Origin of the sequence: Mariprofundus ferrooxydans PV-1 (assembly GCF_000153765.1) — a bacterium.
In the GTDB taxonomy this organism is placed as follows: domain Bacteria; phylum Pseudomonadota; class Zetaproteobacteria; order Mariprofundales; family Mariprofundaceae; genus Mariprofundus; species Mariprofundus ferrooxydans.
This window is the reverse complement of record NZ_DS022295.1, coordinates 498,666-556,336: the sequence shown is the minus strand read 5'-3', so window position 1 is coordinate 556,336 and position 57,671 is coordinate 498,666. Positions and strand designations below refer to the sequence as shown.

The 57,671-nt window shown below is 53.1% G+C and carries 51 protein-coding genes (1 of these 51 only partly in view); 39 read left to right on the top strand and 12 right to left on the bottom strand.

Going from position 1 to position 57,671, the window contains the following annotated elements; translation table 11 throughout:
- Positions 1-486, top strand: partial view of a methyltransferase domain-containing protein gene (locus SPV1_RS09530; protein ID WP_009850972.1) — the 3' portion only. 93 nt of this gene lie to the left of the window's left edge; only the last 486 of its 579 coding nucleotides appear in the window; its start codon lies off the left edge, out of view; its stop codon occupies positions 484-486.
- Positions 487-542: 56 nt separating this feature from the next.
- On the opposite strand, the gene SPV1_RS09525 is transcribed toward SPV1_RS09530, so the two are convergent.
- The 9 genes from SPV1_RS09525 to SPV1_RS09485 form a co-directional block, all read right to left on the bottom strand.
- Entirely contained in the window at positions 543-800 is a 258-nt protein-coding gene (locus SPV1_RS09525; RefSeq protein WP_009850971.1) for an accessory factor UbiK family protein, read from the bottom strand.
- A gap of 25 nt (positions 801-825) precedes the next feature.
- Entirely contained in the window at positions 826-1,437 is a 612-nt protein-coding gene (locus tag SPV1_RS09520; RefSeq protein WP_231288366.1) for an SH3 domain-containing protein, read from the bottom strand.
- On the bottom strand, positions 1,425-2,051 hold the full coding sequence (locus SPV1_RS09515; protein WP_009850969.1) for a UbiX family flavin prenyltransferase: 627 nt from the start codon (positions 2,049-2,051) through the stop codon (positions 1,425-1,427). The genes SPV1_RS09520 and SPV1_RS09515 overlap by 13 nt, the downstream gene beginning before the upstream one ends.
- Positions 2,052-2,147: 96 nt before the next feature.
- Positions 2,148-2,879, bottom strand: coding sequence for an LPS export ABC transporter ATP-binding protein (lptB, locus tag SPV1_RS09510; protein ID WP_009850968.1), 732 nt, complete (start codon positions 2,877-2,879; stop codon positions 2,148-2,150).
- Positions 2,876-3,376: a lipopolysaccharide transport periplasmic protein LptA gene (gene lptA, locus SPV1_RS09505; RefSeq protein WP_009850967.1), complete on the bottom strand. Its 501-nt coding sequence runs from the start codon at positions 3,374-3,376 to the stop codon at positions 2,876-2,878. The genes lptB and lptA overlap by 4 nt, the downstream gene beginning before the upstream one ends.
- Positions 3,373-3,948 carry an LPS export ABC transporter periplasmic protein LptC gene (gene lptC / locus SPV1_RS09500; protein ID WP_009850966.1) on the bottom strand — a complete coding sequence of 192 codons (576 nt, stop codon included), beginning with the start codon at positions 3,946-3,948 and terminating at the stop codon, positions 3,373-3,375. Before lptC ends, lptA begins: the two co-directional genes overlap by 4 nt.
- 4 nt (positions 3,949-3,952) lie before the next feature.
- Positions 3,953-4,522, bottom strand: a complete 570-nt coding sequence (locus SPV1_RS09495; RefSeq protein WP_009850965.1) for a KdsC family phosphatase — start codon at positions 4,520-4,522, stop codon at positions 3,953-3,955.
- Positions 4,523-5,509 carry a KpsF/GutQ family sugar-phosphate isomerase gene (locus tag SPV1_RS09490; protein ID WP_009850964.1) on the bottom strand — a complete coding sequence of 329 codons (987 nt, stop codon included), beginning with the start codon at positions 5,507-5,509 and terminating at the stop codon, positions 4,523-4,525. It lies immediately after the preceding gene.
- A 1-nt stretch (position 5,510) separates the two neighbouring features.
- On the bottom strand, positions 5,511-6,836 hold the full coding sequence (locus SPV1_RS09485; protein WP_009850963.1) for a M23 family metallopeptidase: 1,326 nt from the start codon (positions 6,834-6,836) through the stop codon (positions 5,511-5,513).
- Positions 6,837-7,032: 196 nt separating this feature from the next.
- Here SPV1_RS09485 and SPV1_RS09480 point away from each other — a divergent pair, with 196 nt between their 5' ends.
- The 18 genes from SPV1_RS09480 (at position 7,033) to SPV1_RS09400 (ending at position 29,442) form a co-directional block, all read left to right on the top strand.
- A complete protein-coding gene (locus SPV1_RS09480; protein WP_009850962.1) occupies positions 7,033-7,518 on the top strand; it encodes a YajQ family cyclic di-GMP-binding protein in 486 nt (161 codons plus the stop codon).
- A 132-nt stretch (positions 7,519-7,650) separates the two neighbouring features.
- Positions 7,651-8,604 (top strand): AAA family ATPase, encoded by a 954-nt coding sequence (locus SPV1_RS09475; protein WP_009850961.1) that lies wholly within the window; start codon positions 7,651-7,653, stop codon positions 8,602-8,604.
- Positions 8,605-8,844: 240 nt separating this feature from the next.
- Positions 8,845-9,741, top strand: coding sequence for a DUF58 domain-containing protein (locus SPV1_RS09470; protein ID WP_009850960.1), 897 nt, complete (start codon positions 8,845-8,847; stop codon positions 9,739-9,741).
- The gene (locus SPV1_RS09465) at positions 9,738-10,229 is read left to right on the top strand and encodes a DUF4381 domain-containing protein (protein WP_009850959.1); all 492 of its coding nucleotides are present in this window, start codon (positions 9,738-9,740) and stop codon (positions 10,227-10,229) included. Before SPV1_RS09470 ends, SPV1_RS09465 begins: the two co-directional genes overlap by 4 nt.
- Positions 10,199-11,266, top strand: a complete 1,068-nt coding sequence (locus SPV1_RS09460; protein WP_009850958.1) for a vWA domain-containing protein — start codon at positions 10,199-10,201, stop codon at positions 11,264-11,266. The genes SPV1_RS09465 and SPV1_RS09460 overlap by 31 nt, the downstream gene beginning before the upstream one ends.
- A complete protein-coding gene (locus tag SPV1_RS09455; protein WP_009850957.1) occupies positions 11,254-13,200 on the top strand; it encodes a VWA domain-containing protein in 1,947 nt (648 codons plus the stop codon). The genes SPV1_RS09460 and SPV1_RS09455 overlap by 13 nt, the downstream gene beginning before the upstream one ends.
- Positions 13,194-14,912, top strand: coding sequence for a BatD family protein (locus tag SPV1_RS09450; RefSeq protein ID WP_009850956.1), 1,719 nt, complete (start codon positions 13,194-13,196; stop codon positions 14,910-14,912). The genes SPV1_RS09455 and SPV1_RS09450 overlap by 7 nt, the downstream gene beginning before the upstream one ends.
- A gap of 208 nt (positions 14,913-15,120) precedes the next feature.
- Entirely contained in the window at positions 15,121-15,306 is a 186-nt protein-coding gene (locus SPV1_RS14185; protein WP_196795122.1) for a histidine kinase, read from the top strand.
- 130 nt (positions 15,307-15,436) lie between these two features.
- Positions 15,437-16,072 carry a lysophospholipid acyltransferase family protein gene (locus SPV1_RS09445; RefSeq protein ID WP_040881928.1) on the top strand — a complete coding sequence of 212 codons (636 nt, stop codon included), beginning with the start codon at positions 15,437-15,439 and terminating at the stop codon, positions 16,070-16,072.
- 20 nt (positions 16,073-16,092) lie between these two features.
- Positions 16,093-17,661, top strand: coding sequence for a PHP domain-containing protein (locus SPV1_RS09440; protein WP_231288365.1), 1,569 nt, complete (start codon positions 16,093-16,095; stop codon positions 17,659-17,661).
- 138 nt (positions 17,662-17,799) lie between these two features.
- Complete coding sequence (locus SPV1_RS09435; RefSeq protein ID WP_009850952.1) at positions 17,800-18,489, top strand: hypothetical protein; 690 nt, start codon at positions 17,800-17,802, stop codon at positions 18,487-18,489.
- 466 nt (positions 18,490-18,955) lie between these two features.
- Positions 18,956-20,365, top strand: a complete 1,410-nt coding sequence (locus SPV1_RS09430) for a TolC family protein (protein ID WP_231288364.1) — start codon at positions 18,956-18,958, stop codon at positions 20,363-20,365.
- Positions 20,362-21,441 (top strand): efflux RND transporter periplasmic adaptor subunit, encoded by a 1,080-nt coding sequence (locus SPV1_RS09425; RefSeq protein ID WP_009850949.1) that lies wholly within the window; start codon positions 20,362-20,364, stop codon positions 21,439-21,441. The genes SPV1_RS09430 and SPV1_RS09425 overlap by 4 nt, the downstream gene beginning before the upstream one ends.
- Positions 21,438-24,494 carry an efflux RND transporter permease subunit gene (locus SPV1_RS09420; RefSeq protein ID WP_009850948.1) on the top strand — a complete coding sequence of 1,019 codons (3,057 nt, stop codon included), beginning with the start codon at positions 21,438-21,440 and terminating at the stop codon, positions 24,492-24,494. The genes SPV1_RS09425 and SPV1_RS09420 overlap by 4 nt, the downstream gene beginning before the upstream one ends.
- 119 nt (positions 24,495-24,613) lie before the next feature.
- The gene (locus SPV1_RS09415) at positions 24,614-27,118 is read left to right on the top strand and encodes a plasma-membrane proton-efflux P-type ATPase (protein WP_009850947.1); all 2,505 of its coding nucleotides are present in this window, start codon (positions 24,614-24,616) and stop codon (positions 27,116-27,118) included.
- A 35-nt stretch (positions 27,119-27,153) separates the two neighbouring features.
- On the top strand, positions 27,154-27,600 hold the full coding sequence (locus tag SPV1_RS09410) for a phosphate-starvation-inducible PsiE family protein (protein WP_009850946.1): 447 nt from the start codon (positions 27,154-27,156) through the stop codon (positions 27,598-27,600).
- Positions 27,597-28,208, top strand: a complete 612-nt coding sequence (locus SPV1_RS09405) for a DedA family protein (protein WP_009850945.1) — start codon at positions 27,597-27,599, stop codon at positions 28,206-28,208. The genes SPV1_RS09410 and SPV1_RS09405 overlap by 4 nt, the downstream gene beginning before the upstream one ends.
- A gap of 109 nt (positions 28,209-28,317) precedes the next feature.
- Positions 28,318-29,442, top strand: coding sequence for an aminotransferase class V-fold PLP-dependent enzyme (locus SPV1_RS09400; RefSeq protein WP_009850944.1), 1,125 nt, complete (start codon positions 28,318-28,320; stop codon positions 29,440-29,442).
- A gap of 52 nt (positions 29,443-29,494) precedes the next feature.
- Here the strand turns inward: SPV1_RS09400 and SPV1_RS09395 are convergent, their stop codons facing one another.
- Positions 29,495-30,520, bottom strand: coding sequence for an SPOR domain-containing protein (locus SPV1_RS09395; RefSeq protein WP_009850943.1), 1,026 nt, complete (start codon positions 30,518-30,520; stop codon positions 29,495-29,497).
- 334 nt (positions 30,521-30,854) lie between these two features.
- Here SPV1_RS09395 and carB point away from each other — a divergent pair, with 334 nt between their 5' ends.
- The 18 genes from carB to SPV1_RS09305 all read left to right on the top strand — a co-directional run bounded on the left by carB (position 30,855) and on the right by SPV1_RS09305 (position 53,814).
- Positions 30,855-34,070 carry a carbamoyl-phosphate synthase large subunit gene (gene carB / locus SPV1_RS09390; RefSeq protein ID WP_009850942.1) on the top strand — a complete coding sequence of 1,072 codons (3,216 nt, stop codon included), beginning with the start codon at positions 30,855-30,857 and terminating at the stop codon, positions 34,068-34,070.
- 79 nt (positions 34,071-34,149) lie between these two features.
- The gene (greA, locus tag SPV1_RS09385) at positions 34,150-34,623 is read left to right on the top strand and encodes a transcription elongation factor GreA (RefSeq protein ID WP_009850941.1); all 474 of its coding nucleotides are present in this window, start codon (positions 34,150-34,152) and stop codon (positions 34,621-34,623) included.
- Between the two features lie 39 nt (positions 34,624-34,662).
- Positions 34,663-35,160 carry a DUF4149 domain-containing protein gene (locus tag SPV1_RS09380; protein ID WP_009850940.1) on the top strand — a complete coding sequence of 166 codons (498 nt, stop codon included), beginning with the start codon at positions 34,663-34,665 and terminating at the stop codon, positions 35,158-35,160.
- On the top strand, positions 35,145-36,218 hold the full coding sequence (locus SPV1_RS09375) for an AI-2E family transporter (RefSeq protein ID WP_009850939.1): 1,074 nt from the start codon (positions 35,145-35,147) through the stop codon (positions 36,216-36,218). The genes SPV1_RS09380 and SPV1_RS09375 overlap by 16 nt, the downstream gene beginning before the upstream one ends.
- 108 nt (positions 36,219-36,326) lie before the next feature.
- Positions 36,327-36,992, top strand: a complete 666-nt coding sequence (locus SPV1_RS09370; RefSeq protein WP_009850938.1) for a YfgM family protein — start codon at positions 36,327-36,329, stop codon at positions 36,990-36,992.
- Positions 36,993-37,000: 8 nt separating this feature from the next.
- Positions 37,001-38,182: an outer membrane protein assembly factor BamB family protein gene (locus SPV1_RS09365; protein ID WP_231288363.1), complete on the top strand. Its 1,182-nt coding sequence runs from the start codon at positions 37,001-37,003 to the stop codon at positions 38,180-38,182.
- 9 nt (positions 38,183-38,191) lie between these two features.
- A complete protein-coding gene (der, locus tag SPV1_RS09360; protein ID WP_009850936.1) occupies positions 38,192-39,562 on the top strand; it encodes a ribosome biogenesis GTPase Der in 1,371 nt (456 codons plus the stop codon).
- 37 nt (positions 39,563-39,599) lie between these two features.
- Positions 39,600-40,028 (top strand): type II toxin-antitoxin system RatA family toxin, encoded by a 429-nt coding sequence (locus SPV1_RS09355; RefSeq protein ID WP_009850935.1) that lies wholly within the window; start codon positions 39,600-39,602, stop codon positions 40,026-40,028.
- Positions 40,028-40,342 (top strand): RnfH family protein, encoded by a 315-nt coding sequence (locus tag SPV1_RS09350; protein WP_009850934.1) that lies wholly within the window; start codon positions 40,028-40,030, stop codon positions 40,340-40,342. Before SPV1_RS09355 ends, SPV1_RS09350 begins: the two co-directional genes overlap by 1 nt.
- 759 nt (positions 40,343-41,101) lie before the next feature.
- Complete coding sequence (locus SPV1_RS09345) at positions 41,102-43,447, top strand: type I restriction-modification system subunit M (RefSeq protein WP_009850932.1); 2,346 nt, start codon at positions 41,102-41,104, stop codon at positions 43,445-43,447.
- Positions 43,447-44,835, top strand: coding sequence for a restriction endonuclease subunit S (locus tag SPV1_RS09340; protein ID WP_009850931.1), 1,389 nt, complete (start codon positions 43,447-43,449; stop codon positions 44,833-44,835). Before SPV1_RS09345 ends, SPV1_RS09340 begins: the two co-directional genes overlap by 1 nt.
- Before the next feature lie 72 nt (positions 44,836-44,907).
- Positions 44,908-45,807: a hypothetical protein gene (locus tag SPV1_RS09335; RefSeq protein WP_040881793.1), complete on the top strand. Its 900-nt coding sequence runs from the start codon at positions 44,908-44,910 to the stop codon at positions 45,805-45,807.
- 24 nt (positions 45,808-45,831) lie between these two features.
- Positions 45,832-47,664 carry a DUF262 domain-containing protein gene (locus SPV1_RS09330; protein ID WP_009850929.1) on the top strand — a complete coding sequence of 611 codons (1,833 nt, stop codon included), beginning with the start codon at positions 45,832-45,834 and terminating at the stop codon, positions 47,662-47,664.
- Positions 47,665-47,703: 39 nt separating this feature from the next.
- The gene (locus tag SPV1_RS09325) at positions 47,704-48,690 is read left to right on the top strand and encodes a phospholipase D family protein (RefSeq protein ID WP_009850928.1); all 987 of its coding nucleotides are present in this window, start codon (positions 47,704-47,706) and stop codon (positions 48,688-48,690) included.
- The gene (locus tag SPV1_RS09320; RefSeq protein ID WP_009850927.1) at positions 48,687-49,559 is read left to right on the top strand and encodes a hypothetical protein; all 873 of its coding nucleotides are present in this window, start codon (positions 48,687-48,689) and stop codon (positions 49,557-49,559) included. The genes SPV1_RS09325 and SPV1_RS09320 overlap by 4 nt, the downstream gene beginning before the upstream one ends.
- A gap of 121 nt (positions 49,560-49,680) precedes the next feature.
- The gene (locus tag SPV1_RS09315) at positions 49,681-52,953 is read left to right on the top strand and encodes a type I restriction endonuclease subunit R (RefSeq protein ID WP_009850926.1); all 3,273 of its coding nucleotides are present in this window, start codon (positions 49,681-49,683) and stop codon (positions 52,951-52,953) included.
- A 200-nt stretch (positions 52,954-53,153) separates the two neighbouring features.
- A complete protein-coding gene (locus tag SPV1_RS09310) occupies positions 53,154-53,378 on the top strand; it encodes a hypothetical protein (protein WP_009850925.1) in 225 nt (74 codons plus the stop codon).
- Positions 53,379-53,403: 25 nt separating this feature from the next.
- Positions 53,404-53,814 carry a hypothetical protein gene (locus tag SPV1_RS09305; RefSeq protein ID WP_152909359.1) on the top strand — a complete coding sequence of 137 codons (411 nt, stop codon included), beginning with the start codon at positions 53,404-53,406 and terminating at the stop codon, positions 53,812-53,814.
- A 243-nt stretch (positions 53,815-54,057) separates the two neighbouring features.
- Here the strand turns inward: SPV1_RS09305 and SPV1_RS09300 are convergent, their stop codons facing one another.
- Both SPV1_RS09300 and SPV1_RS09295 read right to left on the bottom strand, forming a co-directional pair.
- Positions 54,058-54,390 carry a hypothetical protein gene (locus tag SPV1_RS09300; RefSeq protein WP_009850923.1) on the bottom strand — a complete coding sequence of 111 codons (333 nt, stop codon included), beginning with the start codon at positions 54,388-54,390 and terminating at the stop codon, positions 54,058-54,060.
- A gap of 109 nt (positions 54,391-54,499) precedes the next feature.
- Complete coding sequence (locus SPV1_RS09295) at positions 54,500-55,108, bottom strand: ferritin family protein (protein ID WP_231288362.1); 609 nt, start codon at positions 55,106-55,108, stop codon at positions 54,500-54,502.
- 228 nt (positions 55,109-55,336) lie between these two features.
- Between SPV1_RS09295 and SPV1_RS09290 the strand changes: the two genes are divergently transcribed.
- Together SPV1_RS09290 and SPV1_RS09285 are read left to right on the top strand one after the other, a co-directional pair.
- Positions 55,337-56,311 carry an Abi family protein gene (locus SPV1_RS09290; protein WP_009850921.1) on the top strand — a complete coding sequence of 325 codons (975 nt, stop codon included), beginning with the start codon at positions 55,337-55,339 and terminating at the stop codon, positions 56,309-56,311.
- 278 nt (positions 56,312-56,589) lie between these two features.
- Positions 56,590-57,432 (top strand): DNA ligase, encoded by an 843-nt coding sequence (locus SPV1_RS09285; RefSeq protein ID WP_009850920.1) that lies wholly within the window; start codon positions 56,590-56,592, stop codon positions 57,430-57,432.
- Positions 57,433-57,671 lie beyond the last annotated feature (239 nt).

The following is a 57,671-nucleotide window of genomic DNA, read 5'->3' as shown; positions in this document are numbered from 1 at the left end:
CACCTTGAGGCTCGCGTGTTGATCCCCGGTTGCGGTCGTGGACATGAAGTGATTGAACTGGCGAGGCTGGGATTCAGGGTGACAGCGATTGATATTGCCCCCTCGGCTATTGCACACCTGAGTCAACAATTGGAGCAGGAAGATCTGGATGCAGAGCTGGTGAACGGAGACCTGTTTGCCTATGCGCCCGACCACTGCTTCGATGCCGTGTATGAGCAGACATGCCTGTGTGCCATTGAGCCTGAACAGCGTGCCGATTATGAACAGCGCTTGCATGGCTGGCTTAAGCCGGAGGGTGTTTTATATGCCCTGTTTATGCAGACAGGTATACGCGGGGGGCCGCCATTTCACTGCGACCTGCTCATGATGCGAGAACTGTTCGATGCCTCACGCTGGCAGTGGCCGGAGGAAACGGGAGCGGTGCTGGTTCCCCACAAAAACGGGCGCTTTGAGCTGGGGCACATGCTGCGTCGTACCGGGAGATGATGTTTCAGGTTTTTCTCCCCTGATAGCCGGACTGGCCGGGTCAGGGGAGAGAAACTTTATTTGCTCAGCAGTTTGATTTGCGCTTCCAGTTCATGCACTCGTGCATCCAGTGCCGCCAGTTCATCTCTGGACTTTTTCAACATCGCTTCCTGCACCTGCATGCGCTCGTGAGTGACCACATCAAACTGGGAGAGGGCACCCTCAACGATATTGCGCACCTGCTCTTCCGCCCCCTGTTTGAGGCCGCCCAGCATACGGATGCCGCCGGCGATTTTTTCTGCAATATCATCCATGGTCTGTTGGTTGTTTGTCATGTTTCCTCCGAGCCTTACGAATTTTTTATTTATTAACAACAGTGCCTTTCAGGTAAGCCATTTTTCCTGATGGTAACTCTACTTTCAACCAGTCCTGCTTGCCGCTCTGTTGTGCTACCACCTGCAGTCGGGCGCCGGCTCTGAACCAGCCAACACGAGCTGACGCAGTCGACGGCTTTTCCATCAGGCTTTGATACTGCGATTTATCGAATTGCACTGTCTCAGGCAGGGTTTTCAGCTCCTGCCGTAGAAGATCGACAATTGCGCGTTCTACGGATTTCTCACGTGTGTTCGAACGAACCTTCACATTCATTGTGGTCAGCCGTTCGGTCTGTTTGCGCAAGTTGATGGTGCCATCCAGCCTGTCGTTGCTGAAGCCTATGATATAGCCGCCATTCTGCTGACTTTCGAGGACGTCGATGTCCAGTTGCATGGTTTGCAGAACCGCCTGGGTTGCTGCAATCGTACGGCGCATGTTAGAGGCGAAGCTGACCTCCTCCCCACGGAACTGATCGGTAACGACATCGACCAGTGTGCCCGGGACGGCGGCAGCTGCGCCAAGTGCAACACAGCCGGGCAGGCAGATGAGCAGGAGCAGTGCCAACACGGGTTGACGCCTGCCTGCTATTGACCCCATTTCTTCGCCTCTGGCGTCGCAATATCCATGTGAGAGAGTGCGCGGTCGACGACGAAGTCGATGATATCATCCAGTGTTTCAGGGCGGTGATAGAAGCCGGGCATGGCGGGAATAATATCGACACCCAAACGGGCCAGTTTGAGCATATTCTCCAAATGAATGGCAGAGAGTGGCGTTTCACGCGGCACAAGGATCAGCTGCCTGCGCTCCTTGATCATAACATCGGCTGCACGCTCGATCAGGTTATCGGATGCACCGCATGCAATACGTGCCAGTGTGCCCATTGAGCAGGGGATAACAATCATTCGGCGAATGCCGGCAGAGCCGGAAGCCGAAGGGGAAAACCAGTCTCGGGTACCGTAACAGTGGATAGCATCTGCATCGACACCCAATGCGCTGGCAAGCGCCTGTGCAGCGAGTTTCGGCTCTGCCGGCAAGTCCAGGTCGACTTCCTGTTTTAATACCACCCGTGCTGCATCGGAGAGCAGCAGGTGCTGTGTCATACCGGTGCGTGCCAATCGCTGAATCAGTCTCAGGGCATAGGGTGCGCCGGATGCACCGGTAACCGCAACAATAACGGGTTCATCAGCTTGCTCAATGGTATTGTTATTCATAGCAGCGGAACCCTCCTTTGCGGCACAGGTCTCTCATAATAGATGGTTGTGCATCACTGATGATACATCGATGGCAATCGTAACATGTGTTTGTCATTACATGGAAAAGCTTTCGCCCAGATAGAGTCTGCGTGCATCCGGATGGGTAATAATATTGTCCGGAGTGCCGTTTACGATAATCTCGCCTGCGCTCATCAGATAGGCACGATCACAAATGGAGAGGGTATCACGCACATTATGATCGGTAATCAGTATGCCGATGCCCTTGCTGCGTAATTCGGCGATAATGGCTTGAATATCCTCCACGGCAATGGGATCCACGCCGGCAAATGGTTCATCCAGTAGCAGGAACTTCGGCTTGGTGACCAGTGCGCGGGCAATTTCCGTACGACGGCGTTGACCGCCGGAAAGTGTATAGGCCTTCTGATGTTGAACAGCTTCAATACCCAGGTCGACCAACAGTGCCTCGAGCTCTTCCTCGATCTGGGCAGATGGCAGGTTCAGTGTTTCAAAGATGGCCAGCAGGTTATCGCGCACGCTTAACTTGCGAAAGATGCTGGCCTCCTGAGGCAGGTAACCAATGCCGCTACGGGCGCGCAGATGCATGGGCTGTTCGGTAATATCCATATCATCCAGTGAGATCTCTCCTTTATCTGCGCGTATCAGGCCGGAAACCATATAAAAGCTTGTGGTTTTACCTGCTCCATTGGGGCCGAGCAGGCCAATGCATTCACCCGAATAGACATCCATATCTACATTTGAAACGACCTGCTTACTGCGATAGGCCTTGCACAGGCCGCGAGCGGAAAGGTGGTGGACCGTACTCACTTGGAAACCTTCCCGGGTAGGATGGTGGTGGCCGCACCGTTATCTTCGGATTCGATCGTCATGTGAATGCGCCCGCCTGTATCCGGTGTCACAACGGTTTTCTGCGAATTCAGATTGTGTACGATGGTTTCACCCTCAACCCGGTTACCCTGCTGTTCCAGCACAGCCTGGCCGGTCAGTGTTAGTATACCTTTGATCTGATCCAGTCTGGCTTTGTTTGAGTGACCGTGCACCTTATCCTGAACGATGACGACGTGGCCGTCCGCATCGGCATGGGTCAGTTGATGATCACTGTAGTAAGCGACCAGGTGATCACAGTCCATTTGCATGGTGTCGCGGGTCAGGTGTACCTTGCCAGTAAACTCCACTTTGCTCTCTTTTTGCAGCAGGGTCATTTTTTTCGCTTCGATCTGTATCGTGCCAGCCCAGGCGGAGAGCGGCAGAAAACATGCCAGCAGAGCCGGAAGGTAACGCGTCAGCTTGCTATTAGATTTCATCGTGGAGTGACTCCTTGCCATTTCGGACTCGTATCCTCAATCCATACACCTTCCTTGACGTCAACCTGTTCGTTAATACGATGGAAAACCATATGCTTTCCGTGTGCGTTAACCGTTTTACCATGGATGATAAAGGCTCCCGGTACGCTGAGCTGGTCGCTGGAGCTGCTATAGATCAGACTCTGACTGGTCATCGTCCACTCCCCGTAAACAACCTTGACGTGATCCTGAAAATGAACATTGCGCTTGAGCGGGTTAAACCAGGCCTGCTCACCATTAATATTCACCTCCGCTCCGGTTTCGGTGTACAGACGCAGTTGGGGGCCAATCAGGTGCATTTGCCCGTCCAGTTGCTGGCTGGCTTCACTGGCGCGCAGCTGCCATAGCACACGTCCATCCTTGCGTTCGACGATAACAGGTGCGTCAACTTCCGTCCTGGGTTTTTCTGTTCCGTTTGAATCTCTGGCGGGGCGCTGAGGTCCTGCCGACCAGATCAGGAATACAGCGATGACAATGCTGCCGGTCGCTATCAGCAGACTTGTCCATTTCAGCCATCGCCAGCCATTGTGCATTCGATTAAATATCCCAACCGCATTGAACGGGGGATACGTTATAGCGCGTACCAATCACCGACTCCCATGCTTTCCGGGCGATGATCAGTCCCTCAGCCGCCTGTCGGATAGCACCGCGACCGCCGCAGTAATCCGAGACCCAGTCGACATAGCCCAGCACAGCCTGATGTGCATCGGCAGGAGCCAGGCTCAGTGGCATGCAATACATCGGCGGCAGATCCAGCACATCATCGCCCATCATGGCGCATTGGTTGGCCGGGATGCCGGATTGTGCTTCCAGCTCGATCAGTGCCTCCGCCTTGTTCAGGCTGCCCTGAATGGTGTATTGAATACCCAGATCACGGGCGCGTGCTTCGACCACATTGGAAGTGCGGCCGGTAATGATAGCCACTTCAATGCCGGCTCGCTGGAGCAGTTTAATGCCGTGGCCATCGCGCACATTAAACGCTTTCAACTCATCTCCCTCACCGTTCATGATAATTGAGCCATCGGTCATCACGCCATCAACATCAAGAACGAGCATACGGATGTTTCGGGCGGCTTCAAATGGGAAGTGATATCCACGGTATTTCATCTATTTTATACCTCCCTGCAGAATATCGTGCATATGAATGATGCCGTTAACCTGTCCGTGCTCGTCACGGGCGAAGAGAACAAGGACCTTGTTTTCTTCCATCAGGCGCAGCGCCTCACTGGCCAGTCGTCCGGCATCAATGCACATTGGATTCGGATGCATCAGCGTATACACCGGCGCGTCCAGATCCATATGGCCGGATTCCAGTATGCGGCGCAGATCGCCATCGCTGATGCAGCCGATGATATCTCCACCGTCTGTCACACCGGTGATGCCCAGACGATGGGCGCTGATCTCCATGATCGCTTCGCGCAGGCTTGCCGTGCGCGCCACCATAGGCAGCTCCTGCCCCTGATGCATGATATCCTGAACGCGTAACAGTTTGCGACCGAGGCTGCCTGCCGGATGCACGCGTGCGAAATCCTCCTCGCGAAAGCCCCGTTCCTTAAGTACTACCACGGCCAGCGCATCACCGAGTGCCAGCGTTGCGGTGGTAGAAGCGGTAGGAGCCAGGTTCAGTGGACATGCCTCCAGCTGCACGTCGATATGCAGCACGGTATCGGCATATCTGGCCAGTGTTGAGGAACGATCTCCGGTCATGGCAATGACATGTGCACCGCGGCGACGTATCTCGGGTAACAGGCCGCACACTTCAGCGGTTTCGCCACTGTGCGATAGTGCCAGTACTGCATCCTGCCCGGTAATCATGCCCAGATCACCATGCTGCGCTTCGGCGGCATGTACAAAAAATGCCGGTGTCCCGGTCGATGCAAAGGTGGCGGCGATTTTTTTGGCGATAATGCCGGATTTTCCCATGCCGACGACGACCAGTCGTCCCTTCAGATCGAGAATCGTTGCCACTGCCTGAACAAATGAGTCGTCCAGTGACTCCCGCTGCGCCTGCAGTGCCGCTATTTCAATGTCCAGCACCTTGCGAGCCTTATCCAGCCATGCCTGTTGTTTCATATGAATCTCTTCTGTTGTCATCTCAGCCCCAGGCAGCCGGAGACTGCAATTTATTCAACTCTACCAGAAGTGGAGCGGTTTGCTGCATAAACCGATCACGTTCTTTGGCGGGAATCGGGCGGGCAGGCGGGTGCTTGACAGTCAGCGGGTTGACGGCCACGCCTCTGACCCGGAACTCAAAATGCAGGTGGGGGCCGGTGGCCAGGCCGGACATGCCGACATAACCGATGACTTGTCCCTGCTTGACCCTGTCCCCGCGCTTGAGACCACGGGCAAATGCCCGCATATGAGCATAGGCGGTAGAGTGATTGCGATTATTGTGAGTAATCAGGATAAAGCGGCCAAACCCGTGCTTCCAGCCGATAAAACTGATATAGCCATCGCCAACAGCATGGATGGGGGTGCCTGACGAGGCCGCGTAATCCACACCGCGATGGGCGCGGGTATAACCGAGAATAGGGTGCTTCCGGCTGAGCTGGAAACGGGAAGAGATGCGCGAGAATTTTACCGGAGCTTTCAGATAGGCCTTGCGCATACTTTTTCCGTCAGGGGTATAATAGCTGCTTGTGCCATCGCTTTTCTCGTAGCGAACGGCTCTGAAATGGTTGCCCTGATTGACGAATTCAGCCGCCAGAATCGTGGTGTCCAAAATCCTTCCATCTTCACCAAAATGCTCTTCATATACTACACTGAAGCTGTCTCCACGGCGCATATCTCTGGCAAAATCTATGTCCCATGCAAAGATATCCACCAGATTCATTGTCGTACGCTGATCCATCCCGGCTTCGTCGGCAGCACCAAACAGGCTGTCCACGATCTTGCCGGTCACGACGCGCTGGCGGGTTAGCAGGGTGCGGGCCTCCATGTTACATGTCCATACCTGTTGACCGATTTGTCGTTGCAGGTGCAGCTGGGCCATTTCGTTGATGTTGTAATAGACATCGGTACTCTCGGCAGAATCCACACGTTTAAACACCTTTCCCGTACGAATATCCTTGAGGTTATAACGATCAGTGGCGGCAATCACTATCTGACGCGATTCAGACAGGCTAAAACCCAGCCGCTGCAGGATTGAAACCGCATGGTCTCCCCGATGAATGCGTATACTTTTGCTCTCCACTTTATTGGCTTTACTCAACTCAGGAGATAACCACTCCTCATGCGATATCACCGTACGCGCAACAGGGGAGATGCTGATGCCGATCACGATGAAAAGCAGGACAACAGCTACAGCCGTCCCTGACCAGAGTGACCATGCAGGAATGCGCCGGCGGGAGCCGGACACAGGGGCAGCCTGTTTGCCGTGTTTCAACTGTTTTAATAGATCATGTAAACGGAATTTGGACAAACACTTTCTCCTGTTTGTCGCAAACCTAGGTCTGCCGGATTGCTTGTCAAAGTATCAGGCGGCAGGGTTTTGTTTTTTCATCGGTGGATAGTGGAACGGCGATGAGTGCCGACCGGCATGGCTATGCATTTGCAATGCAGCAGGCAGCGACTATCTATAGGGTGATACCAATACCACAACAGCCGGAGTAACGATTATGCCCAGTTTCGATATTGTCAGTGAAACCGATATGCAGGAGATGAGTAATGCCGTCAATCAGGTCATCAAGGAGATTACCACTCGCTTTGATTTCAAGGCCAGCAAGGCCAGTATTGAACTGGGTGATGATACGATCACGGTGGTCGGTGACGATATCAATAAATTGAATACCGTCACAGAAATTTTGCGCGCCAAGCTGGTACGTCGCAAACTGGAACCATCGTGCCTGGAGTATGAGGATGCAGAAGACGCAAGCGGCGGCACCAAACGCCAGCTGATCCGCATCAAACAGGGCGTCAGTACGGATCTGGCCAAGGCTATCGTCAAACAGATCAAGCAGGAAAAAATGAAGGTTCAGGCTGCCATTCAGGGTGACCAGGTGCGTGTGACAGGCAAAAAGCGTGATGATCTGCAGCAGGTGATGACGCTGGTACGCGGTATGGATACAGATCGGCCGTTATCATTCACCAACTTCCGCGATTAATGTAACCGTAATATTTAGTTTTGAAGATTCGCTGATCGGGTCTTAACACGCCCATAAAACCGGGCGGATCAATTGCGCGGTATGCGTGTGGTGACGATCCGCCCGGAACAATACATATACCTTGGAGCGTACATGCCGAATCCAATTCATGCCCTGAAAAAACGGGTGCAACAGAGAGTATTGGGCCAGGAAGTACTGGTAGATCGTATGTTGATTGCATTGTTGTCCGATGGGCACCTGTTGGTAGAAGGTGCGCCGGGGCTGGCCAAAACACGTGCGATCAAGGTGCTGAGTGAAGGAATTGATGCTGATTTTCATCGTGTGCAGTTTACGCCGGACTTGCTGCCATCGGATCTGACGGGTACGGAGATCTATCGCCCGCAGGACTCATCCTTTCGTTTTCAGGCCGGCCCGCTGTTTCATAATCTGGTGCTGGCTGATGAAATCAACCGCGCACCGGCCAAGGTTCAGGCGGCATTGCTGGAAGCCATGGCCGAACGCCAGATTACCATAGGCAAGACCACCCATCCGCTGCCGGAGTTGTTTCTGGTCATGGCCACACAAAATCCGATTGAGCAGGAGGGTACCTATCCGTTACCCGAAGCGCAGCTTGATCGTTTCCTGATGCATGTGCGCATCGATTATCCCGACGCTGTAACAGAAAAAGCTATTCTGCGCCTCTCCAGAGATGAGTTTGCAGGGACCAGTGCGGAGCAGGAGATATCTATCAGTCAGGCGGATATTTTCGTTGCCCGGCGTGAGGTCATGGATATGCATATGGCAGAGGCGCTGGAGGATTATCTGGTGCATCTGGTGCTGGCTACGCGGCAACCTGCCTCCTATAGCCAGGATCTGGCGCGCTGGATTCAATATCCGGCCAGCCCGCGTGCCACCATTGCTCTGGATCGCTGTGCCCGTGCACATGCCTGGCTTGCTGGCAGGGATTACGTCAGCCCGGAGGATATTCAGGCGATTGCGCCGGATGTACTGCGGCACCGCATCCTGCTCAGCTTTGAAGCTGAAGCTGCCGGCGTCAGCGTCGATGATGTCATTACCGAACTGCTCAAGCGTGTTGCCGTGCCCTGAAAGTCAAAAGCACTCACCACAGAGGACACAAAGGACACAGAGGAAAGTAAGTTGGGTAAAAGCGGTATATTTATTAGTAGTGGCATGGTCAAAATATATAGCCTTGTCCCGACCAGTAAATCACAAAATATATTTTGCTTTTCCTCTGTGTTCTTTGTGTCTCTCTGTGGTGATAACCTTTTTGTTTTATATGACTTAAGAGCATAAAAGGAGAAAACACTGCAACGTCCCAGCCCGATCATGCCCGATCTTTCTTACCTGCTCCAACTACAGCGTCCGGCAGCCGGTTTGTCTCTGCGCGAGGGCTACCCGCGCGCGCTCATGGCCGGACCGCATCTCTCGCGCTTTCAGGGACGCGGTATTGAATTTGATGAAGTGCGCCCGTACCAGGCCGGTGATGATATTCGCAGCATGGACTGGCGTGTCACAGCACGCACCGGAAAGCCGCATACAAAGCTGTTTCGTGAGGAGAGGGAGCGGCCGGCCATGCTGTTACTGGATATGAGGCCGGCGATGTTTTTTGCCACGCACGGTGCACTCAAAGCCGTGGTGGCAGGGGAGTGTGCAAGCTTGCTGGCCTGGAGCATCCAGCATCAGGGCGATCGTGTTGGCAGTATGATATTTGATGCATCCGGCGCGGATGTGCACCCGATCAAGCCAGCACGCGGTAAACGGGCGGTCATGCGTCTGCTGGGTAATGTCGTTTCTCACCCATACTGGCAACAGCGGCCCGAGCCTGCACAGGAGTCATTGCTGGGCATTTTGCAACGTGCCGCGCATGTGACACCTGCAGGCAGCCTGATGATGATCGTCAGTGACGGGCGCGGTCTGGATGATGGTAGTGAGGCCATGCTGACCCGCTTGCTGCAGCACCACAGTATTCTGTTTGTATGCATATATGATTCATTTGAGCGGGAGATGGATGATGCCGGCCTGCTCTATGCCTCGGATGGCGTAGCTGTGCAGCAGATCGACAGTGGCAGACAACAGCTGCGCAGGGAGCATGCCGAACGCTTTGCCCGTCGTCACGAGATCCTGCATCGTCTGGAGCAGCGGCCGGGTTTTGTGCTGATCGAATGCGCAACCGATGATGACCCGGTCACTGTGCTGGAAGGCCGCTTGAGGAGGATGCGTTGAAGCAGGGAGCCGTGAAGCCCGATGCGCTGAGCCAGCTGCATGATATTCACCTGCCGCAGGCCATCTCCTGGTGGCCGCCTGCACCCGGTTGGTGGGGACTTACCCTGCTTGTCTGTTTGTTGGTCGCAGGAGGTTGGTATTTGTGGCGATGGTGGCGGAAAAGAGATCCTGCTCCTTCTGAAAAAGCCCTGCTGGCTGAAGCATTGCGGGAGATGGATCAGATCGATGATGCATTGGAATCCGGGGATGTGGCAGCGATAGCGACCCTCTCCGCGCTAATGCGACGCATAGCGGTGCAACTGGATGCAGGTACGGCCGGCTTAACCGGTGATCTCTGGTTAGAATGGCTGGACGATCGCTGGCAACAGGATGATTTCACTGCCGGTGCCGGCCGCACTCTCATTGAGGCTCCGTATCGACCGGTGAGTACCGGCGATACAATGGCTCTGGGTCGTGTATGTCGCGACTGGCTGAAGGCACAGCGATGAGTGCTTTCTCCTTTGCGGGCTTTGAATTGGCATGGCCGTGGGTGCTGGCCCTGTTACCGTTGCCCTGGCTGGTGCGGCGCTTGCTGCCGGCGGTACAGCAGACTCGCGCGGTAGCATGGATTCCATTTGCTGCAGAGTTCTCTGCACTTCCGCACGCCTCAACATCAACCGTTAGTCGGCAGGAGCGGATACGCATGCTGCTGGCCGCCCTTGTGTGGGTGCTGCTGCTCTTCGCTGCCGCACGGCCCGCGTGGTACGATGATGCTGTTGCCTTGCCGGTCAGTGGCCGGGACCTGTTGCTGGCGGTGGATATTTCCGGTTCGATGCAGATCAAGGACTTCGAGATGAACGGTCAACAGGTTAGCCGTTTGACAGCAACCAAGGCGGTGGCGCGACAGTTCATCAGCCGGCGTGTCGGTGACCGGGTTGGTCTGATTCTCTTCGGTAGCAATGCCTATGTGCAGACGCCGCTGACGTTTGATCGTAAAACGGTCATAACGCTACTGGATGAAGCTGCGGTTGGTCTGGCGGGCAAGGCCACCGCTATCGGCGATGCTATTGGTCTGGCTGTAAAGCGCCTGGAGCAGAGTAATCGGGATAAACGCATTGCCTCGAAGGAGCAGGTGCTGATTTTACTTACGGATGGCGTGAATACGGCCGGCCAGTTGTCTGCGCCGCAGGCTGCAGAACTGGCGGCAGAGCATGGGCTGACTATTTATACCATTGGTATCGGTGCTGATGCCATGACCGTCCAGTCGTTTTTCGGCACACAGCGGGTTAATCCTTCGGCAGATCTGGATGAAAAAATGCTGACGGATATCGCCACAAAAACCGGCGGCCGCTATTTCCGCGCGCATGACACGCAGGAGTTGCAGAAGATCTATGCCATGATCGACAAACTGGAGCCTGTGGCAAGAGATCGCGTGGTATTTCGCCCTCGCCACAGCCTGTTTGTCTGGCCTCTGGGGCTGGCCCTGCTGCTTGGCTGTGCGCTGATGCTATCCATGACGGAGTGGAGGCATGTATGGAAGCGTTGAGTACGCTACACCTGTTACGCCCGTGGTGGCTGTTGGTGCTGCCTGTGTATGGCTTGCTGGTCTACGGATTTTTACGCAGTCAGCGTAGTCAGAGCGGGTGGTCAGCGCTGTGTGACCCCGCACTGCTGACCTATATGGTCGGCAATAGCACAAAGCAGGATCGCCGCTCGCCCTGGCTGCCGGCAGCATTGCTGCTGGGCGGATTACTGCTGCTGACAGCCCTGGCCGGCCCCGTATGGCAGGCACTGCCGCAACCGGTCTACCGGGCGCATTCAGGTATGGTCATCATCCTTGATTTGTCGCGCTCCATGGATGCAGGCGATCTCAAACCTAGTCGTTTACAGCGGGCAAAGCAGAAGGTGCAGGATATCCTGCACAAGCGCACCGAAGGAGAGACAGGTCTGGTTGTGTTTGCCGGTTCGGCTTTTGATGTCGTGCCGATGACAACCGACAACAAAGCTATTCTTGCGCTACTTCCCAGCCTGGATACCTCCATGATGCCCGTTCAGGGCTCTGTTGCATCGGATGCGTTGAAACATGCAGGGGCAATGCTCAAGCGGGGAGCTATCAAGCACGGTTCTGTCGTGATGTTGACCGATGGCGTGGATGCCGATGCCACAGCCGTGGCCAAAGAGCTGGCTGCAGCGGGTCATCACCTCAGTATTCTCGGGGTGGGCACAACAGAAGGGGCTCCCATCCCGCTGAGTGATGGCGGTTTTTTGCAGGATAAGCAGGGCAATATCGTTATTCCGCGGTTACAGAAGGAGCAGCTGGCAGCATTGGCGGCAGCAGGCGGTGGTATCTACCAACAGATGCGAGCGGATGATCTGGATGTGGAGCGACTGCCCGGCCTTCACCCTGCCCGCGACACGGGTGAAACCCGATCACACATGCAAACGGATCAGTGGCGGGAAGAGGGACCGTGGCTGGTACTGCTGATGCTGCCATTGCTGGCGCTGGTATTCCGTCGGGGTGTTTTGTTGCTGCTGATCGTTGTACCTCTTGCGATGCCCTCTCAGGCCCACGCGTCAACGTGGCGTGATCTCTGGCAAACGCCGGATCAGCAGGGGCAGGCGCTGATGCAGCAGGGTAGTGCCAAAGCTGCGGCCGGGCGATTTACCGATCCTGCGTGGCGGGGTGCGGCGCTGTACAAATCAGGCCAGTTTGACAAGGCGGCAAAAGCGCTGGAAGGCGTGCACACGGCCGATGGCTGGTATAATCGTGGTAATGCTCTGGCCAGGGCAGGTAAACTGCAGGAGGCCATCGCTGCCTATGATCAAACACTCAAGCTAAAACCGACGGATGCCGATGCCACGTTCAATCGAAAACTGGTAGAGAAACTGTTGCAGCAACAAAAGCAACAAAAGCAGAAACAGCAGCAGAAATCAGGGCAGGGCAAGCAGGGTCAAAAACAGCCGAACAAGCCGAATCAACAGGGTCAGAAACAGCAGAGCGGGAAGCAGCAATCTCAATCCGGCGGCAAGAAGGGGGCAAACGGAAAACAGTCCGGCAAGGAGCAGGGGCAGGGGAGCCGGTCCAAACAGGAATCAGGAAAACAGCAGGGAGAGCAGAAGGCGGGCGGGAATAAGCCATCGCAATCCGGATCTGACAGTGCAAAGAGTGCACAGGCGAAGAAAGAGAAACAGTCGGAAAAGGACGGGAGCCCGTCCACTAATCAGGCACAGACGGATAAAACAGAGGCGAATAAGCAGCCGGCGGGTAGGGCACAAAAATCGGCAGGAGCCGGGCAGAGCGACAAGCAAGCGGCTGCCGCTACCGATGAAGCGACGACTGAGAAACAGATGGAAAAAGAGAATGCCCGGCGCCAGTGGTTGCGCCGCATACCCGATGATCCGGGTGGACTGTTGCGACGTAAATTTCTGTATCAATATCAACATCAGGGCGGTCAATCAACGGAGGCTCAGACATGGTAGCAAGATTTACCGGCAAGGCGGCACTCGCTTTTCTGCTGCTGGCACTATCTTTTCTGGTGATCAACCCCGCCATGGCTGCGGTCAATGCTCATCTGGACAGGCAGGTGATCGGGGAAGGGGAAACGGTCACGCTGACGATCGATATCAATGGCGATAGCAGCGGCGAGCCGGATACGGCTCCGCTGGAACGGGATTTTGAAATTCTCTCCCGTAATCACAGCAGCTCCTATAGTCTGATCAATGGCTCGCTTCACAGCAATGTTAACTGGCAATTCACACTCAGGCCGCGTCACAGCGGGCAGATGACGGTCCCTCCATTGAAGGTAGGTCAGGCATCTACGCAAGCCATTGCACTACAGGTGAAAAAACTTGCGGCCAGAACAAGCCCCGGCGGAGAGCCCAGCGGGGATGTCTGGCTGGATATGCAGATTGAACCAAAATCCGTGCTGGTTCAGCAACAGGCGATTATCAGCATCAAGATTTATCAGGCAACGACACTGGCGCAGGCTCAGCTTACCGAGCCTGCGGCCGCACATGCCGTTATCGAGCGTCTGGGTGAGGACAAGCAGTATCAGGTCACGAAGAGCGGTCGAAACTGGCTGGTGACAGAGCGTCAGTATGCAATTTTCCCGCAACAGAGCGGCACACTGGCTATATCGCCTGTGCAACTGGATGCATCGGTGATTGCCAATGCACAGAGTTTTGGTTCGCCGTTTTTTCAGTCTTCCCGACCGATTCGTGCGCGTTCCAATGCGTTGAAACTGCAGGTAAACCCTATACCCGCGGCATGGCATGGAGCCAATTGGCTGCCTGCATCGGGTTTGTCGCTGACCGAGAAGTGGCCGTCGGCAAACAGTTTCAAGGTGGGGGAGCCGATTACCCGCACCATCACCGTTCAGGCACAGGGTCAGTCAATGAGTCAGTTGCCTGCATTGCCCGAGCTGCTGCCGGATCAGTTAAAATCCTACCCGGATCAGCCGGTGCTCAAGGATGATAAATCGGAGCAGGGCATAACCGGCCTTCGCAGGCAAAAAACCGCAATCATTCCGACGGCACCGGGCACCTATATTCTACCTGCCATTGAGATTCCCTGGTGGAATGTGAATAGCGGGAAAATGGAAACAGCCGAGCTGCCTGCACGCACATTCAAGGTGACGGGTGCTGTTGCCGCTGTGCAGAAGAGCGCGCCGCCCGCGCCAATGACCGAGGCTCAGTCGCAGTTGCCGCAAGCTGTTGCAGTTGCGAGCAATAACTCAACGGATCACACACCGTGGCGATGGATTGCCATTATCTCCTTATGCGGATGGGGACTTACGCTGCTCATTCTGCTGGTAAACAGAGTGCGGAAAAAACAACGAGCAGGGCAGCAGGCGGATGATGCGCAGCCGTATAACCGGGAAAACCTGAACGACTCGATACGGGCGGTCAGAGACGCCTGTAAACGAAACGATGCCAAAGCCTGTGAGAAGGCACTCATAGTATTTGCCGGATGCCGCTGGCCGGATGGCGGGCCGGGTGCACTGAGGCAACATGGTGGTGAGTCACTGGTGCGCCGGGTCAGCGAGCTGGAGCACTATTTGTATGCACCGGCCGGCTCTCAGTGGCACGGAGATGAGCTGTTACACGCCTTTGAACAGGCCGATTTCCATCACCGAGCCGGGAAAGCAGGCAAGTCGGGAAAACGTTTGCCCGGGCTGTACCCGGATCAATAGCAATAAGTCTCTTTTAAGCGGATAGGGTGCACAGGTAAAAGCACTTTTGGTCAGGCATGGTGGGTCATTCTTCCGGATGTAGCCCGGCTATATGCGCAGCTTCTGTCTGCGAATATTTTCTGCTATCCGGATGCGAGCACTACTGCCCCTATGTGCATATTTATTGGTAGGGGATGATCCAAGGCTGGTATGATTCATCATTCAGGCCTTGAGCAGGATGGTGTCTGTGCGACTCTGCCGCAGAGCTCCGGTGATCGAACTGGCTGTTTCTGATACGGGTATCGGTATCTCGGCCGGGGCGCAATCCCATATTTTCGAGCGCTTCATCCGTATTGATAGCCGGGATGGGCAGGGCACTAGCGTTATTGTCGAGCTACCGGTTGAGGCAGTGTGATGTAATAAGTGCGGCTATCATGCCGCCAGCTTTAAGGAATATTTAAGGTTTGGGAAGCACTCTTCCGGCAAGGTGTCAAAACGACGGGCGGAAAACAAATCTTATTGATCGGAGCCATCATTTGAAAAGCATGCAGGAATATTTGCTCACATGGCTGGTTCCACGACTGATAAGAATGACAATCTCTACACTTTCGGCAACAATTCGCTGGGATTATTGCGGGGAGAGATATCATCCGGATTCAACCGAACAGCATATTTTTTCATTCTGGCATGCAAGATTGTTAATGATGGGCGTCGGATTGAAAGGGTGCAAGGGGTATACGCTGATATCTGCGCATCGGGATGGTGGATTTATTGCCGATGCACTGCATCTGCAGGGTTTCAGAACCATACGCGGTTCCTCTACCCGGGGCGGCAGCAGAGCTCTGATGCAAATGATTTTCAAATCACGTGATGAAAAATGTGACTTCGGACTCTCTCCGGACGGTCCAAAAGGCCCGCGGGAAATCGTCAAACCGGGCATTGTCCTGCTGGCAAAAAAAACGGGCATCAAAATTTACCCGGTGATGTGGGCAACGTGCCGGCAGTGGAGGATTACTTCGTCATGGGATCATTTCTATATACCCAAGCCGTTCACCAGAGGTGTATTTGTATTCGGAGAGCCTCTGATGATACATGCAGGTGAAAGTGATGCCGATAGCCTTGATCGTATTCAGGCTGCGATGGATGCCGTACAAATACGAGCGGATAACTATTTCAAGTGAACCGTGTGCGTCATTTTAGTGTGAACAGGCCTTCTATCGTTGCCCTGTATGCATGGATTATGTTGATCACTGCTATTTCACTGCTCTTTGGCGAAGAGACACTTGCCCCTGTAGATTCCAGAACGAATTTACCCATTGGTGGCGTCCACCTGAGCTTCCCTGTATGGGGCAGTATTATGGAACCATTTACTGCCCTGTTCCATATTATGGGAGCAGTGCCCGCATATAAGCCGGGCATAGGCTCGATACTGGCGTGGATCATGGTTGTTGTATTGATCCTTTCGATCTCTACGGCAAGAAAAAATGGTAGCACTCTGTTTTCAACCGTTTTCCAGACTTTCCGCAACGCAGGGCTGGCACTGTTACTGCTCGCTTTATACCTTGCTGTCGGCCTGACAATCCACTTTCCGAACTGGGCTTTAGAGAAAGACGGGTCAGAGCTTGTTGTGGCCGATATTCATTCGCACTCACTGCTTTCTCATGACGGCATGATATCTGCTAACAAAAACCTGCTTCTGCACGAACAACGCGGTTATGATGTCGTGGCAATGACTGATCATGTGAATTCACAGGGGCCCTTTGATGCCGGTCGGGTCAAGGGCGAGGGCGGCATACCTGCCGTACTGTCGGGCATTGAGGTGCCTGTTTATTATGGTGCACACTTTTATCTGCTCGGACTGGGCATGAGCAAGGGTGCGCCTCTACCGAATGGCCTGTCGTGGCGTGAAGGTACGGAGAGTCCAACTCCTCCGGCACGGTTGCCACCATACCTATGGGATGTAAAACAATTTATTGCCACAATCCATCACTATCACGGGGTCGTCATTACGGTTGCTCATAACCTTGATGCCAGCGAAGTGTTCAAGCTTGCTGATCAGGGTGTTGACGGTTTTGAATATATCAATTCCGGTCATGCGCCATTATCCGGGACAGTGCGCAAGGCCATGCTAACGGTGCAGCGGACAAAAGGGATACCTTTGCTTGCTTCAAATGACTGGCATGGGTGGTCAGGTAACCTCAATGCATGGACACTGGTTGCGCCTGCCAATACACAGGCCCTAATGCCAGGAGATATTGTGCTTGAAGCACTGCGGCATCATGACAGCGCTCATATTATACCGGCAGTCTCTTTTCCTGTTCATCCGATGAGTTGGTTTGAAGTCATTACTGCTCCGTTTTCAGCGACCTTTCTATATGCAAAGACACTATCATTCTGGCAACTGTTGTTCTGGTGGGTTTGGGCCGGCATATTTACTTTACTGGTAAGATCCTGGCCCTTCCGTCGAATTTCTCCAGCCAGGTTCGTTATGCACTTGTTCATTTTAACAGCAGGCGTTCTGGAGCTCTGCGATGGGGCGGCGATGCTGCTGACCAGTTATTCTTCATCGCTTGCCCCTGCATTGAATCTGAAAATTTCGTGTATCGGCATAGGGATCGGCCTGCTCCTGATTACCTTTGAAAGCCGTCTGTTTTATGCTCACTTCAAACAGGTTCAAACCGCCCGGCTACTGAAGCTGATATCTCCGATCATGCTGTTTCTGTCACTAACCGGCCTTTTTCGACCAAAAGGTCAGCGGGGGGTTGTTTGACGGGCCTGTTTACATATTTTCAAGTAAATTAAAATCACCAGAGCATTCGATGGTAAAAGAGTCATCTTGCTGTAAGGTTATCGCAATGCACCGAGAGTAAGTTATACTCGGCTCAATCTTATCAAGGGGCGCTAGATCGTGAACATCAGACAACGCATTCAACTGGCTATCGTGTTTACTGCATTGCCGCTGCTTATCTCTATGCATGCGGTTCCGGCTTCTGCGGCTCCTGCGACGACCATCCCGCTCACGCTGGCTGATATGGATAAGCATGCTGAACAGATCATCGATACACTGCTGGCAAAAGACAGGGTTGCTTCGCGCAAGCACTATCAACAGCTCCACCATGATATCAAGTTGCTGGATCAGATGATCAAGGCCGCGCCCTATGAGGAACAACGCTCCCGTGAGTTGCTTATGACCTATTCATGGTTGCGCGTGATGAATCAGGAGATGGGACACAAGTCGTGGGTCGGGGCGGCGGTTGCCGCCAATCAGCTTAGTGGCATGATCATACAGACATCGCACTTTCCAACCCTGGAGGAGCGTGATATCGCATGGCTGAATTATCTGGGCCGTGAAATGGAGTTATTGACGCTGGAAGATCCGGTAGCAAATGCCGATCTGTTGAGTATACGCCTTATCACGCTGGAAAACACATGGGGCCGGCTGAGGGATGAGTTGATACGAAAATTCAGAAACAAACCACTGCTCATTCAGGGTGATATGCTTGTCGATGCCATCAAGTCTTCAAAGAAGCCGGCTGAAACAGTCGCTCTGGCAAAAAAACTGCTGGATTTCGTTGCACAGCTTGAACACTCTCAATAATAAGGCAGCCCCGTTTGGGATAAAGCGGTTATCTATTTAATCGCGGCCACCGGCCGGCCTGTTACTTGTTTAATAACTCCATCTATTGCCAGGCAGGCGCGGATAAAAGCGCCATCGAAACCCGGTCAACATAACCGCCACCACCCGATAAGAGTCAGCTCTCTCGACTGTGAATGAAGATGGATACTCCGCCATAATAGGTTACTTAATCTATGAATATCAATTGGATACAGAATTTAATTAAGCTTCATTATGAGCCTGATAGTGAGTAGGTGCGGGCGGTGTTGCTCTGGTTCAACAGGTTGATCCGGTGGATACAAGGGCTGATGACTGAATCCCGGCAGGATAAGCTTGTCAGGCTGGCAGCGAAGGAGTTGGATATGTTCGACGATATCGAAGCCTGATTCCATATCGATTGATTCGCAGGGCCAATGGATACAGCGTTGGGGAATAGGGAGAGAGTAGGGTGCATATACGTCTGTGTTTTACATGGTTGTCTGCGATGATGCTGCTGGCATCTTGTGCTACCTATCATCCGGTGGCGTTGAGCAGCTCTGCCGGGCTTGCATCCTCGTTGCAACAGTTGCAACTGGGTATGGAGAGGGACAAACATCCGGAATTACCCGAAAAATGGCGGATCAAAAAAATCGTTCTGGAAGACGGGCTGGATGAAAATGAAACTATCGCTCTGGCAGTGCTCAACAGCCCTCAACTCAAAGCTGCACGTACACAGATTGCAGAATCCCGTGCTGCACTCTTTGCTGCCGGTCTGCTGCCAGATCCTCAGGGTGGCGTCTCACTGGATTTCCCGCGCAGTAATGATCCGACGCTGAAAACAGGCGAGAATTTCACTCTGGGTATTGATTTGCAACAGATCCTGACCCGGGGTGCGCGCCGGGATGCAGCTATCGAGCAGGCAAGGGCAACCTGGCTGAACGTATTATGGCAGGAGTGGCAGGTCATTGGGCAGGCGCGCATGCTTTGGCGACGTGCCATTATTCAACAACAGCAGCTTGCCATACTCCAACAGCAACTCAAGCAGGCTAAAACCACATGGCAGGGGCAAGATGATGCACTGAACAAAGCGAATACCACGCTGGATCAGGAAGGACTGGCGCTAACACCGTTGATGGATGCCCAGGCCGCAGTTATCGAGTCTGAACGCCAGCTCAATACCACCCTGCATGATTTTAACCTGTTGCTGGGTGTTGACCCGTCTGTGCACATTGCACTGACCGATCCGGGAGCTGCGCTGTCATCACTGGTGGTAGCAGCGCCTTTAAGCGGCGAAGCGTTGCAACATATGCTCGCCATGATCGGCAAGCGCCGCCCTGATCTGCTTGCACTGCAGGCGGGTTACATGAGCCAGGAGGCTAAGGTGCGCGAACAGATTCTGTCGCAATTTCCTTCGTTTTCCATTGGCGCAAACTCTCTGCGTGATACAGCCGGGTTATGGACGCTGGGTCCCTTTATGAATTTTAATCTGCCAATTCTCAACGGCAACAGAGGCAATGTCGCTGTTGCCCGGGCGACACGCGGGCGTCTGGCGGAGGAGTACCGCTTTCAACTGGCAAATGCTCGCGTGCAGGCGAGTAAAATTGCACAGGATCAGCAGCTGGCATATCAAGAGTGGCAGGCCCTGACCATACATCTGCCGCATCTGGCACGGACGGTGAAGCGGATGGCGCATGCACTGAGCATCGGTCAAATTGATATGCTGACCTTTACCACGCTGCGCACGGCCTATTTTTCCCAACAGGCCAGAGTACTGATGCTGGAGCAGGCTCTGCTCGAACAGGGTGTGGCGCTTGATACGCTGACGGGTACGACGCTCTCCGCAACGCCTGCGCAAACGAACAAGGGGATGCATTCATGAAATATCTACAAATCCTGGTGTTGGCACTGCTGTCCGGACTGGCTATCGCCCCTGCCGTGGCCGAAGATGAGGGGGATGGCGGGTCGGAGCTGCCGGTTCTGTATCAGGTTCAAACCGCAGCGGTCAGGCAACATACAGTCGATGAGCTCCTGCATGTCTATGGCAAGGTCAGTTTTGATGATGCCTGGCTGCAGAACATCAGCCTGGCCTACGCGGGGCAAATTATCCGTTTGCCCGTCGTTGCCGGTGAACAGGTTGCCAAAGGACAACTGCTGGCGGAGGTCGCAACCGATCCTGCTGCGGCAGCTGCCTGGCAGCAGGCGCTTTCTGCAGTCAAATTCGCCCAGGCTGAAGTGGATCGCATGCGCAGTCAGCTGGCCGATCAGCTGGCGACAAAATCACAGCTGGCAGCCGCCGAAAAAGCCGTGGCGGACTCTCAGGCGCAATTGCACCAACTCAGGCAGCAGGGCGTTGGTAAAGGTATTCGCCGGATACTGTCGCCTTTCCCGGCCGTTATTGCTGCGATTCCCGTACAGGCCGGACAGCGCGTGGCAGCAGGAGTTACACTGCTGCAACTGGGCAAGCCCGACCGCCTGAAGGTGTTGCTGGGGGTAGAGGCTGAGGATGTGGGTAGCGTTGCCGCAGGTCATCCGGTCTATATTCACCCGGCAATGCGTGACGATGTAAAGGTCACGGCATCTGTAGATCAGATTCTACGCGCAATCAATCCACAAACACGTCTTGTCGATGTGCTGGTACGGTTGTCTGGCAGTCAGGCCAAGCCTTTCCTCGCCGGTATGGCTGTGTCGGCTGATATCGTCGGACGTACGTTCCGCGATGCGCTGATTATTCCCCGTCAGGCTGTCATGTATGATGCAGGCGCGGCCTATGTCATGCGGATTGAGAATGGTGTCGCCCGGCGCGTGCCGGTGCGTATTTTGCTGGAAAAGGATGAGTCGGTTGTGGTGCAGGGCGAACTGGCGGCAGGGGAGGCTATTGCCACGATCGGTGTGGCCGAAGTTACCGATGGCGACAGAGTGAGGGTGCAGGGCGCCTCAAAAGCAGCCACGCAATGAGTGTTTCTGCATGGATTCAGGGGCACAGGCGTTCGCTGCTGACGCTGCTGCTGCTATTTGCCGCGATCGGTGCCGTACGTGCTTTTCAGATGCCTGTTGGGCTGTTTCCGAATGTCACCTTTCCGCGCATTGTCGTGACCCTGAATGCCGGCGACCAACCGGCCGAACAGATGGAGGTTCAGGTCACCCGTCGGGCTGAAATGGCGATCCGTTCGGTTCCCGGCGTGGTTAACCTGCGCTCGACAACCAGCCGCGGCAGTGCCGATATTTCAGTGAATTTCAACTGGGGTACCGACATGATCTCCACTGCGTTGCAGGTGAGTGCGGCGCTCGGCCAGATTCAGGCACAGCTCCCCGCCGGTACCGGTTTTACCGTGCGGCGGATGGACCCGACCGTATTCCCCGTACTGGCCTATAGCCTGACATCGACACAGGAGTCCCAGACAAAGTTGCGTGATCTGGCGATGTTTCAAATCGTACCGCTACTCTCCAGTGGGGACGGTGTGGCTCGGGTCGCGGTGCTGGGCGGCAATCAGGAGGAGTACCGCGTCACGCTGCATCCGGGCAGCCTGCTGGCCTTCGGCATCAGCCTGCAACAGGTGGCAAACGCCCTGGCTTCCGGCAATGTATTAACGGCTGTCGGTCGGGTTGAAGATCGCTATAAACTGTTTCTTACCGTTTCGGATACCCGCTTTGATTCACTTGATGCCATTCGCCATACCGTGCTGGCCAGCGGTAGCAACGGCAATGTGGAATTGGAAGATATTGCAACTGTCAGCCGCAGCATCCAACCGCAGTGGTTGCGTGTGACAGCGGACAACAAGGATGCCGTGCTGTTCATGGTCTATCAGCAACCGGGCGGCAACACGGTGAAGATCGCGGCTGATGTGCGTGCGCAGATGGAGCATTTCAAAAGCAAGTTGCCGGCGGGTGTTACCGTCAAAAACTGGTATGACCAAAGCCGGCTGGTTGTGGCCTCGGCAAAAAGCGTGCTGGATGCGATTCTGATCGGTGTTGCACTGGCCGCACTCGTGCTGTTTGCCTTTCTGCGTAACCTGCGCATTACACTGATCACGCTGATCGCGGTACCTGCGGTATTTGCCACCACCGTGCTGCTGCTGGATCTGTTCCATTTCAGCTTCAACATCATGACACTCGGCGGCATGGCTGCAGCCGTGGGGCTGGTGATTGATGATGCCATCGTCATGATCGAGCAGATTATCCGCCGCTTGCGCGCAAGCGGCGCCAGCAGCCATGAGCAAACCATCATGCAGGCTGCGACCGAATTTTTTCAACCGCTGCTCGGCTCATCGCTTGCCACCACCATCATTTTTCTGCCGCTGGCCTTCCTCGACGGTGTTACCGGCGCGTTTTTCAAGGCTCTGTCGCTGACCATGGCCAGTGCCCTGATCGTCTCCTTCCTGATTGCCTGGCTGGCCGTACCCCTGCTGGCAGGGCATCTGCTGCGTGAGAAGGATGCAACCGAGGATGATGAAGGGCCAATGCAGTCCCGTATCCTGGCCGGATATACCGGTTTGCTGGGCGGTATGCTGCACCGGCCGGCAATTCTGCTGGTCATTGCCGCAGCGCTGCTGGCCGCCGGTTACGGCGGTTACCGGGCTGTGGGCAGCGGCTTCATGCCTCATATGGATGAAGGCGGCTTTATTTTCGATTATATCGCGCCGCCCGGTATGTCCCTGACGGAAACAGATCGCCTGCTGCAACAGGTTGAGACGATTTTGCATGCAACGCCCGAAGTGGATACCTATGCCCGCAGAACCGGCGCACAACTCGGTGGTGGCCTGACCGAAGCCAATCAGGGTGATATTTTTGTTCGCCTGAAGCCACAGCCGCGACGCGGCATTGATGCGATTATGGATGAGATCCGCGAGAAGGTGCATGCAGCCGTGCCGGCACTGGATATCGATATGGCTCTGTTGATGGAAGATGTAATCGGCGATCTGACATCCAATCCGCAACCGATCGAAATCAAGCTGTTCGGCGATGACCCGCAACAGCTCGCTGAACTGGCCCCGAAGGTGGCCGAAGCCGTAGGAAAAATCGCCGGTGTAGTAGATGTGCGCGACGGCATCATGATTGCCGGCGATGCGATCTCCATCAGGGTGGATCGGGCTCGCGCAGCTCTTGAGGGGCTCAATCCCGAACAGGTCACACGTCAGGTTAACACACTGCTGGCAGGTCAGGTCACAACCACGGTACAGCAGGGGCAGAAGATGATTGGTGTGCGCCTGTGGTCCGGTGCGCATGAGCGTGATGCGATCTACAAGCTGGGTCTGATGCAGTTGCAGGCGGCGGACGGGCACTGGTTGCCGCTCAAACGTATTGCCTCGATCAACACGATCACCGGCCAGCCGCAGATTACGCGCGAGAATCTTAAACGTATGGTCGCTGTGACCGGCCGCATTAGCGGGCGCGATATGGGATCGGTGATGCACGAGGTCAAGGCCCTGATTGCGACAAAACTGATTCCTGCGGATGTCCGGGTTGAGCTGGGCGGGCTTTATCTGCAACAACAGAAGGCCTTTCACGGGTTGATGCAGGTCTTTGCCGCTGCCGTGGCGCTGGTGTTTGTATTGCTGCTGTTTCTCTATGAGCGCTTTGGCGCGGCTCTGGCCATTTTGTCCATGCCGCTACTGGCCATGGGCATGGTCTTTCTCGGACTGGCCGTGACCGATACGGAACTGAACATCACCTCGATGATGGGGCTGACAATGATTATCGGCATCGTCACCGAAACGGCTGTTTTCTATTACTCGGAGTTCAGGCGTATCAGCCCGCCGGAAGTGCAGCAAAGGCTTGAGGACTATATTCAGGCAGGGCGCAATCGATTCCGTCCGATTGCCATGACTACGCTGGCGGCGATTCTGGCCCTGATGCCGCTGGCACTGGCTATGGGTGAAGGCTCTGCCATGCTGCAACCGATGGCTATTGCCATCATATTCGGTCTTGCCGCACAGTTTCCGCTGGTACTGCTGGTGTTGCCGGTGCTGTTGTTCTGGCTGGATCGAAAAGGGGGTTCAGCCTCTGCCTGAGATGACCGGCTTACGGGTGCGATACTGATCAACCAGTAAAACCGGCATGTAAAACAAGGCTTAAACCAGCTATAGTGAAATATTGATACATGTCTGGAGATGGTGGAAGAGGATGACAAATGAATCAGGAAGCCGAATCTCAACCGATTGAAGAAACACTATCCGCCTTGAAGGTGGAGAGCGACACAGGGCTCACCGACGCGGAGGTAGCGCTCAGGCTTGCCGAGTATGGACCAAACCGTCTGCAAGAGGAGAAGCAGCGACCATGGCTGCTGTTTCTGGGTTATTTCTGGGGGCCGATCCCGTGGATGATTGAGGTGGCGGCCGGGCTCTCCGCCGTCAATCGCCACTGGCCTGATCTGATCATTATTCTGGTCATGCTTTTCTTCAATGCCGCTGTCGGTTTCTGGCAGGAATATAAGGCATCGACTGCATTGGAGGCGCTGAAAAAACAGCTGGCGCTAAGAGCCCGTGTGTTGCGTAACAATATCTGGCTTGAGACGGATGCCGCAGGCCTTGTGCCCGGAGATATTATTCGACTGCGCATGGGGGACATCATCCCGGCCGATACTCAATTGATAGAAGGAGATTACCTCAGTGTTGATCAGTCGGCTCTGACCGGAGAATCGCTGCCTGTCGATAAAAAGGCGGGTGAGGTAGCTTATTCAGGTTCTATTGCCAAGCAGGGCGAGATGCTCGCCGTGGTTACGGGCACCGGTGCAAATACTTATTTCGGGCGCACCGCCAAACTGGTCGAGGGTGCACAGAGCGTATCGCACTTCCAGAAAGCCGTGCTGCAAATCGGCGATTACCTGATCTACCTGAGTCTTGCTCTGGTCGCTATTCTGGTCCTGGTTCAGCTTGAGCGTGGTGCGCCATTGTTTGAGCTGATTCAGTTTGCCCTGATTCTGGCGGTTGCCTCGATTCCGGTGGCCATGCCGGCGGTACTATCGGTTACAATGACCGTGGGGGCGCAGGTACTGTCGAATATGCAGGCGATCGTATCACGCCTGGAATCGATCGAAGAGATGGCCGGCATCGATATTCTCTGCTCGGACAAGACCGGCACACTGACACAGAACAAGCTGACGCTGGGCGAGCCTGTATTGTTTGAGGCGGTGGATGCGCAGGCGCTGGTTCTGGCTGCTTCGCTGGCATCCAAAAAGGAGAACGGGGATGCAATCGATCTGGCCGTAATGGGCGGCCTGAACGATGCCGATGCGCTGGCAAGCTATACGCAGAAACACTTTATGCCTTTCGATCCCGTACATAAACGGACCGAGGCGGAGATCAGCGATAGTCAGGGCGGCAGCTTCTCTGTCAGCAAGGGTGCACCACAGGTCATACTTGATCTCGTCAGTCATGATATCGGTTACGATGCGATGCGCGATGTACGGGAGAAGGCCGGTGCCCTGATTGATGACTTCGCCACCAAGGGCTACCGCACACTGGGCGTGGCCAGAACCGATGCCGACGGGCACTGGCACTTCCTCGGGCTGCTGCCTCTGTTCGATCCGCCGCGGCCGGACTCTGCTGAAACCATCGCACATGCCGGAGAGCATGGCATTATGGTCAAGATGGTGACCGGCGACAACGTTGCCATCGGCCGCGAGATAGCCGGTCAGCTCGGCATGGGTAAAAATATCTGTCCGGCGGATGAGCTGTTTGCCAATGAAGCCAATATTACCAGCCCGGGACCGGAGTTGGGCAAGCGTGTTGAGCAGGAGGACGGCTTTGCCCAGGTATTTCCGGAGCACAAATACGGCATCATCAAGGCCCTGCAGGCGCGCGATCATCTGGTGGCCATGACCGGAGACGGCGTTAACGATGCGCCGGCGCTGAAGCAGGCGGATGTGGGTATTGCGGTCAGCGGTGCCACCGATGCGGCCCGCGCCGCAGCCGATCTGATTCTGACAGCGCCCGGGCTGTCGGTGATTGTCAGTGCGGTGGAGGAGGCGCGGCATATTTTCGAGCGCATGAACTCCTATGCCATTTACCGTATTACCGAAACAGTACGCATCATGATTTTTATGGTGCTGGCGATGATCATCTACGGTTTCTACCCGATTACGGCGGTGATGATCATCCTGTTGGCTCTGCTCAACGACATCCCGATTATGGCCATTGCCGGAGATAATACCTGGCTGGACCCGAAGCCGGTGCGCTGGAAGATGCATCGGGTACTGACCATGGCCACGGTGCTGGGGTTGGTGGGCGTGGTCGAGACGTTTCTACTGCTGTCAATTGCCAGTACATGGTTCGGAATTGATCAGGCACATCTGCAAACCATCATCTTTCTGAAGTTGTCGATTGCCGGCCATTTAACGCTGTTTGTTGCGCGCACCCGCCATTCCATGTTCTCCAGACCGCATCCGTCCGCGTTGCTATTCGGTGCGATACTTGCCACGCAGGGTGTTGCCGCGCTGATTGCGGGCATGGGCTGGTTGGTCACGCCGATTCCATGGGCATATATCGGATTGATCTGGGGCTACTGCCTGATCTGGATGCTGATTGAAGATCAGGTAAAACTGTTCGTCTACAAGCAACTGGAACTGAGCGGCAGCCGGCATAAACGGTTTATCAGCCTGCTCGGCCAGTCGCTGCATTCGCACAGGCCCCGCTGATACTCTCCCCGTCAGGTCATCATCAGGAGGACAATATGGAGCATATTGAATGGGCGGAGCGCTTGCTGAACCGGACGAACCAGTTCGCGCGTATCATCATCAGTCTGGCCCTTGTGATGGCAACAGGTCTGATTACCGCAGCTTTTTTTCACGATATCTATCTGGCCGTGACAGTGCACCCCTTCATGACCGGATTTATGCATGCCATCGGCGTATTGCTGTTATTATGGACGATGGTGGAGTTGATCAATACGGAAGTCCGTCTGCTGCGGGGAGGCAGTGTTGATATCTCGATATTTATTGAGGTCGCACTGGTGGTCATTTTACGTGAAATTATTTTGCTGCCTGTTGCGGATATACGCCCGACATGGATTGTGTTGGGCAAGTGGACCGGCGCCGCTTTTCTGCTGGGGTTGACCTATTTTCTGGTCAGGCAGGGCCAGCGTTGGGGACGTGAGCGTAAGGGTATAAATCAACCGTGAATCATGCGCTGCTTTTCGCTCATCACTGGATGGTTGAGTATGGCTATTTCGGGCTGTTTGGTACGGTATTTGTCGAGAATTTCGGTATCCCGCTCCCCGGCCAATCGGCTCTGATGGGCGGGGCCATGCTGGCCCGATCCGGAGATATGGATATGGCGCGCGTCTTCTTCGTCGCATGGTCTGCGGCATTCTCAGGCGACGTGATTGGCTATCTGATCGGCCGGTATCTCGGGCGCAGGGTGCTGGATCGTTTGCCGGTATCGAATATCACGATTGCAAAAGTCGACAGGGCTTACGCCCGACATGGTGGCGCATTCATTGTATTTTCCCGCTTTATTGAAGGGTTCCGCCAAATCAACGGCATTATAGCCGGCTCACTGGGCATGGCGTGGAAATCGTTTCTGCTGTTTAATGCTATCGGCGCCTTTCTCTGGTGTAGCGTATGGGGTCTCGGTTTGTATTATGCTGCCGACACGATATTGCATCTGTGGCAGCTGATGCAGCCGATACATACACTGGGCTGGATAGCAACGGCGATTCTGTTCATAACCGGCATTGCTTATCTGATCTGGCGCAGCCGGAAAAACCGCAGCCACGAGGGCATATGAAAAAATATCTGAAGCCGGTCATCGGCGAGTCGTTTCTGCTGTTAGTGTCCCTGTTGTTCATACAGTCGCCAGCAGATCCATCCGGCCGGCGTACAGGAGGTCGATCTCCATGGATCTGAAAAATGAATTCCCGCACCGGAAAGGCCTGATCTATCTCAATCATGCGGCGGTCGGCGTATGGCCGCGGCGCACAGCCGATGCCGTTAAAGCCTTTGCCGAAGAGAACATGCTGCAGGGGGCTGCCGATTATCCGCGCTGGATGGGGGTGGAGCGTCAGTTACGCAAGCGACTGGCGTGGTTGCTCAACGCCCCTTCGGTGGACGATATTGCCTTACTGAAGAACACATCCGAGGGGCTCTCGCTGATTGCCGCAGGCCTTGAGTGGCAGGCAAAGGATCGTGTGGTGATTAGCAATCAGGAATTTCCGTCCAACCGTATCGTCTGGGAGTCGCTGGCAGAGCAGGGGGTTGAGCTGGTAGAGGCCGATCTATCATGCCCTGATCCGGAAGCGGCGCTACTCGCTCTCTGTGATGAAAGGACACGTTTGCTTAGTATCAGCTCGGTGCAATATGCCAGCGGCCTGCGCATGGATCTTCAGCGGCTGGGGCATGACTGCTCTGCGCGCGGCATCCTGTTCTGTGTGGATGCGATCCAGAGTCTGGGTGCTGCAGCCTTTGATGCGCAGGCGTGCCGGGCGGATTTTGTTGTGGCCGATGCGCATAAATGGATGCTGGGGCCGGAAGGGATCGCTCTGTTTTATTCAACGCCTCAGGCCAGAGATCGCTTGCGTCTGCAGCAGTTCGGCTGGCACATGGTTGAGCATGTCGGTGATTTCGATCGAATGGATTGGCAGCCGGCTCACTCGGCCCGTCGGTTTGAGCCGGGCAGCCCCAACACCGTAGGTATTTATGCGCTCAATGCCAGCCTCTCCCTGTTTGAAGAGATGGGTATGCAAGCGGTTGAGCAGATGATAATGGAGAGGGCCGCGTGGCTGATCGAGTGGGTGATACACGAGCCGGAGCTGGAGCTCATCACTTCTGCCGAGCCTGAACGACATGCCGGTATTATCAGCTTTCGCTGTCGTGATCTGGACAGAGCAGGGCATGAGCGCCTCTATCGCAGCCTGATGGATGCAGGTGTGGTCTGTGCCTGTCGCGGTGGTGCCATACGTCTCTCACCGCACTGCTATTCCGATGTCGAAGCATTTCCACCCGTATGGTGGCGTGTACGTTAAACTGAGCCACCTCTAAAGCAGTGCTCCGACGATCAGAAAAACTGTCGGAGGGTTATTCGGCGGCAGGGGCTTTACCGATCCATGCACCCTTAATACCATATCTGTCGGAGAGCTCCTGCATCGGCTTTGTTGCCTGATGAACGGTGGAGAAACCCGGCAGATAAATGCGGTGCCAGACAGTGCCTGCGATTGTGACCTCCGTGCCGGCGCATGCCAGCCCGTCATCTCTCAATCGGGCAAGCATCCTGTCGGCTGCGGCGGCATCCAGAAATGAAGCCAGGTTAATGACCCACTGTTTCTGCGCAGGGAGGGTCGCCATAGCACCCTTGTGTTGTTCACCGGTATTTGCCGGATCCAGCGCATCATTGACCGCGATTCGGGAAGAGGGCTCAGCTGCCTGACGGTCGGGAGTGGCTGCTGCCTGAGTTTGAGGTGAGCGTGTCTCTGCCAGATGCGGAGTCACCGGGCTGCTCGATGGCAGCTCTGCTGTTGATGCTGCTTCTGTTGCATGGCTGATATCATCACTGACCACCGGCGCATCAACCGGCGACTTATCAGGCAATATTGCCGGTGTACCGTTCATAGCTGAATCGCTGCTTTCGCTTCCGGATGATGGCTGCTGCTCTGATGCAGCCATTTGAGTCTCCGGTGTTACAACCGGTTGTTGAGCCGTACTCTCCTGTTTCTCATCTGCATCGTGATCGGCCGGCAGAATCGGTGCAGATGTGGTTGCGACGCTACGGGAAGCCGGTCGATCGTCTGAGTCGGGAAGAGATGCAATATATAACCCTGCCACCAGCGCAATAGCTCCGACACTTACGGCCAGTGCAATCTTGCGGCCGTTATTGCTCGCCCGGGTACTCCCGTCGGAGACTTCAATGGGCTCGTCAGCTGCTGGATTGTCTGCGTCGGGAAGCTCGCGGCTCTGCCCGTTACCCTGCTGCAACGGTTGGAATGCTTCCTGCATCTGGGTGAACAGCGCTTCGGCGCTGGTGGATGTATCATCATCGGCATCATGCGGAGCTGACTCCGGAGCATGAGCGGCGTCCTGCTGCGGGGATAGGTCTTTATCATCCATGGATCTGCTCCTTTGTTGTACAGCCGGGTCATCGTGCATTTCTTCCCCTCAATGAGGTCATGGTAAACGACAGGTCCCATTGGAGAGAACGTGGCGTCACGGGCTTTTTAATAAACATGCGTCATGTTATTGTTGAAGATAGCGGGGAGACGTGCGTTGCTATACGATTGCAATGATGCCGCAGGCGAGATAATCAGTCCAGACGGAGCAATCACAGCATTCACTTTGCCAATAGTACGGGGTACGCTAGTGTTGGCGCTAATGGCGGGTGAGTCACGGGCTTGCCCGTTTTTCTGTGTCCGGAACTGTTATTCCCCAAGGAGTCGCTGAGAACATGCCACGTCGTACAGATCTTCATTCGATTATGATTTTGGGAGCAGGGCCGATTGTTATCGGTCAGGCTTGTGAGTTTGATTACTCCGGCGTTCAGGCCTGCAAGGCGCTGAAGGAGGAGGGGTATCGGGTTATTCTGGTGAACTCCAATCCGGCCACGATTATGACCGACCCGGAATTTGCCGATGCTACCTATATCGAGCCGGTGACATGGGAAGTGGTCGCGAAAATCATCGAGAAGGAACGGCCGGATGCCATTCTGCCTACGATGGGCGGACAGACGGCGCTTAACTGTGCCCTGAGCCTGAACAAGCACGGTATTCTGGAGAAGTTCAACGTCAAGCTGATCGGCGCACAGCCCGATGCCATCGATATGGCGGAAGATCGTGAGCGATTCAAGGATGCGATGGACAGGCTGGGTCTGGAAATGGCGCGCGGCGGCTTTGCCCATTCGATGGATGAAGCGCGCTCGCTGGCATCCGATATCGGTTATCCGATTATTATCCGTCCATCCTTCACTCTCGGCGGCTCCGGCGGCGGTATTGCCTATAACCCTGAAGAGTTCGAGCAGATTGCCGCATCCGGTATTGATGCCAGCCCGACCGACGAAATTCTGGTGGAAGAATCGATCATCGGCTGGAAAGAGTTCGAGATGGAAGTGATGCGCGATCATGCGGACAACTGCGTCATCATCTGTTCGATTGAAAATCTGGACCCGATGGGTGTCCATACCGGCGACTCGATCACGGTTGCGCCGGCCCAGACACTGACCGATAAGGAATACCAGCGCATGCGTAATGCATCGATTGCGATTCTGCGCGAGATCGGTGTTGAAACAGGCGGCTCCAATGTGCAGTTTGCCGTTAATCCGGTGGACGGCCGTCTGATTGTTATTGAGATGAATCCGCGCGTATCCCGCTCCTCGGCGCTGGCCTCCAAGGCTACCGGCTTCCCGATCGCGAAAATTGCGGCAAAACTGGCTGTCGGTTTTACGCTTGATGAGATTCGTAACGATATTACCGGCGAAACATGGGCGGCATTTGAGCCATCGATCGATTACGTGGTTACCAAGCTGCCGCGTTTTGCCTTTGAAAAATTCCCGGGTGCCGATGTCAGGCTGACCACACAGATGAAGTCGGTCGGCGAAGTGATGGCGATCGGTCGCAGCTTTACCGAATCACTGGGTAAGGCCATGCGCGGGCTGGAGACCGGCACCAGCGGCTTTGATTTGAAAATCCCGGAAGATGTTGATGCCGAGCGTTTCCTGCAGGAGAAGCTGGCGATTGCCGGCGAGCAGCGACTCTGGTGGGTCGGTGAGGCACTACGTGCCGGCTGGAGCGAAGAGCGCGTCTTTGATGTGACCCGTATCGATCCGTGGTTTGTGCGTGAAATCAATACGGTCATCCAGCTCGAGCAATCGCTTGTTGGTCGTGATGCATCCCTGCTTACGGCTGCAGAGTGGCGATATGCCAAGCGCGAAGGGTTGTCTGATATTCGTCTGGCTGCCCTGCTGGGTGAAAGCGAGTCGGCCATCCATGCCATGAGGCAGGCGCACGGCGTGCTGCCCGTATTTAAACGGGTGGATACCTGTGCGGCCGAGTTTGAAGCGCATACGCCGTATCTCTACTCCGCCTATGAGGATGAGTGCGAGGCGCGTCCAACCGGCAAACAGAAGATTATGGTACTCGGCGGCGGTCCCAACCGGATCGGTCAGGGTATCGAATTCGATTACTGCTGTGTACACGCCGCTTTTGCACTCTCGGATGACGGTTATGAAACCATCATGGTCAACTGTAATCCGGAAACGGTATCGACCGATTATGATACATCCGATCGCCTCTATTTCGAACCGCTGACATTTGAAGATGTCATGGCCATTGTCGATGTCGAGCAACCGGCAGGCGTTATCGTGCAGTTCGGCGGCCAGACGCCGCTGAAGCTGGCTGAGTCGCTGGAAGCGGCCGGTGTACCGATTATCGGCACTAATCCGGATATGATCGACCTGGCAGAGGATCGCGAGCGTTTTCAGAAACTGTTGCATGAGCTGAAGCTGCTGCAACCGGAGAACGGTACGGCACGCTCCACCGATGAAGCGCTGGCTGTGGCTGCAAACATCGGCTACCCGGTGGTGGTGCGTCCATCTTATGTGCTCGGCGGTCGTGCCATGCAGGTTGTGCACAATGAAAAGGGGCTTCTGCGTTATATGCGCGAAGCCGTGCAGGCCTCGCCCGATCATCCGGTACTGCTGGATCGTTTCCTGAACAACGCGATCGAGCTGGATGTGGATGCACTCTCCGATGGCAAGCGTGTGGTCATCGGCGGCATCATGGAGCATATCGAGGAGGCGGGCGTACACTCCGGCGATTCAGCCTGCTGTCTGCCGCCGCACTCGATTTCTGATGCGATTATTGACGAAGTACGTCGCCAGACCGCAGCACTGGGACTGGCTCTGCATGTGAAGGGGCTGCTGAATATCCAGTTTGCCGTGCAGGGTGAAACCATTTATGTGCTGGAAGTGAACCCGCGTGCATCCCGCACCGTGCCGTTTGTCTCCAAGGCAACCGGCAAGCCGCTGGCCAAAATCGCGGCGCGTATCATGGTCGGTCAGTCGCTGGATGATCAGGGTATAGATGAAATTGCCCAGCCGACCACCTTCCGGGCAGTCAAGGAAGCGGTATTCCCGTTTGTGAAGTTCCGCGGTGTTGATCCGCTGCTGGGGCCGGAAATGAAGTCGACGGGTGAGGTGATGGGCATTGCCGAAGTCTTCCCTGCCGCGTTTTCCAAAGCGCAGCTGGGTGCAGGACAACGCCTGCCGGAGAGCGGCACGGCATTTATCTCGGTCAAGGATAGCGACAAGCCTGCAGTGGTACAGTTAGGCCGTCTGCTCGATGATGCCGGCTTTACGATTCTGGCTACCGCCGGCACCTATACCGTGTTGACCGGGGCCGGTATCAAAGCCCAGGTTGTGCCGAAGGTGACTGATGGCGAGCGTCCGCATATCGTGGATCGACTGATTAACGATGAGGTGGACTTCATCGTCAATACCACCGAAGGCGTGCAGGCGATTCATGACTCGCAATCGATCCGTCAGGCGGCGCTGGTGCGCGAAATTGTATATTTCACCACCATGGCCGGCGGACTGGCTGCAGCAGGTGCGATGGTTGGACATTTTGATGTCACTGCCGTTAAAAGTATTCAGGAATATCATAAAGGTTGAGGAGAGCAGGTGAAACAGGAGTAACTCCTGTAGCGTATTGCTTATCCCTCATGCCTGACCCCAAACTTAAGGAGAATTAATGGAACGTGTTCCCATGACAAAAAAAGGTGCTGAAGAGTTGAAGCAGCTGCTGGCTTATCTCAAGGGTGAGAAGCGTCATCAGATTGTATCCACGATCGAATCGGCACGAGCACACGGCGATCTGTCGGAAAATGCCGAATATCATGCAGCCAAGGAAGAGCAGGGCATGAATGAAGGCAGAATCACGGATATCGAAGACAAGCTGGCGCGTGCACATGTGATTGACCCGGCAACCATCAAGGCTGAAAAAGTGGTCTTCGGCGCCACGGTTGAGCTTATTGATGTGAACCAGGGCACCGAAGTGACCTATCAGATTGTCGGTGTGGATGAAGCCGATATCGAAAAAGGGATGGTGTCGATCACATCACCGATCGCCCGTGCCATGATCGGCAAAGAGGAAGGCGATCTGGCTGTGGTACAGGCGCCGGGCGGAGAGCGTGAATTTGAAATTCAGGCCATTGAGTACGTCTAGTGGGTATGGCAAAAGTGCGGAGTGGAGTGATCAGGCGCTATGAGCGTTAACTGCATCCGCATCGGCGCAACACGGCTCTGCCTGGCTTTGATGCTGGCTCTGCTGGTGGTGCCCGGCTATATCGTTGCGCCGGTCCTGTTCAGTACGGCTCCCAGTCAGAGTCTGGCCGGAGAAATTGCTGGAAACATATTCCATATCAGCCTGATATCATTGTTGTTTCTGGCTGCAGCTACGGCTGCATTCTGGATGCGTATGCAGGACGGAGGCGTTGGTCGCCGGCGCTGGATACTGCTGCTGACGCTATCGATTCTGGTGGCTGTTAATGCCTTTGCACTGGCGCCGGTGATGGCTGAGATCAAGGCTCAGATGGGACCGATTGATCTGGTTGCCAAAGATGATCCACAGCGCCAGCTGTTCGGCATGTGGCACGGTATCAGCGCCGTTATGCATCTGATCTCCACTCTGCTGGCTGCACTGCTGGTCGCCATGGGTCCTGTCGGACGATCACCGGATAAGGGATCATGTCAATCTTCATAAACTGGCTGAGGCAACGTCTGGCGGATACCGAGTTGGTGATGCTGATAACATCGCTGTTGGTCATATTCCTGTTGCTGGTGTTGCTGGTGCCTGTGCTGGCGCCGCTGTTGCTGGCGATTGCACTGGCGTATGTACTCGACGGTGTGATTGAACTGATGACCCGCTGCCGGTTGCCGCGCATGTTGGCAATCGGTCTGACCGTTGGCGGCGCGCTGCTACTGCTGCTGTTTGCACTGCTGGCCGTGCTACCGCTGCTCACCGAACAGATTGGCCGGCTGGCGACCCATGCGCCGCAATATATGCAGTCGCTCAGAGATACATTGCATCAGTTGCAGGCGAACTATGCCGAATGGATTAACCCGGATTATCTGCAACAGATCATCGCCGGAGCGACGGACAAAATGCAGGAGTGGGGCGGGGCCTTGTTCAAGTTCTCCATCGCATCGATTCCGGGCATGATCACATTGCTGGTCTACGCCGTACTGGTGCCGGTGCTGGTCTTCTTTCTGCTCAAGGACAAGCAGCTGATTATGAGCTGGGCGCAACAGTTTCTGCCCAGGGAGCGCACGCTGCTGCAGCGCGTATGGCGTGAACTGGATATCCAGATCGGCAACTATATTCGCGGCAAATTCTGGGAAGCATTCATCATCGGTTGCGCGATGTGGGTGGTCTACTGGTGGATGGGGCATGATTATGCACTGCTGCTGGGCGTGCTGACCGGCCTGTCGGTATGGATTCCGTTTGTCGGCATGGCCGTGGTTACGGTGCCGGTCATCCTGTTATCCTATTTTCAGTGGGGCTGGTCGGATACGATGGCTTACGGGTTGCTGGCCTATGTCATTGTGCAGGCGATCGATGCCAACGTTATCGTGCCGTGGTTGTTTTCTGAAATTGTTAACCTGCATCCGATCGCCATTATCGTTGCTATTCTGATGTTCGGCAGCTTGTGGGGTATTGTCGGCGTTATCATTGCCATTCCGATGGCAGCTTTGGTTAAAAGTGTTGTCTCTATTATTCTCGAGCGACGGCACGGCGCTGTCGGGTCTGAATCAGGCTGACATTGACAGCAGGGGGTGGCCTTTTAGGCTGCAGCCTCTTTATTTTTTAATTATAAAACCTATTTGCCCTGCGCGGGCGTAAGTCGAGACCGCTTCAGGAAGGAAACCATGAATAAGAAAGCATCAGACAAGACAGCAGAGCCGGTAGTTGTGGAGCCTGTAACGTCAAAAACCGAAATGGATGAACTCAAGCGGGAGATGCGCTCAGCCGAGTGGAATCACTGGGCGGAAAAGAACATGCAATCGCTGCTGGTGGCTGCCGGTCTGGTTGTTGTCGGATTGATCGCAGGCGGCATGTGGCTGGAGCATAGTCATAGCCGGCAGGATGCCGCAGCCAATCTCTATGAGCAGGCTCTCGGTGAAACCGATGCAGCGAAGAAAACAGCATTGCTGGAGAGTCTGGCCGGCGATTTTTCCTCCAGCTCATACGCGGCAATGGCACAGTTGCAGTTGATTGCGACAGACAGCAAGCATGCCGACGCACATTACCAGGCGCTGATTAGCAACTCATCTGCGATGGATGAGTGGAAGTGGCAGGCCAGGCTCGATCTGGCACAGTTGAAAATCGAACAGGGCGATGCAGCAGCAGCTCATACACTGCTTAAGGAGCCTGTCGGTAAAGAGTATCAGCAGTTACGTTATTTCCTGCTGGCCGGTATTGCCAAAGATGATGCGGAGAAGAAGAAGCAGCTGCAGAAGGCACTCGATGCAGCCGCTCCCGATCAGGGGCTTAAGCAGCGCATTGAGTCCCAGCTCGCAGGTCTTGCATCCTGATGCCACGCATGGTGCGCAGCTCCTTAATCCCTCTGCTGATCGTGTTGATGAGCAGCGGTTGCTCTACGATCAGCGGCTTATGGCATGATGATGCCTCCGCATCCACCGGCGAGAAGACGGTGCAACAGCCGGCCGGCAAGGCCATTGCATTGCAGTGGGAAACCGATCTGGATCAGAGAAAACCGGCATCGCCGCCGGGTTTCAGTCTGCCTGCGGTCATCACCACGGCTGCCGGCGAGCGTATTGTTGCAGGTTCACAGGATAGCCGCCTGAGAGTCTATGATGCCGATGGCAGTGAATTGATGCGTATTGCGCTGGATGCTCCGGTGGAATCCGGTGCACTGCAATTAGCCAATGGCGATATTGTTGTCGGTGATGTCGGCGGCAATCTCTACGGCGTGGATCTGAAGCAGGGCGTGATCAAATGGCGCTATACGCTCAGCTCGGCGCTGATCGGTCAGCCTGTTGTGCTGGGCAATGATTTCGTTATTCAGACCTCCAATAATCAGATCTATCGTTTTACCGCCGATGGCAAGAAAGTGTGGAGTTTTTCAGGCCTGCTTGGCGGACTGGCCATGCATCTGTCGCCTTCGCCGGTTGTCTATAAGGATCGTATCTATGCAGCACTGAGTAATGGTGATGTGGTGGCGATGAATGCTGCCGACGGCGGTTTCTTGTGGAAGCGTCAGACAGTGCTGAGCAACGATGCGGCAGTATTAAGCGAGCTTAAAGTGCCTGTTGCTTCGCCAACCATTATTCCGGCGTCTCAGTCCGGTGGCAGTGAAGATATGCTGGCTGTGCCGGTTTTTCAGGGCAAGTTGATCTTCATCTCCCTGCAGGACGGCAGTACACTGAGAACGCGGGATATCTCATCAAAAGCATCGCCTTTGCTGATCGGCAGTACGCTGTTTGTGGCCGATGCTCACGGCGCAGTCAGTGCGCTTGATGCTGCAAACGGGGCAACCCTGTGGAAGCAGCAGATCAGTGACGGTGAGCTGACCGGACCTGTGCTGGTGGGCAGTCTGTTGTGGTTTGCTGATGATCATGGTCGGGTTTACCGGATGGAGCAGGATGGTCGTGTAGCTGGCCGGATTGCGCTTGACGGACGTATTGATCGCACACCGGTTGCTACAGGCAACGGTGGTGTGCTGGTACGTAACAACCTCGGCATCCTTTATATGCTGCGATAGGTTGTAACCTTGAACGAAGAGATTATTCAGAAAAAACAAACGGGCAGATTACCTGTTGCAGCAATTGTCGGGCGTCCCAATGTCGGCAAATCCACGCTGTTTAACCGCCTGATCGGTGTGCGCAAGGCGATCGTGGGCGATCGGCCGGGTGTTACGGTGGACAGGCTGGAGAGCGAGTTCATGCTCGGTGATCGGCATGTGATACTGGTCGATACCGGTGGTATCGGTGAAGGTACGCATGACATCATGCAGCCGGCGATCGATATACAGGTTGATGCGGCGCTGGAAATTGCCGATATCGTGATCTTTACCGTCGATGCGCAGTCCGGTGCAACCGGTGTGGATGCTGTGATTGCCGATAAACTGCGCCGGCAGGGGATGCCCCTGTTGCTGGTGGTGAACAAGGCCGAGCGCGAAAACAGTGCTACCGATTTCTACGGTCTGGGTCTGGGTGAGCCGCTGCCGGTTTCAGCCATTCACGGGCAGGGTATGCCGGAGCTGCTGGATGCACTTGCTGAGCTGCTGCCGGAAATGCCGGATGATCAGGCGCTGGAAGAGGAAGAGAAGCCGCTGGCCAATATCGCCGTGATCGGGCGACCGAATGTCGGTAAATCAACACTGATCAATGCCTGGCTCGGACGTGATCGCATGGTGGTCAGCGAGATTGCCGGTACCACCCGTGATGCCATCGATTCGATGCTGCCGTTTCAGGACGGCTTTGTGCGACTGGTGGATACAGCCGGCCAGCGCAAGCACGGTCGTATCTCCGATGTCATTGAATTTGTTGCGCGCGTTAAAGCCGTGCAGGCATTCCGTATGGCCGATGTGGCTGTGATGCTGCTTGATGGTGCCGAGGGCATTGTTGAGCAGGATATGCGGCTGATGCAGCTGGCGCAGGATGAGGGCTGCGCATTGATTGTGGCGGTCAACAAGCTGGATCTGCTCAGCGAGCAGGAGTGGAAATATTTTGCCGAGCGGCTGAACTTCCGCATGCGCGGAATGACCGATATCCCGGTGTATCGCGTTACGGCAAAGCAGGGGAAAGGTGTGAAGCAGTTGCTGCATGAGGCGGTAAAAGCCTCTGTGCGCAATCATTTCACCATCGGTACGGGCGAGCTTAACCGCTGGCTGGGTGATACGCAGGAGGCGCATCATGCTCCCAGTGATGACGGCTCGATGGTGCGCATGAAATATGCATCCCAGACCGGTACCAATCCGCCATCGTTCAAGATCTTCTGTAACCGGCCGGGTAAACTCAAACCGACCTACAAGCGCTATCTGGAACAGGCTTTCCGCAAGACGTTCGATCTAAGCGGTGTACCGATCCGCTTCTCCTTTGTCGGCGGTACCAACCCGTATGCGGATAAGGGCAACAAATGATCTGCTGCGCTAACCGGTTGTCGGGTCAGTAGAGATCGTGCGCAGCTTTGAAGAGACGCGGGTGCTCCGCTGTACGGTGGACAAGATGTTCGCCGTGGTCATGGATATCGAGGCCTATCCCGATTTCCTGCCGTGGGTGGCAGGCGCTTCGGTGCTGACCAGCCAGGATGGCGAGCTCACGGCCGAACTCGTGGCCGATCTTGCCGGCACCCATCACAAGTTTCGCACCATTGACCGCTATATTACCAACAAGCTGGTGGAGATCCGGCTGCTGGACGGGCCATTCCGTTTTCTGGAGAGCATCTGGACCTTCGAACAGGTGGGGGATGATCAGTGCAAGGTGCATTTCTCTATTGAATTCGAGTTTCGCAGCATGATGCTGGATCTGGTAGCCAGTCCGATTTTCACCACGGCCTGCAAGTCGATGGTGCAATCGTTTGAGAAACGCGCGATGGCGATTGACTGATGCATATCTCGATTGTTTACGCGCTGCCGAATGAGCAGTTCCTTGAGTCGCTGGATGTCGCCGAAGGCACCACGGCGGAAGAGGCGCTGCAGGCATCCACGGTACTGGAAAAATTTCCGGAGATTGATCTGGCCGTAAACAAGCTCGGTATCTACGCCAAGCTGATCAAAGCCACTCAGGTACTGGAGAACGGGGACAGGCTGGAGATCTATCGTCCGCTGCCGCGCAAGCCGCGCGATGCACATGCCGTGGAAGATAAAAAAGCGCGCATCCGCGCCCGCAAGGAAAGCCGCGCCGCCGGCGACGAGGCCTAAACCCGCTGATCCGGTTCTTAAACCGGATTCACCAACCGTAAAACAACATCCCCAAAAGTCGTCTCTGTCTGCCGCCCCAACAGGGCGGGAGGGAGATATCTGTGCGCTCAAAATCCGTTTGTTTGCAGATTTTCACAGGGTGATTTCCACCTCTTAATTAAGACTATGTATTAGGGTATCTCCCTAAATAACCATTAATGTTAGCTTTATTGATAAATCCGGAATGCCACATATAATACGCCCATAAAATATGTTCCCGGAGCAGACACATGAGTAATAAATTATGGTTTAAAAGGTTACAATTCTATGGCGGCATTTTCATCATTATCGCACTGTTTTTTCTGATGGATAAACTGGGCGCCTGATCCCGTAAAACCCCGGCATGCGAGCATTTTTCGCACGCCCCGCACATGATCACTGCTTCACCAACCGGTGGGTCAAAACGCCGTACCCGATAGCACCACTCCCAATAATTGCTTCCGCAATTCCTCCTGCACATTCTCCCGACACCAAAAAGTTCCGACACCTCACTGATTCGCCCCCATTCAGCGCACTTCATCGAACTATAGCCATCGCTATCCGCATAGGTGGTGTGAAACCTCCGCTACAATATGTCCGGTTCTATGCTACACTCGCTCGGCAATGTTTGGGAGAGGGGATGGTACCGCTTTTTAGTACCGGACTGATTATCGATGCACTTTTAAATTACAACGATTTGTTCCCGTCACCTTTGAAAATACGACTATTGGACTGTAGCGAATGAGCGAAACACCCAACAACCTGGCCGCCTATATCTGGTCACTGGCCGATCTGCTGCGCGGTGACTTCAAGCAGAGCCAGTATGGCCGTATTATCCTGCCGTTTACGCTGCTACGCCGTCTGGAATGTGTGCTGGAGGTCAGCAAGGAGGCGGTGCTGGCTGAGCATGCCCGGATACAGGGTATGGGGCTGCCGGAAGAGGCACAGGAGAAGTTTCTGCTCAAGGCTGCCGGCCTCTCCTTTTTCAACACCTCAAAGATGGATCTATCCAAGCTGGGTGAGTCCGGCATCAAGGATAATCTGGAATCCTATATTCAGGGATTCTCCAGAGATGCACGCGAGATATTTGAGCACTTCAAATTCACCGAGTTCATTGGCCAGCTCAGTGATGCCAATCTGCTCTACAAGATTGTGCAGAAGGTGCGTCTTACCGACCTCAGCCCTGCGGCGATCTCCAACCATGATATGGGTAAGGTGTTTGAAGAGTTGATCCGGCGCTTTGCGGAAAGCTCGAACGAGACTGCCGGTGAACACTTCACCCCGCGCGACATTGTGCACCTGACCACTTCACTGGTGTTTATGGAAGATGACGATGCCCTGACGAAGCCGGGCATTATTCGGACGATTTACGACCCCACAGCTGGTACAGGCGGATTTCTCTCCGAAGGTATGGAGTATGTTGAGAAGCTGAATCCTCAAGCCGTGATGCGTGCTTATGGTCAGGAGCTCAATCCTGAGTCCTACGCGATCTGTAAGGCGGACATGCTGATCAAGGGACAGGATGTCTCCAACATCAAGCTGGGCAATACGCTCTCGGGCGATCAGCTCTATGCCGACAAGTTTGATTATATGCTCTCCAATCCGCCATTTGGTGTGGACTGGAAGAAGATCGAAAAAGAGATCAAGGATGAGCACGCCATCAAGGGTTTTGATGGCCGTTTTGGTCCCGGCCTGCCGCGTGTTTCGGATGGCTCGCTGCTCTTCTTGCTGCACCTGATCAGCAAGCTGAGACCGAACGAAGGCGATGGGCATGGACGTCCAAGTGTCGCGGGAGGCACGACGCCGGGAGCGACTGGTGGCCGCATTGGCATCATCCTTAACGGCTCGCCACTCTTCACCGGCGGGGCAGGTTCCGGTGAATCGGAGATCCGCCGCTATATCCTGGAAGCTGACCTGCTCGAAGCGATTGTCGCGCTGCCAACCGACATGTTCTACAACACCGGCATCGCTACCTATGTCTGGGTGCTCTCCAACAAGAAGGCGGCAGAGCGTAAGGGTAAGGTGCAGCTGATCAACGGTGTGAACCTGTGCGGCAAGATGCGTAAATCGCTCGGCTCCAAGCGTAATGAGATGAGCGATGATGATATTGCCACCATCACCCGCGCCTTTGGTGCCTTTGAAGTGATTGATGCCCGCGAGCTGAATAAGCCAGCCGAGCAGAAGAGCAATCGTGGACGGCAGTCGGAAAATCCGAAGAGCGAAACGCCGAAGACCTTCTCCAGCAAGATCTTTGCATCACATGAGTTCGGCTATCGCCGCATCACCATCGAGCGCCCGCTGCGCGAATCCTTCCGGTTCAGCGATGATCGCATCGAAACGCTGCGTTATGCCCCCGGCGCGCCGAATGCCGCCATGCAATGGATCTATGGCGAGTATGGTTCCGAATGGGGAGTAGAGGAGTACGGTGACCTGACTGTCCATGAAGAGGAGATTCGCAACCGCATCAAGAGCCACTTTGCAGCATTGAAGGAAAAACAGATCAAGGATCTGCTGGATCGCAAAACCTGGCTGGCCCAGCGCGCTATCATGCAAAAGGCCAAAGCGCTGCAGCAGGCCATCGGCACAGATCAGCACGATGATATGAATACCTATGATGCCATGCTGAAAAAGAGCGGCATCAAGCTGGATGCGACTGAGAAGAAGCAGATCACCAGTGCGGTCAGTTGGAAGAATCCGGAAGCCGCCAAAGTGATCAAAAAGGTGCACAAGAGCGCCGAGCCGAATGCCATCTACGGTCTGTTCGAGGTCGATGGAGAGGTGGTTGAATATAAGCCGGACAGCGATCTGCGTGACAATGAAAACGTGCCGCTCGATCCATCACGCCCGGTGAACGAAACCAACGAGGCCTATTTCGCTAAAGAGGTGCAGCCGTATGTACTCGATGCCTGGATTGATGCCTGCAAGCGCGATGCGAAGGATGGAGAGATCGGCATCGTCGGCTATGAAATCCCGTTCAACCGCCACTTCTATATCTATCAACCGCCCCGCGATCTGGCCGAGATTGATGCTGACCTGGATAAGGTCAGTGCTGAGATTATGCAACTGCTGCAAGAGGTGCATTCCTGATGCCAGGCAAGTATCCGCCTTATCCAGAGTATAAGGATTCTGGAGTTGAATGGCTGGGGGAGATACCTGCTCATTGGGTTTTGACCCGTACTAAGTACATTTCAGAGTTAACCCCGAAGAAACCTAAAATTTCTCGTGACAAGGAATGTAGTTTTATTCCAATGGAAAAACTTAAGACAGATTCAATTGTTTTAGATGAAGTGCGGACTATTGATGATGTTTATGATGGATATACTTATTTCGCTGATTCAGATGTGTTGATGGCAAAAGTAACTCCATGCTTTGAGAATAAGAACATTGCAATAGCTCAGGATCTGGTAAATGGAGTTGGTTTTGGCTCTTCTGAAATATATGTAATTCGAGCTAATCAAAGGGTGTCTAACAGATTTCTATTTTACCGATTACAAGAAGATAGCTTCATGGAAATTGCAATCGCAGCTATGACTGGGGCTGGCGGCTTGAAAAGAGTCCCATCAGATGTTTTGAATAATTACATTGCTGCTGTCCCACAGCATGATGAACAAATGGAAATTGCCAACTTTCTCGACCGTGAAACCGCCAAAATCGACACCCTGATCGAAAAGCAGCAGCAGCTGATCAAGCTGCTGAAAGAGAAGCGTCAGGCCGTGATCAGCCATGCCGTCACCAAAGGCTTAAATCCCGATGCCCCCATGCGCAATTCCGGCATCGAATGGCTAGGCGAAGTCCCGGCGCATTGGGAAATAAGCAGCCTAGGCTTTGAGTGCTCTGTAAAAGCTCGGTTGGGGTGGAAAGGTCTAAAAGCCGAAGAATATGTTGATGAAGGATACATTTTCTTAGCAACACCTAACATAAAAGGCGAAAAAATTGATTTTGAGAATGTTAATTATATTACCAAGGCAAGATACGATGAATCACCAGAAATCATGCTTAATGAAGGCGATGTCTTAGTAACGAAAGATGGATCAACCACAGGAACTACGAATATTGTAAGGGAGTTACCCTCACCGGCTACCGTCAATAGTTCGATAGCCGTTCTACGAAGTGTGGGTAGAATAGATAGTAGTTATTTATATTACTTTTTTGTTTCGACTTATGTTCAAAACGTAATTAAACGAATTCAAGGCGGCATGGGTGTACCTCATTTATTTCAAGCTGATTTAAGAAAGTTCAATGTGTTGATGCCACCATTCAAAGAACAAAAAGAAATTGCTGCTGAAATTGATATGAGATTGCCAAAGTTTGATGATTTAATTGCCAAGGCTGAATATTCAATATTACTTATGAAAGAGCGCCGCACAGCCCTGATCTCTGCTGCTGTTACAGGCAAGATTGATGTGAGACATCATGTCTCACACCCTACGGGCGACTTACAGTCGTCCAAATCGGCTATCCATGCCGATTTGTGATGTTCGGCATCATGCCCCATGCCCTGCGGGCGAGCAAAGCTCGTCCAAATCATCCATCCGTGGAGATTTGTGATGTACAGATTAGGCATTGATCCAAGTAAAGGATGGGTGTTTGAAGATGAAAGCGTGGTTTGGCCCACGCCAGTCATGAGTGTGGCGAAGTTTTTGGGTGCAGCAGGAAAGGAAGTCGCAAGCTCCGGCTTAAATCGTGAAGCACCTTATTATTTTCGGGAGGACTCTTTTGACCTGGTGAGTCGCGTTCGGCGAGGACGGTTCTATAAAGCTACGGGTCAAAGTGGAGGCCCATGGCGGGTTTATCCACACCCGATGGTTACCTTTCCTCATTTTCAACAGGACTCTGATGGCGCTTACAAAGCTTCCGGGCTAACCCACTATGAACCTTGGAAAATGAGTCGTGAGTTTGAGAGGCAGCAGGTTGCAGAGGTCTTGGTTCGACTGGGTGACGATACGGCATCGACGCTCTGGCAGGTGATACATTTGGAAACCGGTTTTACCGGGGAAGAAATTGTCATGCTGAAAGCGAGGCAAAGTTTTGGCGCTCTTCCTGCAGTAGATTGGAGCAAGGTGCCAGAATCAGCTGTTTCTGCCGTGCGGGAGAAGCTGGATACACTGGAAGATGAGTTTCACAGAGCTGGTGTTGAGTCCGTCGTGGATCGGGCTAGAGAAGCTGCAACAGCCATACTTAGCGCTTATTTGCAGAAGGAAGACATCGCAAAAGCCAAGGGTGAAGACCTGAGTAAACTGGTTGGCCTTTTGGTTGATTATTCGGGGAAACATGGGCGCCGGGTCGTTGCCTGTGCGGGAGAGATAGCGGCAAGACTGCATTCCAGAGGCAAACATGCAGAGCAGGAGGCTCGAGGTGTTCGTGAGTTGCGGGAGCAGGATGCGCAACTTGCTGTGCAATGTGTAGGTGTGATCCTGTGTGATTTGGGGTGGGCAGAGTGGAAGTGATTAAGCACTTTAAAGTGAGGATTTATGGGTAAGTTGGAAAACAAAATCGAAGCGAATGATCGCACCGTTCTGGAAGTGCTGGATAACAAAAAGTATACGGTGGATTACTTTCAACGCGAATACAGCTGGCAGCAAAAGCATATCGAGCAATTGGTAACCGATTTGACCTCCGCTTTCCTTTCCGAGTACGACTCAAGCCATGAGCGCAAAGAAGTAGCAAATTATAATAGCTATTATCTCGGACCATTCGTTCTCAGTGAAAAGGGTGGTAAACGAAGCATTATTGATGGCCAACAGCGCTTAACCTCCTTAACACTTTTTATGATTTATCTGAAGAATTTAGAACGTGATTATGGTTTAGTGTTAAAGCTTGATGACATGATCTACTCAGAAAAATTCGGCAGTAAATCTTTCAATATTACGGTTGAAGAGCGTATCCCATGCCTGGATAGCTTGTTCAACCAAGGGGCTTACACACCAAATAACGGCGATGACGAATCGACCCGGAATATGGCAGCCCGTTACGAGGATATTGAACCAGCCTTTCCCAAAGAGATCGACCAAACTTCATTACCATACTTCATCGATTGGATGAAAGAGCGGGTGGTGTTGGTAGAGATCGTCGCCTACTCGGATGACAACGCCTATACCATTTTCGAAACGATGAACGATCGAGGTATGAACCTGACCTCAACGGAAATGCTGAAGGGATTTGTGCTCTCCCGCTTCAAAGAGAATGAGGTTCGGCAGAAGGCCAACGACCTGTGGAAGGAGTCGATCCAGCAGCTACATTGTTTCGACAAGGATGAGGATCAGAGATTCTTTCAAGCTTGGTTGCGTGCCAAATATGCCGAAAGCATTCGCCCCGGCTCCGCTGGCTCCAAGAATGAGGACTTTGAGAAAATCGGCACGCGCTTCCATAGCTGGGTGCGTGAGAACCTGGAGCTACTGAAACTCTCTGACAATTCCCAAAGCGGCTTTGATACCTTTGTGAACGAGGATTTCACATTTTTTCGGGATGCCTACCTGAAGATAAGACAGGCGGAAGAAAGCCTCTCGCCTGCCCTGGAGCATGTCTATTACATACAGCAATGGGGGATTGCCAATTCGCTTAGTTATCCGCTCATGCTCGCCCCCTTGGTTAAGTCGGACACTCCTGAGATGGTCGATCAGAAAATCAATCTGGTCGCCAAATATATTGAAACCTTTGTGGTGCGCCGTTCGGTGAACTTCAAGAAGTTCTCCGCCAGCTCCATTCGTTACACCATGTACACATTGGTGAAGGAGATTCGCAGTAAACCACTGGATGAGCTGAAAGAGATTTTGACCCAGAAATTGAATGACATGGGACAGACTTGGAATGGTCTTGATGTCTTCCGGTTGCATGGACAAAACCGACGGTTTGTAAAGTTTCTGCTATCCCGTATCTCCGCATTCATCGATAAAAATGCCGGCAGAAACGAGACATTTGAGACCTATTATTTCAGCCCTGGTGGCAAGCCTTTTGAAGTCGAGCATATCTGGGGTAACAAGTTTGAAGAGCACACGGATGAGTTTGAGCAAAAAGGCGACTTCGACGAATACCGGAATCGGCTTGGAGGCTTAGTCTTATTGCCGCGCGGAGCCAACCAGTCCTATGGTGCCAAGCCGTATTCCGAAAAGATGAAGCACTACATCAAAGAAAACCTTTTTGTGCAGACACTCTGCCCACTGACCTATCAAAACAATCCGAATTTTCTGCGCATGAAAGAAACGCTTGGCCTGCCCTTTGAACCACATGAGCAGTTCAAGCAAGCAGACATCATTAAACGCCAGGAGCTTTATCGCAAAATCTGTGAAACGGTTTGGGCATTTTGATAGGCATCATAAAATTTTGCATACGGGTGGAATTGTAAGGTGTTCCTAGGTTCCTCTGAGAACACTGAGGCAATCTTTGAATTGCTCTCTTCCGCAAGAAGTATTCATTGTGCCGTCGCCTTTCTGGGTGGAAAAGCTGCAGAGGTTCTCAGAGATAGCGAAGCCAGCATCCGCATCGTTTGTAATCTTGATAGTGGAGCCACCAACCCCAATGTGGTCGAAGAACTGATGGGTTTGGGCAATATCCAGATAAAAAACCAACCCCTGCTCCATGCCAAAGTGTACCTAGGGGATGATATTGCCATCGTGAGTTCGGCTAACTTATCCTCGAATGGCCTCGGGCTTGAGGGTGACGAGACACAAGGTTGGCTCGAAGCTGGGTACAAAGTCTTGGATCATGATCAGTTGGCAAAGATTGAGACATGGTTATCCAGTGAGTGGGATGCGGCAAAGCCAATTAGCAAAGAAGATATTAAATCGGCAAAAGAGCAGTGGGAAAAAAGGCGAATAGCCAGGCCAGTTCAGACCAAACACTCCTCGATTCTCGGTGAGCTCCGCGATAATCCGGATTTCTTCAAAGACAAACGGGTCTACTTCACCATTACTCGCGATTGTCGCAGTGATAAGGCAGAAGAACTCCTTGATCAGCTGCGGATTAGTGACGGGCATGGTATGGATTTGGATGCTTATGAGGATTGGCCTGAGTTACCGGGCGATGCTTACTTTATCGACCTATATTATGGCCCAAGGGGGGGCTTTGAAGTGATGGGGCTCTTCAAGGCCGATGGCAAAACGGTGGTTAATGATAATGGCACATCACTGTTTCTATGCCGTAAAGTTGAAAGCATCTATGGCCTACAGCTTACTGAAGTAGACAAGGGGCTGTTGAAGGAAAAGATCAAGGTGCTGAACTACGATAATCAGGATGCCGTTTATATAGATATGAATACAGCTAGAGATCGGCTATTTGGTAAGACTAAAGACGAGGAAGAAAAAAACACTCAAATACAAAAGGTTATTTTATGAAGATTTTTGATTTGATTGGCACTGTGCCGAAAGTAGGGAGCCCACTAACTGTTAACGATTTTGAGAAGTTAACTAAAAAGGCTTCCCCTTATTATCAAAATGAGAACGGAAAGGGTAAGCATTATGCTGTTTGTCCAGTATGTAGAAATCCGATCGTAATTGTGAACTTGTATACCGACAGCAGTACTATCGAAGGGGATTCTTCACCTGCACCTTTGCATGCGAGGCATTCACAAAAAACAATCGTGGGCATTGCAGAATATGACGAAGCAAAATACAACGAATGCTATTTGGCTAATCCCGCTGTGTTTTCATGTACAGATCGTCGAATGGAAGGTGATGTAAGTAACGAACTGCTAGATCTCATTATCAACAATGCCAAAATAATTCGAACAATGATTAGCTCTGCGATTGGACTGAACGTCGGCGACAAATTGTTCGAGTCGATATTAAATGACTTCAAATCAGAGCAAGGGCACCTATATCGATTTGTGAATAGATATAATTTGCCATATGCGATTATTTATCTTATGAAAAATAGGTCAATTAACTATCAATATCTAAAGGGTGAAGTAGGTGATAAGTTGAAAGCCAGTATTAATGAATCTTTCAATAAATCAATTTTTATATCGAAAAACCAGATAAAGCGAAATGATTCAAGCGTTAGTCTGAATATGTTTTTTACTGAGCACAATCGAAATAAAAATACGGGTGAAGAATCATTATTGATGAATGTAGAGAAAAAAGAAGGGAGCAATAGCTCTATCATTTTTCAGCATAAGATTGAATTTGATACATCCCTCTTTATTAATTGGATTAATAAAGATCAGAGAAGTAGTGATATAGCCAGAAAAGTTTTCAAAAAGTGAGTTGTTGAATAACTCGGTTCTCTTTGAGAAAGAGCAACAGATCAGCTCAAAGGCAGGGGCAAGACAAAACTTTGTATGTGATTAAGCAGGGAAAAAGATAGATAATATAAGCAGGCATGGTATGAGTAAATCAGACGAGAAAACATTTCAGAACGACATGATCCGGCAGTTGCAGGCTAATGGCTGGTTGTTGGGTGATCCTGAGAAGTACAACCGCAAGCTGGCATTGTATGAAGAGGATGTGCTGGACTTTGTGCAGGAGACCCAGGACGCGCAGTGGCAGAAGTTCTGTAAGCTCTACCCTAATGATCCGGAGCGGAAGTTTATCGAGCGTGTTGCTACCCAGCAGAACAAGGCCGATCCCAATGCGGCACACAAGGAGATGCGCACCTTCGGCACGCTGGGCGTGCTGCGCCATGAGCTGAAGGATCGCGGTACACGCTTCTCGCTCTGCCAGTTCAAACCCGAACATGATCTGAACCCCGATACCCTGAAGCGTTACAATGCGAACCGCCTGCGCGTGGTGCCGGAGCTGGTATATTCACCATGGGCAACCGATGAGCATGAAGCTGAAACCGGCATTCGCGCCAAGCGCTGGCGCATTGATCTGGTGCTATTCGTAAACGGTATTCCTGTGGCAACACTGGAGCTGAAGTCCGAGTTCAAGCAGGCAGTGGAGAATGCCATCAAGCAGTACAAGACCACCCGCTTTGCTGTTGATCCTGTAACGAAGAACCCCGAGCCGCTGCTGACTTTCAAACGCGGGGCACTGGTGCATTTCGCGGTTAGTCAGTACGAGGTTTACATGACTACGCGGCTGGAGGGGGCGGATACCTTCTTCCTGCCATTCAACAAGGGCACAGCCGGCGGTGGAGCCGGTAACGATGTGCCTGAAGATGTGAATCAGTATGCCACCGATTATCTGTGGAACGAGGTGCTGCTGCCGGATAACCTGCTGAAGATCTTGGGCAGTTTTGTGCATCTGCAGATCGAAGAGCGTGAGGACTGGCAGGGCAAGAAGTACAAGAAAGAGACGATGATCTTCCCGCGCTATCACCAGTGGGATGTGGTCAATAAGCTGGTGAGCGATGCGAAAGCCGAAGGACCGGGGCATAAATACCTGATTCAGCACAGTGCCGGCTCCGGTAAATCGAACTCCATTGCCTGGACGGCGCATCAGCTCTCTTCGCTGTATGATGAGCAGGGCGACAAGCAGTTTCATTCGGTGATCGTAGTGACGGATCGCACCGTGCTTGATGATCAGTTGCAGGACACCATCTATCAGTTCGAGCATGTCGATGGGGTGGTGGGGCGCATCAACCGGGCAGAGGGAGATGGCTCTAAATCGGAGAAGTTGGCAGGGGCGCTGGAAGCGGCGCAGCCCATCATCATTGTGACCATCCAGACCTTTCCATTTGTACTCAAGGCCATAGAGAACAACGCCAGGCTCAAAGAGCGCAGCTACGCCATTATTGCCGATGAGGCGCACTCATCTCAATCCGGATCGACGGCCCGGCAGCTCAAAGAAGTGCTGATGATGGGGGGCAAGGAGAATGCCCCGGCTGATACTGATGAGGAGCTGACCAGCGAGGATATTCTTGATGCGGCAGTAGCAGCGCGCAGGGCGGCACCGAACCTCAGTTATTTCGCATTTACGGCGACGCCCAAGACCAAGACGCTGGAGTTGTTCGGGCGCTTGCCGAATCCTGATGAGCAACCATCAAAGAGTAACAGGCCCGAGGCTTACCATGTGTACAGCATGCGTCAGGCTATTGAGGAAGGTTTCATCCTCGATGTGTTGAAGAACTACACCAACTACAAGGTGGCCTACAATCTGGCGATGAAGATACAGGAAGCCGATCATGAGGTGGAGAGCAAGCGGGCGAAGGTGCGGCTGAATCAGTGGGTGCGTCTGCATGATTATAATATTGCGCAGAAGGTGCAGGTGATCGTTGAACATTTCAAAACGCATGTGATGGGTTTGCTGGGCGGTCAGGCCAAGGCGATGGTGGTGACCAGTTCGCGCAAGGAGGCGGTGCGCTACAAGCTCTGCTTTGACAAATACATCACTGAGAAGGGCTATACGAAGATTCATGCCATGGTGGCGTTCTCGGGCGAGGTGGAGTTTGACGAGCGCGATCCGAATGCGGCTGCGCTGTTGGGTGAGAAGTTTAGCGAAGGGAATATGAACCCGAACCTGAAAGGACGGGATATGCGCAAGGCATTCGATTCGGATGACTATCAGGTGATGATCGTGGCCAACAAGTTTCAGACCGGCTTTGATCAGCCGAAACTGTGCGCCATGTATGTCGATAAAAAGCTTGGTGGTGTGGAGTGTGTGCAGACTCTGTCGCGCCTGAATCGCACCTATCCGGGCAAGGCTGAAAGCGGCACCTTTGTACTCGATTTCTTTAATGATCCTGATGATATACTGAGTTCTTTTCAGCCGTATTATCAGACGGCTGAACTGGCAGATGTTTCCGATCCCAACCTGATCTTCGAGCTGTTCGAGAAGCTGCGTGCGGCAGGCATTTTCACATGGCAGGAGGTGGAGCAGTTCTGCAAGGCGTTCTTTGAAAAGAACAAGAGTAATGCGGCAATCTCCAATATCTGTAAGCCGGCGGTGCAGCGTTGGCAGCAGCGCTACAAGTCGGCTATTGCGGCATTCAGGCAGGCCAAAGAGATCTTTGAGCGAACCAAACAGAGTGGCGATCCGGTTTTGATTGCCAATGCGGAGAAGAGCTTCAAGGAGTGCAAGACAGAGAAGGATGCGCTGGAAATCTTCAAGAAGGATCTGGGTACCTTTGTACGTTTTTATGAGTTCATGTCGCAGATCGTGGAATATGACGATAAGGATCTGGAGAAGCTGAGTCTCTATGCGCGTCACTTGCGGCCAATGCTGCGAGAGGCAGTAGATGATGAGGATGATGTTGATCTGGGCAGTGTGGTACTCAGTCATTACAGGCTTTCCGAGATCCGGCGTCAGGATCTGGTGTTGGAGCCGGATTCACCAAACCCGTTGGAGCCGGGCGAAGGGCTGGGTACAGCCAAGGCCAGGGACAAGCAGGAAGAGTTGCTGTCGCAGATTATTCAGCGGCTGAATGAGCTATTCATTACCGATAACCTCACCGAGAACGATCTGGTGAACTACGCCTATACGATCAGGGACAAAGTCAGTGAAAACAGACGCGTCATGAGCCAGATTGCCAACAACACACCCGAGCAGGCAATGCTGGGCGATTTTTCCAAAGCTATTGATGATGCAGTGATGGACAGCAGTGACGCGCACCAAAACCAGATGATGCAGCTGCTTTCCGATCCGGCGCGGGCATCGGCTTTCTCGCGGGTGGTGTTCGACTTGTTAAGGTTAGGTGTTGCTGGCTATAAAGGGTGAGATAACTTCTTTCATCGTGGCGAACGACCAGAATAACCTTGTTCGTGTTATTAGAGGAGGCTTCAAAGTTGTGGTCAAAGGTGACGTTGATAGCGGAAGTTTGGAGGCTTAATGAAAGATTTCAATCTTGAGGTGATATATTGAGAGACTGGTTTCATGAGTTTCTAGTAGTTCTTTCCCACTCAGGGAGAACTCAGTTTATGATTGTAATTGGTGCTTTTTTTGCTGTTGGTCTTCTACTGCTGGGGGAGCACCTTATAAGCAACATGCAATTCTCTGGGTTTCTAAAGCCTTTGGAGGATGTGTATAAAGAAAGAATGTTTCGTTACTATGATAAAGTTGCATTGGGCATTCTTTTTTCATCATGGGTTGCGGCATACAAGTTCTATCATAGAGATAAAAAGCGGTTGTACGGCATGCTTTGATTCAAAGGAACGATAAATTATGTTGGTGCAGATACGTAAGAGAAATGAACAAGATGTTGCAGTGCTTCTTGATTGGGGAAAGATTGATCACCTATGGGTACGGTCAACTTTTCACCCTTTAGATAGGGAGCTACTGATTGATGCCTACAGTGAGCAGTGGTTTTTGAGGGAAGGCGATCAAGTCACATTTACTGTTGCTGAAATAGGACTCAACACTGACGATGATGCAATACTGTTTTGTAATGGCCGGAACAGAACAAATTTGATTTATAAACACCAGCCATATATCCCTGTTTCCTTTCCTGATGGTATTCCATGTCATAAAGAAATTCAGGGGGCGATCATCAAGGTACTTGAAACGGGTGATGCTGTAGAGCTTCCAGATCTTCCAGTTTTATCTGTTACAAAACTAAGGGAGCTGGCTGGTGAGAAGTGAAGTAGATTAAAACATGTGAATCGCCACTGAGTTTCTAGACTGACAGGCTTAGAGTGTCCATTTTGATATAAAAATGGGCATTGCTTGGTCCGACCAGAGTCGAGGCCTGAGTACGAGGGAACAGACCTCATTCCGATGTCGGTGTAAATGTCGGTGTAAATGTCGGTGTAAAACTGACCGAACTGAATCGATGGATCATTGAACAGATACAGGCAGGAGGCAGCCCCGCTGCACATCATATGCTTAATGGGGTCTTGAAAAGGTGTCCTTCATCCAGTCGTAGAGCTGTTGTTCGGTCAGAGACTGCAGAGGGATGGACTCGAATTCATCACCGGGGTCGGCGTCACGGCGGCAGAACTGATAGTTTGCCAGATCAGGCTGGGAGTCATGGAAAACCAGCAAAATGCGTTTGCCGGATTTCAGGCAATCGATGGTCATGACGTCGGAGGGAATACCGTAATTGCGCATCTGCTTGTTTACCGCGACAACGGGATTGATGTCTGCAAAATCGGTCTGAATCCTGGCGTGTGCCACTTCAATGGCTTCACAAATGCGGGCTACCGGTGGTATCTCCAAGCTAAACTCCTCTATAAAACTGCAAGCTTAGCAGGGATAAGAGGATGATACGACTTGAGCTATTCGAGAGTCCGGAAGCAGGGGAGACGCTCGCCCAGGCGTGGTGAGGTTAAGGATTCACCAGAGCCGCATATTTCTTGCGAAAGGCTGTTGTTTGCTTATCGCAGTAGCCGATATGCTCGGAAGTCATGACGAAGAATTTTTCAAAACGTTTTCTCGATTTCATATCAACGGATTTGTTCAGGTTTTCAAACACGATATTGATCTCTGATCCTTCAAGTTGATCCACCAGAGTCAGGGCCTCTGCCAGTGACACGCCGGCGAGGACGGATGCTTCCGCCTTTTTCATGAACCGATCAAAACGCTTAATTTCATCAAGATGAATCTGTTTGGACTCTTTCCAGTAATGGCCGCGCTCTATCTCCCTGCGCACCCTGGCAAGTACAATCGCGTGGCCCTCCTCATGGCGGGCAAGGTTTTTAAAAAATGCGGAGACATCGCTTAGTTCACTGAAGCGTTCAGAGAGCATGGTATAAATCTCCTGCGATTTCAGTTCATAGCCAATGAATTGATTCACAATTTCGGAGAGGTTCATGCTGGCCATATCCTTATGCGCATCCAGCTCATGACATTCGTTGATAATATCAAGAAATGTCGCATCTTTATCGGCAAACAGGGCATTGATAAATACACGCAGCCCGAAGCCTTCAATAATCACAATGGGATTCTGCAAGATTGCTTTTGTTGTAATGACACCCTGCATCGTTGCTTGCCTCCGTAAGATGAAGAACTAATGATATATGAAACAGCAACAGTGTCACAACCCATCATGGGTGATCTTGAATCTGGTGCCGAGGTCCTTCTGTTAGCCGGACTCAGCCATGAGTTATTGAGTTTTTTAACTGACACGATTATAACTGTTGCTAGTTAACTGCGGGGGAGAAGCATGTCATATAGTCGTCCGTGGAAATCATTTGAAGAACAGCTGGCCATGCTTAAATGCAGAGGCATGGTGGTTTCGGACGAAGCAAAGGCAATCAACTACCTCGAACGACTTGGTTATTACCGCCTTAGCGGTTATTGGTATCCATTTCGTGAGATTGTTTTTCGCAAGCAAGAATCAGGAAAAATTTCTTACCAGCGGCTGGATAACTTTGTAGCAGGAACACAATTCCAGGATGCAGTGCACTTGTATGTTTACGATAAGCAACTGCGCCTGCTCGCTTCGGATGCGTTGGAGCGCATTGAAGTAGCTATCAGGACAGGTATTGCGCACTTGCTTGGCGAACGGGATACATTTGCATATCAAAACCCGGCACTGTTTAACACGCGTTTTGTTGAAGTGAAACCCGGGTTTTCTGCGTCCAGGCACCAGCAATGGTTAAGTAAATTTGAAACCTCACTGTCTCGATCCAAAGAAGAGTTTGTCAAACATTATCGCCAGAAGCATGGGCTTCCTCTGCCGATTTGGGTGGCAGTAGAGACATGGGATTTTGGCATGTTCTCAATACTGTATTCAGGTATGCAATATAAGGATCAGCAAGCCATTGCTTCTAAATTTGGCATCAGCGAACCAGTCGTATTTGCTAGCTGGTTGCGCAGCCTGAATTACATCAGAAATATTTGTGCGCACCATAGTCGTCTTTGGAACCGTAACGTAGTTGATCAACCTAAGCTTTCTAAAGCCGGGGATGTGTTGGAGCTGGACTGTTTTCGAGATAAGCAGGAATTAATCGCAAGGCCATTTCTTATTTTTTGTATCATGCAGCATCTGTTAAATCGAATCTGCCCGAATAGCCACTGGAATGAGCGGTTTAAACAGCTGGTCCGTGAGTTTCCGGAAATTGGCGCAGGTGGAGGAGTATGTGCTGGCAATATGGGGCTTATTGAAGGTTGGGAACAATGGGCATTGTGGCAGTGATTACATGGCAATAAAAAACCCGCGCTTACATCCGGAGATGAAGGGGCGCGGGCCGTGTTGTGGCGTATTTTACGGGGATGGGCGCCAATAGCAATACTTTTGGTGTTTGTGGAAGAAGCGCGGAGATGGCGCAGTTGTAACGGCTTAGTCGGATCGTTGCGGTATGGGTAGGGCAAAGAATTCGCGTCTATAATCGGTTAGTCGAGGCCGCAAGGCAGGTCGAATCTAAAGAATATGACAGCGTTTTGCTGTTATTGCGCGCTTGATAAGGGGGCGAAATGAAACGAACCATTCTTCTACTCCTGACTTGCCTGTTCATCGCCGCGCAGACTTGGGGCGAAGAGGTGGTGCTGGCGAAAAAGTGGGATGCGGGAAGAGATCCTGCCGCCTATCTGGTCAGCGAGAAGCTCGATGGCGTGCGCTGCCTATGGGACGGGCATCATCTCTACACCCGCAACGGCAATCTTATCCATGCGCCGCACTGGTTTGCCGCAGGTTTCCCCTCGCGGGCGATGGATGGCGAGCTATGGATGGGCAGAGGGCGCTTCTCCGAAGTCGCCAGTGTGATTAGTCGCGGCAGTGCAACAGATCAGCGCTGGCATCAGGTGCAGTACCGGGTATTCGAGTTGCCGGGCATGGCAGGGGATTTCACTGCCCGCAGCCGGGAAATTGTGCGGCTGACAACAGATGCAGGAATACCCTGGCTGCTGCCTGTGCGGCAGTTCCGGGTGAAAAATGCAGCCGGGCTGCGTAAGAAACTCGAAAGTGTTGTGGCCGCCGGTGGCGAAGGGTTGATGCTGCACCGGGCCGATGCCCCCTATGTAAGCGGACGCTCCGCTCTGCTGCTCAAATACAAGCCGTATGATGATGCCGAAGCGCGTGTTGTGGCGCTGATTCCGGGGCGCGGTCGCCTGGCTGGTAAAACAGGTGCTATCGAGGTGGAGACAATGGACGGCAGACGTTTTCGTATCGGCAGTGGTTTTAGTGACAGCGATCGGGCTAATCCGCCGCCGATTGGTTCGATCATCACATACCGGTTCAACGGCCTGACCAGCAGTGGGTTGCCGCGCTTCCCGAGGTTTCTGCGCCTGCGCCCGGCCGATAAAACAGGGCGCCTTTGATCGGATGTTCATAGCGCATTATCGGGAAATATGGCTGAAGAAAGTTTTTTGATTTCCGGTATGCGATAGGTGCTTTTAAAGTTACATACTACTCTGCTAAAGCAGAGCATCCCCCTTTCTTTTGCGGAAAAGAAAGGGGTGAAAGACAAATCTGCAGGATAGCTGATTTGGACTGCATCAGGCAGCCCGCAGGGTGAGGCATATGGATGTGCCGAATCACAGCGCCCAATTTATTCAAT

What these genes read in the sequence shown, in the direction of transcription:
- SPV1_RS09525 (WP_009850971.1), bottom strand. Translation starts at nt 800, where the DNA reads ATGACAAACAACCAACAGACCATGGATGATATTGCAGAAAAAATCGCC.
- SPV1_RS09520 (WP_231288366.1), bottom strand. Translation starts at nt 1,437, where the DNA reads ATGGGGTCAATAGCAGGCAGGCGTCAACCCGTGTTGGCACTGCTCCTG.
- SPV1_RS09515 (WP_009850969.1), bottom strand. Translation starts at nt 2,051, where the DNA reads ATGAATAACAATACCATTGAGCAAGCTGATGAACCCGTTATTGTTGCG.
- lptA (WP_009850967.1), bottom strand. Translation starts at nt 3,376, where the DNA reads ATGAAATCTAATAGCAAGCTGACGCGTTACCTTCCGGCTCTGCTGGCA.
- lptC (WP_009850966.1), bottom strand. Translation starts at nt 3,948, where the DNA reads ATGCACAATGGCTGGCGATGGCTGAAATGGACAAGTCTGCTGATAGCG.
- SPV1_RS09495 (WP_009850965.1), bottom strand. Translation starts at nt 4,522, where the DNA reads ATGAAATACCGTGGATATCACTTCCCATTTGAAGCCGCCCGAAACATC.
- SPV1_RS09490 (WP_009850964.1), bottom strand. Translation starts at nt 5,509, where the DNA reads ATGACAACAGAAGAGATTCATATGAAACAACAGGCATGGCTGGATAAG.
- SPV1_RS09480 (WP_009850962.1), top strand. Translation starts at nt 7,033, where the DNA reads ATGCCCAGTTTCGATATTGTCAGTGAAACCGATATGCAGGAGATGAGT.
- SPV1_RS09475 (WP_009850961.1), top strand. Translation starts at nt 7,651, where the DNA reads ATGCCGAATCCAATTCATGCCCTGAAAAAACGGGTGCAACAGAGAGTA.
- SPV1_RS09470 (WP_009850960.1), top strand. Translation starts at nt 8,845, where the DNA reads ATGCCCGATCTTTCTTACCTGCTCCAACTACAGCGTCCGGCAGCCGGT.
- SPV1_RS09460 (WP_009850958.1), top strand. Translation starts at nt 10,199, where the DNA reads ATGTCGCGACTGGCTGAAGGCACAGCGATGAGTGCTTTCTCCTTTGCG.
- SPV1_RS09455 (WP_009850957.1), top strand. Translation starts at nt 11,254, where the DNA reads ATGGAAGCGTTGAGTACGCTACACCTGTTACGCCCGTGGTGGCTGTTG.
- SPV1_RS09450 (WP_009850956.1), top strand. Translation starts at nt 13,194, where the DNA reads ATGGTAGCAAGATTTACCGGCAAGGCGGCACTCGCTTTTCTGCTGCTG.
- SPV1_RS09445 (WP_040881928.1), top strand. Translation starts at nt 15,437, where the DNA reads ATGCAGGAATATTTGCTCACATGGCTGGTTCCACGACTGATAAGAATG.
- SPV1_RS09425 (WP_009850949.1), top strand. Translation starts at nt 20,362, where the DNA reads ATGAAATATCTACAAATCCTGGTGTTGGCACTGCTGTCCGGACTGGCT.
- SPV1_RS09420 (WP_009850948.1), top strand. Translation starts at nt 21,438, where the DNA reads ATGAGTGTTTCTGCATGGATTCAGGGGCACAGGCGTTCGCTGCTGACG.
- SPV1_RS09415 (WP_009850947.1), top strand. Translation starts at nt 24,614, where the DNA reads ATGAATCAGGAAGCCGAATCTCAACCGATTGAAGAAACACTATCCGCC.
- SPV1_RS09410 (WP_009850946.1), top strand. Translation starts at nt 27,154, where the DNA reads ATGGAGCATATTGAATGGGCGGAGCGCTTGCTGAACCGGACGAACCAG.
- SPV1_RS09400 (WP_009850944.1), top strand. Translation starts at nt 28,318, where the DNA reads ATGGATCTGAAAAATGAATTCCCGCACCGGAAAGGCCTGATCTATCTC.
- SPV1_RS09395 (WP_009850943.1), bottom strand. Translation starts at nt 30,520, where the DNA reads ATGGATGATAAAGACCTATCCCCGCAGCAGGACGCCGCTCATGCTCCG.
- carB (WP_009850942.1), top strand. Translation starts at nt 30,855, where the DNA reads ATGCCACGTCGTACAGATCTTCATTCGATTATGATTTTGGGAGCAGGG.
- greA (WP_009850941.1), top strand. Translation starts at nt 34,150, where the DNA reads ATGGAACGTGTTCCCATGACAAAAAAAGGTGCTGAAGAGTTGAAGCAG.
- SPV1_RS09380 (WP_009850940.1), top strand. Translation starts at nt 34,663, where the DNA reads ATGAGCGTTAACTGCATCCGCATCGGCGCAACACGGCTCTGCCTGGCT.
- SPV1_RS09375 (WP_009850939.1), top strand. Translation starts at nt 35,145, where the DNA reads ATGTCAATCTTCATAAACTGGCTGAGGCAACGTCTGGCGGATACCGAG.
- SPV1_RS09370 (WP_009850938.1), top strand. Translation starts at nt 36,327, where the DNA reads ATGAATAAGAAAGCATCAGACAAGACAGCAGAGCCGGTAGTTGTGGAG.
- SPV1_RS09365 (WP_231288363.1), top strand. Translation starts at nt 37,001, where the DNA reads ATGGTGCGCAGCTCCTTAATCCCTCTGCTGATCGTGTTGATGAGCAGC.
- SPV1_RS09350 (WP_009850934.1), top strand. Translation starts at nt 40,028, where the DNA reads ATGCATATCTCGATTGTTTACGCGCTGCCGAATGAGCAGTTCCTTGAG.
- SPV1_RS09345 (WP_009850932.1), top strand. Translation starts at nt 41,102, where the DNA reads ATGAGCGAAACACCCAACAACCTGGCCGCCTATATCTGGTCACTGGCC.
- SPV1_RS09340 (WP_009850931.1), top strand. Translation starts at nt 43,447, where the DNA reads ATGCCAGGCAAGTATCCGCCTTATCCAGAGTATAAGGATTCTGGAGTT.
- SPV1_RS09335 (WP_040881793.1), top strand. Translation starts at nt 44,908, where the DNA reads ATGTACAGATTAGGCATTGATCCAAGTAAAGGATGGGTGTTTGAAGAT.
- SPV1_RS09330 (WP_009850929.1), top strand. Translation starts at nt 45,832, where the DNA reads ATGGGTAAGTTGGAAAACAAAATCGAAGCGAATGATCGCACCGTTCTG.
- SPV1_RS09320 (WP_009850927.1), top strand. Translation starts at nt 48,687, where the DNA reads ATGAAGATTTTTGATTTGATTGGCACTGTGCCGAAAGTAGGGAGCCCA.
- SPV1_RS09315 (WP_009850926.1), top strand. Translation starts at nt 49,681, where the DNA reads ATGAGTAAATCAGACGAGAAAACATTTCAGAACGACATGATCCGGCAG.
- SPV1_RS09310 (WP_009850925.1), top strand. Translation starts at nt 53,154, where the DNA reads ATGATTGTAATTGGTGCTTTTTTTGCTGTTGGTCTTCTACTGCTGGGG.
- SPV1_RS09290 (WP_009850921.1), top strand. Translation starts at nt 55,337, where the DNA reads ATGTCATATAGTCGTCCGTGGAAATCATTTGAAGAACAGCTGGCCATG.
- SPV1_RS09285 (WP_009850920.1), top strand. Translation starts at nt 56,590, where the DNA reads ATGAAACGAACCATTCTTCTACTCCTGACTTGCCTGTTCATCGCCGCG.